At 60.4% G+C, this 57,671-nt stretch carries 41 protein-coding genes and 2 pseudogenes (1 of these 43 running past the window's edge); 13 read left to right on the top strand and 30 right to left on the bottom strand.

The features are described 5' to 3' along the window. The 14 genes from srlD to GT753_RS19340 form a co-directional block, all read right to left on the bottom strand. Position 1, bottom strand: a 1-nt sliver of a protein-coding gene (gene srlD / locus GT753_RS19405) for a sorbitol-6-phosphate dehydrogenase (RefSeq protein WP_015378751.1). Its footprint begins 779 nt before the window's first position; just 1 of its 780 coding nucleotides falls inside the window; only part of the start codon is in view: it crosses the left edge, with 1 base visible at position 1; its stop codon lies beyond the left edge, outside the window. A gap of 10 nt (positions 2-11) precedes the next feature. Next, a complete protein-coding gene (gene srlB, locus GT753_RS19400; RefSeq protein ID WP_021504438.1) occupies positions 12-374 on the bottom strand; it encodes a PTS glucitol/sorbitol transporter subunit IIA in 363 nt (120 codons plus the stop codon). Positions 375-396: 22 nt separating this feature from the next. Next, entirely contained in the window at positions 397-1,377 is a 981-nt protein-coding gene (locus tag GT753_RS19395) for a PTS glucitol/sorbitol transporter subunit IIB (RefSeq protein WP_015378750.1), read from the bottom strand. 15 nt (positions 1,378-1,392) lie between these two features. Next, positions 1,393-1,941 carry a PTS glucitol/sorbitol transporter subunit IIC gene (locus GT753_RS19390; RefSeq protein WP_004941528.1) on the bottom strand — a complete coding sequence of 183 codons (549 nt, stop codon included), beginning with the start codon at positions 1,939-1,941 and terminating at the stop codon, positions 1,393-1,395. A 236-nt stretch (positions 1,942-2,177) separates the two neighbouring features. Next, positions 2,178-3,227: a class I fructose-bisphosphate aldolase gene (gene fbaB / locus GT753_RS19385; protein WP_015378749.1), complete on the bottom strand. Its 1,050-nt coding sequence runs from the start codon at positions 3,225-3,227 to the stop codon at positions 2,178-2,180. A 205-nt stretch (positions 3,228-3,432) separates the two neighbouring features. Then, positions 3,433-4,119: a GntR family transcriptional regulator gene (locus GT753_RS19380; protein WP_021504437.1), complete on the bottom strand. Its 687-nt coding sequence runs from the start codon at positions 4,117-4,119 to the stop codon at positions 3,433-3,435. A 98-nt stretch (positions 4,120-4,217) separates the two neighbouring features. After that, complete coding sequence (locus GT753_RS19375) at positions 4,218-5,549, bottom strand: MFS transporter (RefSeq protein ID WP_048325252.1); 1,332 nt, start codon at positions 5,547-5,549, stop codon at positions 4,218-4,220. Beyond that, entirely contained in the window at positions 5,530-7,035 is a 1,506-nt protein-coding gene (locus GT753_RS19370; RefSeq protein ID WP_160125856.1) for a mannitol dehydrogenase family protein, read from the bottom strand. The genes GT753_RS19375 and GT753_RS19370 overlap by 20 nt, the downstream gene beginning before the upstream one ends. A 52-nt stretch (positions 7,036-7,087) precedes the next feature. Further along, positions 7,088-8,377 (bottom strand): MFS transporter, encoded by a 1,290-nt coding sequence (locus GT753_RS19365; protein WP_160125855.1) that lies wholly within the window; start codon positions 8,375-8,377, stop codon positions 7,088-7,090. Positions 8,378-8,467: 90 nt separating this feature from the next. After that, a complete protein-coding gene (locus tag GT753_RS19360; protein ID WP_174242164.1) occupies positions 8,468-9,484 on the bottom strand; it encodes a Zn-dependent oxidoreductase in 1,017 nt (338 codons plus the stop codon). Positions 9,485-9,489: 5 nt separating this feature from the next. Further along, positions 9,490-10,704, bottom strand: a complete 1,215-nt coding sequence (gene manD, locus GT753_RS19355; protein ID WP_015378743.1) for a D-mannonate dehydratase ManD — start codon at positions 10,702-10,704, stop codon at positions 9,490-9,492. A gap of 168 nt (positions 10,705-10,872) precedes the next feature. After that, a complete protein-coding gene (yegS, locus tag GT753_RS19350; protein ID WP_015378742.1) occupies positions 10,873-11,778 on the bottom strand; it encodes a lipid kinase YegS in 906 nt (301 codons plus the stop codon). 467 nt (positions 11,779-12,245) lie between these two features. After that, positions 12,246-13,598: a tRNA 5-hydroxyuridine modification protein YegQ gene (gene yegQ, locus GT753_RS19345; protein ID WP_004941558.1), complete on the bottom strand. Its 1,353-nt coding sequence runs from the start codon at positions 13,596-13,598 to the stop codon at positions 12,246-12,248. A 178-nt stretch (positions 13,599-13,776) separates the two neighbouring features. Further along, on the bottom strand, positions 13,777-14,115 hold the full coding sequence (locus tag GT753_RS19340) for a YegP family protein (protein WP_004941561.1): 339 nt from the start codon (positions 14,113-14,115) through the stop codon (positions 13,777-13,779). A 337-nt stretch (positions 14,116-14,452) separates the two neighbouring features. On the opposite strand from GT753_RS19340, the gene GT753_RS19335 reads away from it, so the two are divergent. Both GT753_RS19335 and GT753_RS19330 read left to right on the top strand, forming a co-directional pair. Further along, complete coding sequence (locus GT753_RS19335) at positions 14,453-14,716, top strand: antitoxin (RefSeq protein WP_004941563.1); 264 nt, start codon at positions 14,453-14,455, stop codon at positions 14,714-14,716. A 3-nt stretch (positions 14,717-14,719) separates the two neighbouring features. Continuing rightward, positions 14,720-15,109 carry a type II toxin-antitoxin system VapC family toxin gene (locus GT753_RS19330; protein WP_004941566.1) on the top strand — a complete coding sequence of 130 codons (390 nt, stop codon included), beginning with the start codon at positions 14,720-14,722 and terminating at the stop codon, positions 15,107-15,109. 7 nt (positions 15,110-15,116) lie between these two features. Here the strand turns inward: GT753_RS19330 and baeR are convergent, their stop codons facing one another. Genes baeR through GT753_RS19300 form a run of 6 tightly spaced genes read right to left on the bottom strand, consistent with a single transcriptional unit; the run spans position 15,117 to position 26,102 of the window. Further along, entirely contained in the window at positions 15,117-15,833 is a 717-nt protein-coding gene (gene baeR / locus GT753_RS19325; RefSeq protein ID WP_015378739.1) for a two-component system response regulator BaeR, read from the bottom strand. Continuing rightward, a complete protein-coding gene (gene baeS, locus GT753_RS19320; protein WP_004941570.1) occupies positions 15,833-17,215 on the bottom strand; it encodes a two-component system sensor histidine kinase BaeS in 1,383 nt (460 codons plus the stop codon). Before baeS ends, baeR begins: the two co-directional genes overlap by 1 nt. Then, positions 17,212-18,642 carry a multidrug transporter subunit MdtD gene (gene mdtD, locus GT753_RS19315; RefSeq protein ID WP_160125853.1) on the bottom strand — a complete coding sequence of 477 codons (1,431 nt, stop codon included), beginning with the start codon at positions 18,640-18,642 and terminating at the stop codon, positions 17,212-17,214. The genes baeS and mdtD overlap by 4 nt, the downstream gene beginning before the upstream one ends. A gap of 10 nt (positions 18,643-18,652) precedes the next feature. Further along, complete coding sequence (mdtC, locus tag GT753_RS19310; RefSeq protein WP_160125852.1) at positions 18,653-21,733, bottom strand: multidrug efflux RND transporter permease subunit MdtC; 3,081 nt, start codon at positions 21,731-21,733, stop codon at positions 18,653-18,655. After that, on the bottom strand, positions 21,730-24,849 hold the full coding sequence (locus GT753_RS19305) for an MdtB/MuxB family multidrug efflux RND transporter permease subunit (RefSeq protein ID WP_160125851.1): 3,120 nt from the start codon (positions 24,847-24,849) through the stop codon (positions 21,730-21,732). Before GT753_RS19305 ends, mdtC begins: the two co-directional genes overlap by 4 nt. After that, positions 24,849-26,102, bottom strand: a complete 1,254-nt coding sequence (locus tag GT753_RS19300) for an MdtA/MuxA family multidrug efflux RND transporter periplasmic adaptor subunit (RefSeq protein WP_015378735.1) — start codon at positions 26,100-26,102, stop codon at positions 24,849-24,851. Before GT753_RS19300 ends, GT753_RS19305 begins: the two co-directional genes overlap by 1 nt. Before the next feature lie 272 nt (positions 26,103-26,374). Between GT753_RS19300 and GT753_RS19295 the strand changes: the two genes are divergently transcribed. Continuing rightward, positions 26,375-27,328: an aldo/keto reductase gene (locus GT753_RS19295; protein ID WP_015378734.1), complete on the top strand. Its 954-nt coding sequence runs from the start codon at positions 26,375-26,377 to the stop codon at positions 27,326-27,328. 61 nt (positions 27,329-27,389) lie between these two features. Continuing rightward, positions 27,390-28,007, top strand: coding sequence for a pyridoxamine 5'-phosphate oxidase family protein (locus tag GT753_RS19290; RefSeq protein ID WP_004941582.1), 618 nt, complete (start codon positions 27,390-27,392; stop codon positions 28,005-28,007). On the opposite strand, the gene GT753_RS19285 is transcribed toward GT753_RS19290, so the two are convergent. Together GT753_RS19285 and yegD are read right to left on the bottom strand one after the other, a co-directional pair. Next, positions 28,004-28,570 carry a GNAT family N-acetyltransferase gene (locus GT753_RS19285; RefSeq protein ID WP_015378733.1) on the bottom strand — a complete coding sequence of 189 codons (567 nt, stop codon included), beginning with the start codon at positions 28,568-28,570 and terminating at the stop codon, positions 28,004-28,006. The two genes, GT753_RS19290 and GT753_RS19285, sit on opposite strands and share 4 nt — an antisense overlap. Positions 28,571-28,617: 47 nt before the next feature. Continuing rightward, positions 28,618-29,970 carry a molecular chaperone gene (gene yegD / locus GT753_RS19280; RefSeq protein ID WP_033632391.1) on the bottom strand — a complete coding sequence of 451 codons (1,353 nt, stop codon included), beginning with the start codon at positions 29,968-29,970 and terminating at the stop codon, positions 28,618-28,620. 164 nt (positions 29,971-30,134) lie between these two features. Between yegD and alkA the strand changes: the two genes are divergently transcribed. Continuing rightward, positions 30,135-31,625 carry a DNA-3-methyladenine glycosylase 2 gene (alkA, locus tag GT753_RS19275; RefSeq protein WP_160125850.1) on the top strand — a complete coding sequence of 497 codons (1,491 nt, stop codon included), beginning with the start codon at positions 30,135-30,137 and terminating at the stop codon, positions 31,623-31,625. 8 nt (positions 31,626-31,633) lie between these two features. On the opposite strand, the gene GT753_RS19270 is transcribed toward alkA, so the two are convergent. The 6 genes from GT753_RS19270 to ppk1 all read right to left on the bottom strand — a co-directional run bounded on the left by GT753_RS19270 (position 31,634) and on the right by ppk1 (position 41,223). Then, entirely contained in the window at positions 31,634-31,987 is a 354-nt protein-coding gene (locus GT753_RS19270) for a DNA-binding protein (protein ID WP_004941591.1), read from the bottom strand. A 195-nt stretch (positions 31,988-32,182) separates the two neighbouring features. Next, positions 32,183-35,512: a diguanylate cyclase gene (locus tag GT753_RS19265; RefSeq protein ID WP_160125849.1), complete on the bottom strand. Its 3,330-nt coding sequence runs from the start codon at positions 35,510-35,512 to the stop codon at positions 32,183-32,185. Positions 35,513-35,697: 185 nt separating this feature from the next. Then, positions 35,698-37,131 (bottom strand): magnesium transporter, encoded by a 1,434-nt coding sequence (gene mgtE, locus GT753_RS19260; RefSeq protein ID WP_004941597.1) that lies wholly within the window; start codon positions 37,129-37,131, stop codon positions 35,698-35,700. A gap of 103 nt (positions 37,132-37,234) precedes the next feature. Then, a complete protein-coding gene (locus GT753_RS19255) occupies positions 37,235-37,417 on the bottom strand; it encodes a YfgG family protein (RefSeq protein ID WP_004941600.1) in 183 nt (60 codons plus the stop codon). 181 nt (positions 37,418-37,598) lie between these two features. Next, on the bottom strand, positions 37,599-39,149 hold the full coding sequence (gene ppx / locus GT753_RS19250; RefSeq protein ID WP_004941603.1) for an exopolyphosphatase: 1,551 nt from the start codon (positions 39,147-39,149) through the stop codon (positions 37,599-37,601). Between the two features lie 10 nt (positions 39,150-39,159). Next, positions 39,160-41,223, bottom strand: coding sequence for a polyphosphate kinase 1 (gene ppk1 / locus GT753_RS19245; protein WP_004941606.1), 2,064 nt, complete (start codon positions 41,221-41,223; stop codon positions 39,160-39,162). 396 nt (positions 41,224-41,619) lie between these two features. Here ppk1 and GT753_RS19240 point away from each other — a divergent pair, with 396 nt between their 5' ends. Genes GT753_RS19240 through pstB form a run of 3 tightly spaced genes read left to right on the top strand, consistent with a single transcriptional unit; the run spans position 41,620 to position 46,278 of the window. Then, entirely contained in the window at positions 41,620-43,791 is a 2,172-nt protein-coding gene (locus GT753_RS19240) for an ABC transporter permease subunit (RefSeq protein ID WP_031299907.1), read from the top strand. Beyond that, positions 43,788-45,437 (top strand): phosphate ABC transporter permease PstA, encoded by a 1,650-nt coding sequence (pstA, locus tag GT753_RS19235; RefSeq protein WP_021504423.1) that lies wholly within the window; start codon positions 43,788-43,790, stop codon positions 45,435-45,437. The genes GT753_RS19240 and pstA overlap by 4 nt, the downstream gene beginning before the upstream one ends. 28 nt (positions 45,438-45,465) lie before the next feature. Then, positions 45,466-46,278, top strand: coding sequence for a phosphate ABC transporter ATP-binding protein PstB (gene pstB, locus GT753_RS19230; RefSeq protein ID WP_004941613.1), 813 nt, complete (start codon positions 45,466-45,468; stop codon positions 46,276-46,278). 64 nt (positions 46,279-46,342) lie between these two features. Here pstB and GT753_RS19225 read toward each other — a convergent pair whose 3' ends face one another. Both GT753_RS19225 and GT753_RS19220 read right to left on the bottom strand, forming a co-directional pair. Continuing rightward, on the bottom strand, positions 46,343-46,834 hold the full coding sequence (locus GT753_RS19225; RefSeq protein ID WP_015378726.1) for a TIR domain-containing protein: 492 nt from the start codon (positions 46,832-46,834) through the stop codon (positions 46,343-46,345). Beyond that, on the bottom strand, positions 46,831-48,285 hold the full coding sequence (locus GT753_RS19220; RefSeq protein ID WP_015378725.1) for an SIR2 family protein: 1,455 nt from the start codon (positions 48,283-48,285) through the stop codon (positions 46,831-46,833). Before GT753_RS19220 ends, GT753_RS19225 begins: the two co-directional genes overlap by 4 nt. A 367-nt stretch (positions 48,286-48,652) precedes the next feature. On the opposite strand from GT753_RS19220, the gene GT753_RS19215 reads away from it, so the two are divergent. The 5 genes and pseudogenes from GT753_RS19215 to GT753_RS25975 form a co-directional block, all read left to right on the top strand. Further along, positions 48,653-50,320 (top strand): ShlB/FhaC/HecB family hemolysin secretion/activation protein, encoded by a 1,668-nt coding sequence (locus tag GT753_RS19215; protein ID WP_041922265.1) that lies wholly within the window; start codon positions 48,653-48,655, stop codon positions 50,318-50,320. 61 nt (positions 50,321-50,381) lie between these two features. Next, positions 50,382-56,132: a DUF637 domain-containing protein gene (locus tag GT753_RS19210; protein WP_230857999.1), complete on the top strand. Its 5,751-nt coding sequence runs from the start codon at positions 50,382-50,384 to the stop codon at positions 56,130-56,132. After that, positions 56,129-56,731, top strand: coding sequence for a hypothetical protein (locus GT753_RS19205; protein WP_075686804.1), 603 nt, complete (start codon positions 56,129-56,131; stop codon positions 56,729-56,731). Before GT753_RS19210 ends, GT753_RS19205 begins: the two co-directional genes overlap by 4 nt. A gap of 293 nt (positions 56,732-57,024) precedes the next feature. Continuing rightward, positions 57,025-57,400: pseudogene (locus GT753_RS25980) on the top strand (DUF596 domain-containing protein). A gap of 68 nt (positions 57,401-57,468) precedes the next feature. Continuing rightward, positions 57,469-57,671 (top strand): annotated as a pseudogene (locus tag GT753_RS25975) (DUF637 domain-containing protein); the annotation flags it as partial.

The raw sequence follows: 57,671 nt of genomic DNA, 5'->3' as shown, positions 1-57,671 counted from the left end.
TGGTCTACTCCTTATGCGATAAATGACAGCGTGCTGCCCAACGGGATATCGGTCGGCGTCGGGCCGGATACGTGGATCGAGCCGGGAAATTCGGCTTCGGCTTCGCCGTCGAAGCGCACGGTGATATGGCCCAGCTCGCGCAGATTCTGCGTGGCGACGCTGCCGACGGCGGTGATGGCGTAGCGCCGCTGCGCCAGTTCCATCACGCCGCCCACCTGCAGCTCGCCGGCGGTTGCGCCGTGGCGGTGGATGAAGCAGAACTCTTCGATATCCGCCGGGGCGCCTTCACGGAAGGTGATCAGCATGTTGTCCAGCAACGCGTCGCGGGCGCAGCCGCCGATCTGCGTGATGGTGGTGTGAAAAATGGTGTGCATAAACGTCTCCCTGGGGATCACATTATTGATAAATGAAGGCCGAGGCGGCCCAGGCGATCAGGACCGTCGGCGCGCCGGTCAGGAAGCGGCCAACCAGCACTGAAGGCACGCCGACCCGCACGGTGTCCTGTTTGGCTTCCGCCAGCGACAGGCCGACCGGAATAAAGTCGCAGGCGGCCTGCGCGTTGATGGCGAACAGCGCGGGCAGCGCCAGCTGCGGCGGAATATGGCCAAGGCCGATCTGCACCCCGACCAGCACGCCGATCACCTGGGCGATGACCGCGCCGGGGCCGAGGAACGGCGACAGCAGCGGGAATGAGCAGATCAGCGCCAGCGTCACCAGGCCGATCGGGCTGTTGGCCAGCGGCGTCAGGCCATGAGCGATAAAGTCCCCGAGGCCGGAGGCCATGATGATGCCGATCAAGGCCGAGACGAATGCCATAAACGGCAGAATGGTCTTCAGCACGGTGTCGATAGTGTCGCGCCCGGCCTGGAAGAACACCGCCACCACCGATCCCATGCCCATGCCGACCTTCGCCAGCAGCCCGTCGCTTTGCTCGGTGATCTTCTTGCTGGTGTCGTAGTCGCGCGCCTTGGGCGGCGCGGCAACGGCGGCGGCGGGTTGGCTATCTGCCGCTTCGATTCGGTTGATGTTGTGGTCGCGCACGCCGGAGACATAGATGTCTTCGAGGATAAACTGCGCCAGCGGGCCGGACTGACCGGTGGCATGGATATTGACCGTCGGAATGCGGCGTTTCGGGTACAGGCCGCAGCGCAGGGTGCCGCCGCAGTCGATCACCGCCACGCCGATCTCTTCCGCCGGCGGCTCGCCCTCTTTGAAACCGTCGACGGCGGGCCAGCCGGTCAATTCGCTGAGGCGATCGACGATGGAAGGCCGGGTGCCGGCGGTGATGTACACCACTTTTTTGCCGGGTTCGATCGGCAGTTCCAAAGGGCCGCCCCAGCCGCTGGCGCCTTTTTCAATACGGATATAAGCACTCATGCTGCACTCCACGAATTAAAGTTGCACCTGGCGATCCAGACGGATGCCCATCTTGCGTTCGAACAGGCTGGTGGTCAGATCGGTGACCCAGCCGCGGAAGAAGTTGGTGAACAGCCCCACCAGGAAATAGCTCACTGCCAGCGGGCCGAGCGGCAGGCCGAGGGTGGTCAGGCCGCTGGCAATGCCGAGGTAAACGAACAGCTCGCCGGGGTTGATATGTGGAAACAGGCCGTTCATCGAGTGGCAGCTGTAGGAGGCCGCCGCGTAGTAGCTCGGCTTGTATTTCTCCGGCATGAAGCGCCCCAGGCTGAGGGTCATCGGGTTGCAGAAGACAAAGGTGCCGATCAGCGGCAGCAGCAGATAACGCGAAACGGGGTTGCCCGCGCAGCGCTGCGCCAATCGTTCGATACGTTCCTGGCCAACAAATTTGATCAGCGCGTTCATGATAACCAACAGGCTGATCAACAAAGGCAAAATGCCGGTCACCATGCCGACAAACACTTCACCGCCTTTCTGAAACAGGCCGATAAACCACTCGGCGCCGTGGGTGATTAGCTCAATCATTATGTTCTCCTGTAATGGACTGTTATGGCCTGGAGCGAACGGCGGCTCTGTCGCCATGGGCCTTACAGTAGTCACTTTGTTGGGCTATTTGTTTTAAATAGATCACAATTTGAAAGATAAATATTTTATTTTGAAAGTTTAAAGTGAAAGAAAGAGAAGATTGGCGGTGTCGGGTTAAGGGGAGCGGGCACAAAAAAGCCCGGCGAACCGGGCTTTGGGACAGGCGGTCCGTCACATCAGGCGATGGTGACCTTCTTGTCCAGATAGGCATCTTGCACGGCGTTGATCAGCGCCACGCCGTCTTTCATCGATTTCTTGAAGGCTTTACGCCCCAGGATCAGGCCCATGCCGCCGGCGCGTTTGTTGATCACCGCGGTGCGCACCGATTCCTGCAGATCGTTCTCACCGGCGGCGCCGCCGGAGTTGATCAGCCCGGCGCGGCCCATGTAGCAGTTGGCCAGCTGGTAGCGCACCAGATCGATCGGGTGATCGGTGGTCAGCTTGGTGTAGACGCGGTCGTCGGTATAGCCGAATTTCACCGCGCGGTAGCCGCCGTTGTTTTCCGCCATTTTCTGTTTGACGATGTCGGCGCCGATGGTGGCGGCGATGTGGTTGGCCTGGCCGGTCAGATCGGCGCTGGAGTGGTAGTCCACGCCGTCTTTGTTGAACGCCGGGTTGCGCAGATAGGCCCACAGCACGGTGACCATGCCCAGTTCATGCGCGCGCTCAAAGGCGATAGAGATCTCTTCGATCTGGCGGCGCGACTGCTCTGAACCAAAGTAAATGGTGGCGCCGACCGCCACTGCCCCCATGTTGAACGCCTGCTCGACGCTGGCGTACAGGGTCTGGTCGTACTGGGTCGGATAGCTCAGCGTTTCGTTGTGGTTGAGTTTGACCAGGAACGGAATTTTATGCGCATAGCGGCGCGATACCGACGCCAGCACGCCGTAGGTGGAGGCGACGCAGTTACAGCCGGCTTCAATCGCCAGCTCGACGATGTTCTTCGGATCGAAATACAGCGGGTTGGCGGCGAACGAGGCGGCGGCGGAGTGCTCGATGCCTTGGTCGACCGGCAGGATAGACAGATAACCGGTGCCGCCCAGGCGGCCGTGGTTGAACAGGGTTTGCATCGAACGCAGCACGCTGTTGGGGCGGTTGTTATCGATCATTACGCGGTCGACGAAGTCGGCGCCCGGCAGGTAGAGATTCTCGGCGGGGATAGTGGTACAGCGGTGTTGCAGCAGATCTTCCGCTTCCTTTCCTAGCAACTGCACAATATCAGTCATGATTCACTCCCGATTAAGCTTCTTCATACACCGGCAATGCAAGGGTTTTTGACCACCGGCGCAGTAAAAAGCGGTGATTGAAGCTGTAAAGCGATGCTACCGAACTTGCTCCGGCAAGGACAAACAATAGATGCGATTGAGAGGAAATGCCATTTGCGTGGCCAAATACGCGGGGGCGATCGCCCCCGGCGCGCTAAGCGATTGATTATTCGATCTCGAACCACGCGGTATTCTGTTGAGCGATCGGGGTGATGGAGTAGATCATCTCCTGCAGATGATCGTGGATGGCGCGCTCCGCCGCCTCGGCATCGCGCGCTTTCAGCGCTTCGTAGATGCGGTAGTGCTGCTTGATCAGGCTCTCCGGCGGCGAGACTTCGCTCAGGCTGAGGAAACGCACCCGATCCATGGTGGCCTTGATGGTTTCGATGGTCTCCCACGCCAGCGGGCAGTCGGCAAACTGGGTCAGCAGCTGGTGGAACTCGTCGTCCAGCGCCAAAAATTCGCGCGTTTGCCCGTTCTGCGCCGCCAGCTCTTGACGGTGCAGGTTATGCTCCAGCGTCATCAGCTGCGCCGGAGTGGCGCGCTCGGCCGCGCGGCGCACGATGGCGCATTCCACCGCCTGACGGATAAAGCGCCCGTCGGCCACGCGCTTGGCGGAAATCTTCATCACGAAGGTGCCGCGCTGCGGCAGGATCTGCACCAGGCCGGCCTCCGCCAGCTTGATGAAGGCTTCGCGCACCGGCTGGCGCGAAACGTTGAAGCGGGTGGAGATCTCTTTCTCGGACAGCAGGGTGCCGGGGGGGATGGTGCAATCGACGATATCTTTGCGCAGGAAGCGATAGATCTGCTGGTTGACCGGGACGTTGTTGGTGAGACTGTACGTTTCAGACATGGCGACAATCAGGCATCTGGCTGGAGTTCGAATGCCACCATACTAGCAGATTATTGGTTGAGGGCGGGGGGATAAATCCACCCGCCAGGCAGGGGAACTCAGTGATGCCAATCCTGATATTCCTGTTTGCGCCGCTCTGGCGCGGTTTCCGGCATCAGGCTCAGGCCGAGGGCCGACACCACGCCCAGCACCATCATGTAACCGGCCAGCCCGTAGTAATGGCCGCCGGTCACCTGCAGGATCTTCACCGCCAGCAGCCCGAGAATGCCGCTGCCGATCAGCGAGCCGATCTGCCAGATCAGCGCGATGCCGCTGCAGCGCACGCGGGTGGGGAACAGCTCCGGGAAGTAGGAGGCCTGCGGCGCGTAGCACATGCTGTGGCCGAAGGTCAGCACCACGATCATGGCGATCTGCGTCACCCAGAAATTATCGAGGTTGATCGCCATAAAGAACGGCACGATGCACACCACCTGCAGCAGCGCGCCGGCGATGTAAACCGGTTTGCGCCCCAGCCGATCGGAGAGGCGGCCCATCAGCGGAATGGCGAAAATCTCCAGCAGCACCGCCACGATCATCGCCTCCAGCAAAATGCTTTCGTTGAGGTGGTTGGCCTTGCCGTAGGCCAGCACGATCACGGTGAACATGGCGAAGGCGCAGGCTTCGATCAGCTTGGCGCACACCCCTTTGGCGATAAGGCCGGGATAGCGGCGGGCCACTTCCACCACCGGCCGGCTCTCCACCGCTTTGGTGGCGCGGATTTGGGTAAACACCGGCGACTCGTCGATCTTCAGGCGAATAAACAGCCCGACCAGCACCAGCAGCAGGCTGAGCAGGAACGGAATGCGCCAGCCCCAGTCCAGCATCTGCGCCGGCGACAGCACGGCGGTCAGCAGCGCGAACAGCCCGGACGGCAGCAGGAAACCGGCCGGCGCGCCGATCTGCACCCAGCTGGCGTAGAAACCGCGCCGCGGCGGCGGCGCGTATTCGGCGGTCATCAGCACTGCGCCGGCCTGTTCGCCGCCGACGCCGAAGCCCTGCAGCACGCGGATAAAGATCAGCGCGATCGGCGCCCAGATGCCGATCTGCTCATAGGTAGGCAGCAGGCCGATGCAAAAGGTGCCGAGGCCGACGATCAGGATGGTGATCACCAGCGCCTTCTTGCGGCCGACTTTGTCGCCGATATGGCCGAACACGATGCCGCCCAGCGGGCGCGCCAGGAAACCGACCGCGTAGGTGGCGAAGGCCGCCAGCGTGCTGATCAGCGGATCGGCGCTGGGGAAAAACAGCTGGCCGAAGAACAGCACCGCGGCGGTGCCGTAGGCGAAGAAATCATAGTATTCGGCGGCGGTGCCGATGGCCGACGCGCTGGCGACGCGCCGCAGCAGCGGTTGATTGCCGGTATTGACGGCGTTATGCGTGGTGACGGTCATCGGAAACCTCCCGGTCGGTAAGCGGCAGAGCGGCGACGGCGGCTTTGGCCCCCAGGCTCAGCAGTTGGTGATAAGCGTGGCTGACGGCGTGGACGAAGTCAGGCGAATCGGGCAGATCGCGGCCGAAGACGCTGTCGAGTTGCAGCAGCGCCAGGACGCGGGGCCGGCCTTCCTCGCTGCCGGCGACCAACGCGGCGAGGCGCTCGCGCAGCGGATCGCTGATGGCGATCGGCTCGCCTTGTTCATCGCGGCCGCCGACGTAGCGCATCCAGCCGGCGACGCCCAGCGCCAGGCAGTCGAAGCGGCTGCCGCGCGCCAGATGCCAGCGGATCGCGTCCAGCAGCCGTTGCGGCAGCTTCTGCGTGCCGTCCATGGCGATCTGCGCGGTGCGGTGTTTCAACGCGCGGTTGCGGTAACGCTGCAGCAGCGAGTCGGCATACTGCGCCAAATCGACGTTCGGCACCTGCAGGGTCGGCGCCTGTTCCGCCAGCATCAGGTGACGGGCGGCGCGGACAAAATCCGCATCCTGCATGCAGTCTCCGATGTGCTGATAACCGGCCAGGTAGCCGAGGTAGGCGAGAAACGAATGGCTGCCGTTCAGCATGCGCAGCTTCATCTCCTCGTACGGCAGCACGTCGCTCACCAGTTCGGCGCCGACCTTGTCCCAGGCCGGGCGCCCCTGGGGAAATCGATCTTCAATGACCCACTGGCTGAACGGCTCGCAGGCTACGCCGACCTCATCTTCGACGCCGCCCAGCCAGGTGCGCAACTGCCGGCGGGCCTCCGGCGTTACCGCCGGCACGATGCGATCCACCATGGTGGAAGGGAAGGCGACCTCTTGACGCACCCAGTCGGCCAGCGCCGGATCCTGCCGCTGCGCCAGTTCGACCAGCACCTGGCGCGTGACCCGGCCGTTGGCCGGCATGTTATCGCAGGACATCACGGCGAACGGCGGCAGCCCGCGTTCACGGCGCAGGCGCAGCGCCGCCAGCAGCAGCCCCGGCGCCGACTGCGGCTGTGCCGGGTGGGCGATATCATGCGCGATCGCCGGGTGTTCCGCCATCACTCGGCCGCTGGCGGGGTGGTGGCAATAGCCCTTTTCGCTGATGCTCAGCGAGACGATGGCGATCTCGGGCTGCGTCAGGGCCGCCAGCACCGCCGCCAACCCGTCGGTTTGCAGGTGCAGCGCCTGGCGCACCACGCCGATGACCCGGCCCCGCCAACCGTCGTCGTCCATCTCCGCCACCGAGAACAGCAGGTCCTGTTGCCGTAGATCGGCGATCTTTTGCCGGCCGTGCTGCATGCTGATTTCGCAGTAGCCCCAGTCACTGCCGTGCTCGCTGGCCAGCCTGTCGGCGTACATCGCCTGGTGCGCGCGGTGAAACGCGCCGAAGCCGATATGCGCCATGCGCGGTTTCACGCGCTCACGTGCGTAGCCGGGCCGGATAACGGCGGCCGGCAGCGCGCTGTGGTCGGAAAGTCTCATGTTCAATGTCCCTGGAGAGGTAAGCAAAGGGGCGAAGCCGCCCCGTCTGGCGTTAGGGTTTTAAGATTTGCACGCCCGCCGTTGCGCGCGGCGCCTTGATCACTAGCAGCACCAGCAGCGCGCCCAGCGCAGCGACGCCGCCTGCCAGCATAAAGGCGCTGTCGAATTTGCCGGTGTTCTGCACGATGTAGCCGGTGGCGATCGGCCCGATGATGCCGGAGACGCTGCCGATCAAATGAATGAACCCGCTGGCGCCGCCGACCCGGGATTTATGCACCACGTCCTGGATGATCGCCCAGTAGAGAGCGCCGGTAATGTAGAGGAAGAAGATCGACACCGACATCAGCATCACCGCCGGCACCACGCTGCTGACGGTGCCCGCCAACGCCACGCACACCGCCGCCGCCAGCAGGCTGGTGACCAGCACGATCTTGCGCGACAGCAGCAATTTGCCGGTGATGTTGAAGATCTTGTCGGAAATATAGCCGCCGAGCGCCAGCCCGACGAAGCCGACGATCCACGGGATCATCGTGGTCAGGCTCATCTCTTTGATGTTCAGGTTGTGTGCCTGCACCAGATACGAGGGGAACCAGCTCAGGAAGAAGAACAGGATGTAGTTGTAGCAGAAGAAGGCGAAGGCGGTGACCAGAATGATCGGCTGCTTCAGGTAGTAGCCCAGCCCGTGCGGGGAGTCGCTCAAGGCGCTTTCCTCGCCGAGATTTTCCTGTTTCAACCGTGCGATCAGCGCCCGTTCTTCGTTGCTGACGCGTTGGCTTTTCGCCGGGTTATCCGCCACCACGAAGAACCACACCAGCATCCAGACGATGCCGATGGCGCAGATAATCATAAACGCCGGCCGCCAGCCGAACGCCAGCGCCAGATAGCCGACGATCGGCCCGGCCACCGCGCCGCCCAACGGCGAACCGGCGCTGAGCAGGCCCACGGCGGTCGCCGCCTGTTTCTTCGGGAACCAGCCGTTGATCATCTTGTTGGCCGAGGCGCAGATCGGCCCTTCGGCCATGCCGAACAGGACGCGCAGGATCAGCATTGAGTAAAAACCGGTGGCGATCGCCGTCATGCCGCAGAAGATGGACCACAGGCCGACCGCCACGCCCAGCACCAGCGTCGGGCCGAAGCGGTCGACCGCCAGCCCGCCGACGAAGTTGAAAATGGCGTAGCCGAAGAAGAAGCTGCCGAAGATCAGACCGAACTGTTCGGCGTTCAGCATCAGATCCTGTTCGATCATCGGCACGGTGATCGACAGCGCCACGCGGTCGAGGTAGTTGATCATGTAGACCATGAACAGCAGGAACACGATGGTCCAACGCAGGTTTTTAAACATAAAGCGCTCCACTGGGTGTCGTTTTAATCGTGATGCTTCGTTGTTTGCATGAGCGGCGGGCGCCGCCCATGCCCCGATGCCGCCTTGGCGTTACTCAAACTGCAGCAGCACCTTGCAGCAGGTGCGCTGATCCCGCTCGAACATCTGCATCGCCCGTTCGACGTCGTCGGCGGGCACGCAGTGAGTGAGCAGCCGCTGCGGGTCTAGCTTGCCGTCCGCCATCCAGGCGATCACCTGCGGAAAGCGCGCGCTGTTCAGGCGCGAGGAGAAGATCGACAGCTCCTTGCTGGTGATGCTCTGCTGGGTCAGGGTGCAGGCGTCGCCGGAAAAGCCCATGATGCCGATGCGTGCCGCCGGCGAAGCCAGCGCGATCGCCTCCGGTAAAATGGCGGGGTGGCAGGCGGCATCGACGATCAGCGTCGGCTGAACGCCGCGCTGCTGCAGCACCTGCGGCAATGCGGCCTCGGCGTTGTTGAATGTTTGGTCGGCGCCGTTGGCGCGCGCCATCTCCAGCCGCTCGGCGATGCGATCGACGACCCACACCTGCCTGACGCCGTACACCCCTTTCAGCGTCTGGATCACCGTGAGCCCCATCGGCCCGGCGCCGTAGATCAGCGCGATGTCGTCGGGGCGCGGTTGCAGATGGGCGGTAATGTTGGCGGCGATGCTGAAGGGCTCGATCATCGCGGCGTGGCGATCGCTGATGGCCGGCGGAACCGGATAGGCGTTGCGCGCCGGCACGCAGGCATAGTCGCTGAAGCCGCCGTCGCGGTGCACGCCGATCACCTGCAGCGAGGTGCAGACGTTGGGGCGGCCGACCGAACAGGGATAGCAGTGGCCGCAGCTCACCACCGGGTCTACCGAGACGCGTTCGCCGAGGCGCGCCGGATCGACGCCTTCGCCCAGCGCATCGATCAGGCCGAAGAACTCGTGGCCGATCACACGCGGATAGCGGGCGAACGGGTTATGGCCGTGATAGATATGGACGTCGGAGCCGCAGATGCCGGCGAATTTCACCTTGACCCGCACCTCGCCGGCCGTCGGCTGCGGCAGCGCGCGCGTCTGTAGCGCCAGGCGCCCGGGCTGTTCGATCACGACGCTGCGCATGGTGTTTACCAGTTCCATAAGGTGCCATCCTCCAGACGCGCGACCGGCAGGTAGGCCGGTTCATAGGGGTAACGGGCCGCCAGCTTCTCATCGAACTCGATGCCGATGCCCGGCTTGTCGCCCGGATGCATATAGCCGTCGTCGAACGTCCAGCTGTGCGGGAACACCTCGAGCATTTGCTCGGAATAGCCCATGTATTCCTGCACGCCGAAGTTCGGCACCCACAGATCGAAGTGCAGCGCCGCCGCCATGCAGATCGGCGACAGATCGGAAGGGCCGTGTGAACCGGTGCGCACCTGATACAGCGAGGCGAAGTCGGCGATGCGCCGCATGCCGGTAATGCCGCCCGCGTGCGTCAGGGTGGTGCGGATGTAGTCGATCAGCTGTTCTTCGATCAGCTGTTTGCAGTCCCAGATGCTGTTGAACACCTCGCCGACAGCGATCGGCGTGACGGTATGCTGGCGGATCAGGCGGAAACAGGCCTGATTTTCCGCCGGCGTCGGATCTTCCATCCAGAACAGGCGATACGGTTCGGCGCTTTTACCGAAGCGCGCCGCTTCAATTGGCGTCAGGCGGTGGTGCATGTCGTGCAGCAGGTGTTCGTTGAAGCCGAACTTGTTGCGCACCGCGTCGAACAATTTGGGGGTGAAGTCGAGGTATTTTTCCGTCGACCACAGCTGCTCTTCCGGCCAGTCGCCCTTGGTGGCCGGCTCATAAGCCTGGCCTTTGCCCTTGGCCATGCCGTAGGTGGTTTTCATGCCCGGCACGCCGCATTGAACGCGGATCGCCTTGAAGCCTTGCTCTTTATGTTTGGCGTAGTCGTCGAGCACTTCGTCGATCGAGTGGCCGGTGGTATGGCAATACACCATCACTCCCGAGCGCGAGGCACCGCCCAACAGCTGATACAGCGGCATGTTGGCGGCCTTGGCCTTGATGTCCCACAGCGCCATGTCGACGGCGGAAATGGCGGACATGGTCACCGGGCCGCGCCGCCAGTAAGCGCCTTTGTAGAAGAATTGCCAGAGGTCCTCGATCCGCTGCGCGTCGCGGCCGATCAACTGCGGGCAGAGGTGATCTTTCAGGTAAGAGGCCACCGGCAATTCGCGCCCGTTCAGCGTGGCGTCACCGAGGCCGATGATGCCGTCATCGGTGGTGATTTTCAGCGTGACAAAGTTGCGCCCCGGGCAGGTGACGAACACCTCGGCGTTGACGATTTTCATAACCTTCACATCCTGTAGCTGCGGAGAGATAGCGCGAAAATACGCCATGAACTAACTACCATACAAGTATGAGTTAATGAATTTGCCGGAGAGGATCACATTTGATCGTGCGCGGAAGCGGGTGAACAGAGGGGAAGAAGCGGGGCGCAGCGGCTGCGCCCGACAAGGTCAGCCCAGCAGGGCGCAGTTAGGCGGCAGGCGGCATTCGATGGCCTGCGGCAACACTTCGATGCGGAAATGGCGGCCTTTGAGCGGTTCGCCGTCGAGGTTGAAAGTCATCTCATGCGGCGCGTCGATCTCGAGCCACGGCAGCGCCGCGCTGAGGATGCTGTTGCTCTCTTCGTCGTTGAACAGGGCGGCGACCAGCGCCGGCAGCAGTTCATCGGCGATCAGCAGGCGCAGCTGCAGCAGGCCGTCGTTGATCAGCGCGCTGGGGCACAGTTCCTGGCCGCCGCCGGCCTGTTTGCCGTTGCCGATGCCGATCACCAGCGCCTCGCCGGCCCAGCGAAAGTCCGGCCCGCGGATTTCACAGCGGTCGGCCTGCAGCGTATCCATGCGCAGCAGGCCGTGCACAAAGTAGGACACGCCGCCCAGCGCCGCTTTCAGCTTCTCCGGCGTTTCAGTGGTGATACGGGTGCCGAAGCCGCCGGTGGCCATGTTGATGAAATAGCGCTCGCCGTTGACCTTCGCCAGATCGATCGGCACCGAGCGGCCCTTGATCGCCAGCTGCAGCGCCAGTTCGGGGGACGGAGGGATATTGCACGCCATGGCGAAGTCGTTGGCGGTGCCGAGCGGCAGGATGCCCAGCGCCGGCCGGTTGTGCGCCGGCAGCTGCACCAGCGCGGCGGCCACTTCGTTGATGGTGCCGTCACCGCCGCCGGCGACGACGGTGCCGACGCCGAGCTGCGCGGCTTCCGCGACATAGCGCGCGGCATCGCCGTGCTCCCAGGTGACGCGCACGTGCAGCGTTATCTGTTCTTTGCGCAGCCGGTTGACCGCCTGACGCAGCTCTTCGTTACCGGCGCCTTTGCCGTTGATGATAAGCAGGGCGGACGCATGTGAGTGTTGAGGCATTGCCGATATCCTCCGGCGGAAAACCAAGAATGCCTCAAGATAAACCAGCTGCCGCCACCAGGCCATCAGAATATTCAGCTAATTCCGGTTATTTGCCGACGCTCAGTGAATATGAAGCAAGGCGAATTTATCTGAATTTTACGCAGAAATAAGCGAAGTGTTAAAGAAGCGAGGATTAATCGCTGTAGCGTTATTTATATATCGAAGCGGCGTGATTATTATTATTAAAACGGATAACGGGAATAAGTTATGGAAATAGGCATGGTGGAAAAAAATAGGCGCACCCATAAAGAAAAAGCCAGCCCAAGGGAGATTGGGCCGGCTAAGGAGGTGGTTCCTAGTATTGCTATGCAAATATTTTCGTTGTTCGTTTTAAGCAGCGTGATAGTAACCAAGCTGCGCGCGCATTGATGTGATCCAATTCTAATATTTGCTAAAAATCGCCGCCGAATGACGGCGATTCATTTTTATGCCCCGGCGCTATTTTCTTCCGCCAAATTGCGGATCAGCAACGCATAATTGAGATCGATATCCTGCGGGATCGGCAAATAAACGATATGGCCGTTGCCCGGCGCCACCTCAATCGATTCGCCTTTCTTATTTTGCATGCTCTCGAGGGTGAACACCACGTTGCCGCCCGGCGTCATCATTTCGACGCTGTCGCCGAGCGCGAACTTATTCTTCACGTCGACTTCCGCCCAGCCATCACGGCGCACGCCGGTGAATTCGCCGACGAACTGCTGGCGCTCGGAGAGCGAGGAGCCGTAGTCGTAATTCTGCTGCGCTTCGTGCACGTGGCGGCGCAGGAAGCCCTCGGTATAGCCGCGGTGCGCCAGGCCTTCCAGCGTGGTGAGCAGGGTCGGATCGAACGGTTTGCCGGCGGCCGCGTCGTCGATGGCGCGGCGATAGACCTGAGCGGTGCGGGCGCAGTAGTAGAACGACTTGGTGCGCCCTTCGATCTTCAGCGAATGCACGCCGAGCTGCGTCAGACGCTCCACGTGCTGGATGGCGCGCAGATCCTTGGAGTTCATGATATAGGTGCCGTGTTCGTCCTCGAAGGCGCTCATATATTCGCCTGGCTTTTGCGCTTCAGACAGCATGAACACCTTGTCGGTCGGCGCGCCGATGCCCAGCGTCGGCTCGACGGTTTGCACCGGGATCGGCTCGTGCAGGTGCACGATATTGCCGGTGTCGTCCTCTTTGCCTTCCTCCGCTTTGTACTGCCAGCGGCAGGCATTGGTGCAGGTGCCCTGATTGGGATCGCGCTTGTTGATGTAGCCGGACAGCAGGCAGCGGCCGGAGTAGGCCATGCACAGCGCGCCGTGGACGAAGATCTCCAGCTCCATGTCCGGCACTTCGGCGCGGATCTCGGCGATCTCTTCCAGCGACAGTTCGCGCGACAGGATCACGCGGGTCAGGCCCATTTGCTTCCAGAACTTCACCGTCGCCCAGTTAACGGCGTTGGCCTGCACCGACAGGTGGATGTCCATCTGCGGGAAGGCTTCGCGCACCATCATGATAAGGCCGGGATCGGACATGATCAGCGCATCCGGGCCCATATCGATAACCGGCTTCAGATCGCGCAGGAAGGTTTTCAACTTGGCGTTGTGCGGGGCGATGTTCACCACCACGTAGAACTTTTTGCCCAGCGCATGCGCTTCGTTGATACCCTGCGCCAGATTCTCGTGGTTGAACTCGTTGTTGCGCACCCGCAGGCTGTAGCGCGGCTGGCCGGCGTAAACCGCATCGGCGCCGTAGGCGAAGGCGTAACGCATATTTTTCAGCGTGCCGGCCGGGGAGAGAAGTTCTGGTGTAAACATAGTGTGTCTCGGTCTGATTTCAGGTCAGCACCACGCCACCTGATGGCGCAGTAAAAGCGGGGGATTGTAGCCGCAGCGCGGCAAGAAATCAGCAGTTAACCGGATTTATTCAAGGGAGATTGATCCCGGTCAAACGGAAAACGCGCGGTGGCCGCCACCGCGCGGGTGAAACGGGGGATCAGGCGCTCAAATCGCGGATATCGGTGGTCGGGCCGTTTTTTATCACCGACTGGATACCGTTTTTGGCCGCGCTTTCGGAGCTGTACATTTCGCTGACGCCGATCACCTGATGGTTCTTGGCCTTCAGCACAAAGTAGGGCTGATTGCTGGCGCTGTGCTTCAGTTCGTACTGCGCTTCGTGCGGTGAATTGGTCTGCACCGAGGCGATGCCGTTCTCCGCCGAGGCTTTGCTGGCATACATCTCGCTGGCCAGAATGATCTCGCCGTTACTGGCTTTCAGGTTGAAGTGGTACTGTCCGTTCTTTGCTTTTTTCAGCTCGTAATGACCGATTGCCATGGTTCTTCTCCTGTAGGTTCCGATTCGTGATGTAAGTGTAGCCAATCGCTTGAAAATCGGCGGCTAAACCTCACAGCAGCTTAGTTGAAAAAATGCGCAGTTTTTTTGCGCCGGCGCGGAGTTTTCGCCCGAGAGGCACAGCGCCGCACGGGAAGCTAAGGGAGAAGGCGTGATTGCGCAGTGCGCCGCATAACGAGGGGAACAGGGTGTCACCCCGTGAGATTGTGCGTTACTGTTTGGCCGTTTCGTCAATGTGGATGAAAAATGAGCGATACATCTTGGCATCGACACGCTACAGGCATATGCTTTGGCCTATGCCTGCTGTGGAGGTGTCGAGATGGAAAGGATCGCAAAGCTGTTTAAAAACGGCAGAAATCAGGCGGTGAGGTTACCGGTGGAATTTGAATTTGATACGGATCGTGTCTATATCCGTCGCGATCGGGAGGGCAACGTGATTTTATCCAAATATCCGGCAAAGCCGGACAGCTGGGCACCGCTGCTGAGCATTATCGCCCAAACGCCGGTGCCGCAAGAGTTTCTTGGCGCGGAAGATCGTCAGCAAGGGGTTGCCGACCGCGATCCCTTCTCAGAGGAAGAGTAGGCGATGTACATGTTTGATACCAACACCGTCAGCCACTTGTTTCGGCAGCATCCGCAGGTGCTTAACGTCATGGAAAAGCTCCCGCCTTCTGCCGTATGTATTTCCAGCGTCACGGAGGCGGAACTGCGTTACGGTGTGGCTAAACGGCGGAACAAGGCGTTGCAAAGCATGGTCGAGGCCTTTCTTGCTGCGGTGACGGTCTATGCATGGGATAGCGAGGCCGCCCGCTGCTACGGTGAAATGCGGGCAAACATGGAGAGAAAGGGCAAAGTCATGGGCGCGATGGATCAACTGATCGCCGCTCACGCGCAGAGCCGTGGCGCGACGCTGGTGACCAACGATCGCGCATTCGCCATGGTGCCCGGGTTGGCGGTTGAAGACTGGACGCGCTGATTTCTCCCTAAACCCCATTCATCAGCCGGCAGGGCTCGGCTTCCCAGCGGTAGCCCACGCCGTATACCGAGCGGATAAAGGATTTTTCCCCATCGATCAGTTCCAGCTTGCGGCGCAGGTTTTTGATGTGGCTGTCGATGGTGCGGTCGGTGACCACCCGGTAGTCGTCGTACAGGTTGTTCAGCAACTGCTCGCGTGAAAACACGTTGCCCGGCTGGCTGGCCAGCGTTTTCAGCAGGCGGAACTCCGCCGGCGTCAGATCCAGCAACTGCCCCTGATAGCTGGCCTGGAAGCGCGGTTCATCGATGTGCAGCAGATCATCTTCCCGCGCGTTCTCCTGTGGCCGATAGCTGCGGCGCAGGATGGTTTTCACCCGCGCCACCACTTCGCGCGGGCTGTAGGGTTTGCAGATGTAATCGTCGGCGCCGATCTCCAGCCCCAACAGGCGGTCAATCTCTTCAATTTTCGCCGTCACCATCACGATGGGCACGTCGCTGAAGCGGCGCAGCTCGCGGCACACCGTCAGGCCGTCGGCCCCCGGCAACATCAGGTCGAGCAAGATCAGCGCCGGCGGATGCTGGTGCACGGTCGGCACCACCTCATTGCCGTTGGTCAGCCAGCGGGTGGCGTAGCCCGCCGCCTGGAGATAATCCACCAGCAGCTGGCCCAGCTTGGGCTCATCTTCAACAATCATGATCTGCAGGGGTTGATTCTGAATGTCCATCAGGGCGCCTTATTTTTTATCGGGGTAGCAAATTCTACTGTAATGCGCACGCCGCCTAAAGGCGAATGCTCGGCGCGGATTTTCCCGTCGTGTGCTTCCACGATGTTGTGGCAGATCGCCAACCCCAGCCCGGAACCGCCGCTGGCGCGGTTGCGTGAACCTTCCGCCCGGTAGAAACGTTCGAAAATGCGCGTCAGTTGCTGATCGCTGATGCCCGGCGCGCTGTCCTGCCAGTAAAGAAGCAGCCGCCCCGGCTGCAGTTCGACGCCGATCTCCAACCGGCCGCCGGCGTCGGTGTAACGCAGGCTGTTTTCCAGCAGGTTATTGAACAGTTGGTTCAGGCGATCGGGATCGCCGAACAGCGGCGCCTGGGCCGGCAGATGGGTGACGATCTCCAGCCCTTTGGCGCGGAAGCGTTCGCGAAAGGCGGCGACGGCGATCTGCACCAGGTGCACGCAGTCCACCGACGCCTTGCGGTAGGCCAGCGCGCCGAGATCGGAGAGCGACAGCTGGTGCAGGTCGTCGACCAGCTTGGTCAGGGTGGATACCTCGGCCTGCAGCGAACTGAGCGACGCCGGCGTCGGCTGGCGCACGCCGTCCTGCAGCGCCTCCAGTTCGCCGCGCAGCACTGCCAGCGGCGTGCGCAGCTCGTGCGATACGTCGGCCATAAAGGCGCGGCGCATCTGCTCGTTTTTTTCCAGCGAGGTGGCCAACTGGTTGAAGTCGTGCGCCAGCCTGCCCAGTTCATCCTGGCTGCTGACCGCCACGCGGGTGGTGAAATCGCCCGCCGCCAGGCGGTGGGTGCCCGCCACCAGGCGCTTGACCGGGGCCAGCATGCCGCGCGACAGCAGCCAGGTCACCGCCGCCGCCAACAGGGTGGAGAGCGCGACGATAATCCAGCTGGTGCGCCGCTGCTGGCGATCGAAGTTGATGTCGGTATTGCGCGTCAGGCGCTCGACCGGGGTGGTGAGCACCCAGCCGACGATCTCGTTGTTGTAGCGGATCGGGTGGCGCGGCCCCTCCTTCGGCAAGGGGCCCGAATGCCCGACCAAGCGATTGAACTGGCTGTCCACCACCCAAAACTGGGTGCGCCACCCCTTGGGCGGCAGATTGTGGCTGCTGTCGCTATTCTGCTCGAACGAACGCATGATCTGGTAGACCACCTGATCGTTGTTGCGCAGGAATATCCAGTTGCCATGATGGCTGTACTGTTCCTCCAGCGCTTCGCTCAGCATGTTGATGCGCTGCTCGTTGCTGCTCTTGATGTAATCGATAAAGCCGCGCTCAAAGCTGACGCGCACCCCCCAATGCATGGTGATCAACACCAGCATGCAGGTAGCGAAAATGGCCAGGAACAGTTTTCCGGTAATGCCTATCCTCATTGCAACCTCGTTGAGCCGGTACCCGGCTCTTTGGTCAGCGTGCGGTTGGGCGCGCTATCGGCCGGCACGCGCGCGAAGGCAAGCGCGGGCAGAGCGATAATCAACGCCATACAGCAGTAGCTGTAAATAAATGCGCTGTGGATGGCCGGGCTATCGGCCACCACCTGGTGATGGGCGAAGCTGCCGATCAAGATGCCGGCGACGCTGACGCCGAGGCTCATCGACAGCTGCATGACCATCGACAGCAGGCTGTTGCCGCTGCTGGCCAGCCGGTCCGGCAGATCTTTCAGCGTCAGGGTGTTCATCGCCGAGAAGCGCAGTGAGTTGATCATCCCCTGGAAGAACAGCACCACCGGCAGCAGCCACAGCCAGCCGAGCATCGCCGCCAGCAGGAAGCTCAGGCTGACCAGCGCCAGCAGCAGCGTGGCGGCCACCAGCACGTTGCGGTAGCCGAAGCGGTTGACTACCTGCACCACGATGCGCTTCATGCCCATGCTGCCGATGATCATCGGGATCATCATCAGCCCGGCGTGGAACGGCGTGAAACCCATGCCCACCTGCAGGAACAGCGGCGTCATGAACGGCAGCATGCCGCTGCCGATGCGCCCCAGCAGGCTGGCCAGCAGCCCGATTTTGTAGGTCGGGGTGCGCAGCAGCCGCAGCGAGAACAGGGCGCGGCTATTGCCGTTGGCATGCCAAACATACCCCAACAGCGCCGCTGCGCCCAGCGCCACCAGGCCGGCGATGGCGCCGCCGGACAGCCCCATGCCTTTATGGCCGTCGAGCGCCAGCGTCAGCGACGCCATGCCGATCGCCAGCAGGATAAAGCCGCTGAGATCGAAGCGGCGGGTCTGCATTTGGTAGTTGGGCATCAGCAGCAGCGTGGCGATGGCGCCCACGATGCCCACCGGAATATTGATCAGGAAAATCCAGTGCCAGCTGGCGTATTGCACCAGGAAGCCACCCAGCGCCGGCCCCATCAGCGGGCCGATCTGGCCCGGCAGCGTCACGAAGGTCATCGCCGCCATGTACTGCTCGCGCGGTACGATCTTCATCACCGTCAGGCGCCCGACCGGCACCATCATCGCGCCGCCGACGCCCTGAATCACGCGCGAGGCGATCAGCTCGTTCAGGGTTTCCGAGCGGGCGCAGAGGAGGGAGCCGAGGGTAAACAGCACGATGGCGCTGAAAAACACCCGCTGTACGCCGATCTTGTCCGCCAGCCAGCCGCTGGCCGGCAGCGTCACTGCCACCGTCAGCACATAGGAGACGATCACCGACTGCATGCGCAGCGGGTTCTCCCCCAGGCTGGCGGCCATCGAGGGCAGGGCGGTGTTGACGATAGTGGTATCCAGCGTCTGCATAAAGAAGCCGAATGCCACTATCCAGAGTTGCCAGCGTACCGTGGCGGTGTGTTTCATCAGCATCGGTCGGCCATTAATGGGGCAGCGGGGCCAGTTGCTTGTTGCGGCGGAACTTCGCCTGCAGCCAGTCGAAGTAAAGGTAGACCACCGGGGTGGTGTACAGCGTCAGCAGTTGGCTCATCACCAGGCCGCCAGCGATGGTGATGCCGAGCGGCTGGCGCAGCTCCGCGCCGTCGCCGCGGGTCAGCACCAGCGGCAGCGCGCCGAACAACGCCGCCAGCGTGGTCATCATGATCGGCCGGAAACGCAGCAGGCTGGCCTGGAAAATCGCCTCGCGGGCGCTGATGCCGCCGTTGCGCTGCGCCTCGAGCGCGAAGTCGACCATCATGATGGCGTTTTTCTTCACGATGCCGATCAACAGCATGATGCCGATCAGCGCGATCAGGCTGAACGGCGCGCCGAACAGCTCGAGCGCCAGCAGCGCCCCCACGCCGGCGGAAGGCAGCGTGGAAAGGATGGTCAGCGGATGGATATAGCTCTCATACAGCACGCCGAGCACGATGTACACCGTGGCGATCGCCGCCAGGATCAGGATCAGCTGCGACTTCAGGGTGTCCTGGAACACCTGGGCGGTGCCGGCGAACGCGCCGCGCACCGTAGACGGCACGCCGAGCTGAGTCATGGTGCGCTCGACCGCCGCGGTGGCGTCCGACAGGCTGCCGCCGTCCGGCAGATTAAAGGAGACGGTCGAGGCGGCGGACAGCCCCTGATGGTTGACCGACAGCGGCGCGTTGGCCGGCCGCCAACTGGCGAAGTAGGAGAGCGGTATCGCTTTGCCTTCGTTGTTGATGATGAACATTTTGTCCAGCGAACTCACGTCCTGGGTGTAGGGCGGCGCCACTTCCATCACGACTTTGTATTGGTTGAGCGGTTGGTAGATGGTCGAAATCTGTCGCTGGCCGAAGGCGTTGTTCAACAGGTTGTTGGCGTCGGACACCGAAATGCCGAGGCGCGCCATGGTTTCGCGATCGTAGACCAGATCCATCTCCGAGCCTTTATCCTGCTGATCCGAGTTGACGTCCGCCAGCTCGGGCAATGCGGCCAGTGCGGTGCGGATCTTCGGCTCCCATTCGCGCAGCGCGGCGAGATCGTCCGCCAGCAGCGTATATTGATAGCTGGCGTTGGCCTGCCGGCCGCCGACGCGGATATCCTGCACCGCCATCAGAAACAGGCTGGCGCCCGGTTCTTTGGCCAGGCGGGCGCGCAGGCGGGCGATCACTTTCTGCGCGTCGTCGCTGCGTACCGACAGGGGTTTCAGTGAGATGAACATCGAACCGCTGTTGGTGCGCGAACCGCCGGTAAAACCGGTGACGTTTTCCACGTCCGGATCTTCGCGCACGATTTTCATGAAGTCTTCCAGTTTGCCGCGCATCGCCTGGAACGAAATGCTTTGGTCGGCCTGGATAAAGCCCATCAGCCGCCCGGTATCCTGTTCCGGGAAGAAGGTTTTCGGGATGCTGATATACAGCCAAACGTTGAGCGCAACGGTGGCGAGGAACACCGCCAGCACCCAGCGCGAGTGGCCGAGCACCCAGTTCAGCGAGCGCCCGTAGCCCTGCTGCAGCCCCAGCAGCATTTTACCGAAGCCGCGCGCCCGCCGCTGCGAACGCGGCGGCTGGTGGCGCAGCAGGTAGGCGCACATCATCGGCGTGAGCGTCAGCGAGACGATCAGCGACAGCCCGATCGACACCGACAGAGTGACGGCGAACTCGCGGAATAGCCGGCCGGGCAGGCCTTCCATCAGCAGCAGCGGGATAAACACCGCCACCAGCGAAACGCTCATCGACAGCACGGTGAAACCGACCTCCCGCGCGCCCAGCAGCGCGGCGTTGATCGGTTTCATGCCGGCCTCGACGTGGCGGGAAATGTTTTCCAGCACCACGATGGCGTCGTCCACCACAAAGCCGGTGGCGATGGTCAACGCCATCAGCGACAGGTTGTTGAGGCTGAACCCGCACAGATACATGGCGGCGAACGAGCCGATCAGCGACACCGGTACGGCGACAGCCGGGATCAGCGTGGCGCGCCCGGAGCGCAGGAAGATGAACACCACCAGGATCACCAGCCCGATGGCGATCGCCAGCGACTGCTCCACCTCGGCCAGCGACGCGCGGATGGTCGGCGAACGATCCTGCGCGACGTTGAGTTGAATCGAAGCCGGGATATTCTCCTGCAGGGCGGGCAGTTCGGCGCGAATGCGATCGACGGTTTCGATGATGTTGGCGTCCGGCGCGCGGCTGATGGCCAGAATGATCGCCGGTTTGGCGTCGGTCATCCCGGCGTTGCGCACGTCTTGCACCGAGTCTTTGACCTCGGCCACGTCGGCTAAACGCACCGCCGAGCCGTTGTTGTAATGAATGATCAGCGGACGATAAGCATCGGCGGTTTTCAGCGCGTCGTTGGCCTGGATCTGCCAGCGCTGCTGCGGGTTTTCCACGGCGCCCTGCGGGCGGCGCACGTTGGCGTTGGCGATGGCCTGCCGTACGGTGTCCAGCGACACGCCCTGATTGAACAGCGCCGAAGGGTTCAGCTCCACCCGCACCGCCGGCAGCGAGCTGCCGCCGACGGAAACGTCGCCGACGCCCTCGGTCTGGCTGATCTTCTGCGCCAGCTGGGTGGAGGCGAAATCGTAAAGCTGCCCCTGACTGTAGGTGTCCGAGGTCAGCGTCAGGATCATGATCGGCGCGTCGGATGGGTTGACCTTGCGGTAGCTGGGGCGGCTCGGCATGCCGGTCGGCAGCAGGCTTTGCGCGGCGTTAATCGCCGCCTGCACGTCGCGCGCGGCGCCGTTGATATCGCGATCGAGATCGAACTGCAAAATGACCCGGGTACTGCCGAGCGAGCTCATCGAGGTCATTTCGTTAACCCCGGCGATGCGGCCCAGCGCGCGCTCCAGCGGCGTTGCCACCGAGGACGCCATGGTTTCCGGCGAGGCGCCCGGCAGCGACGCGCTGATCGAAATCACCGGAAAATCCACCTGCGGCAGCGGCGACACCGGCAGCAGGCGAAAGCCGATCGCGCCGCTGATGGCGATGGCCAGCGTCAGCAGGGTGGTGGCCACCGGCCGGTGAATGAACAGGGCGAAGAATTTCACGGCAGCTCCTGCGTATCCGGCTGGCGATGCGTGTTGCGCGCCAGTTTGTCAAACAGCAGGTAGATCACCGGCGTGGTGAACAGCGTCAGGATCTGGCTCATGATCAAACCGCCGACCATACAGACGCCGAGCGGATGCCGCAGCTCCGCGCCGACGCCGGTGCTCAGCATTAACGGCAGCGCGCCGAGCAGGGCCGCCAGCGTGGTCATCAGGATCGGCCTAAAACGCAGCAGGCAGGCCTGATAGATGGCGTCGCGCGGCGATAAGCCCTGCTCGCGTTCCGCCGCCAGCGCGAAGTCGATCATCATGATGGCGTTCTTCTTCACGATGCCGATCAGCAGGATGATGCCGATGATGGCGATCACGTCCAGCTCGCTGCCGGCCATCATCAGCGCGAGCAGCGCGCCGACCCCGGCGGTCGGCAAGGTGGAGAGGATGGTCACCGGGTGAATGAAACTTTCATACAGCACGCCCAGCACGATGTACATCGCCACTACCGCCGCCAAAATCAGCCACAGCGTGCTGCCGAGCGCCGCCTGGAAGGCCAGGGTCGCCCCCTGGAATTGGGTGGTGATGTCCCTTGGCATGTTGAGATTTTTTTCCGCCTGGGTGACCGCGTCCACCGCCTCGCCGAGCGAGTAGCCGTCGGCGACGTTGAACGAAACGGTGGCCGACGGGAACTGATCGAGATGGTTGACCGACAGCGGGCCGAAGCGCTCTTCGATTTTGGCGATGGCGCTCAGCGGCACTACGGCGCCGTCGTTGCCGCTCAGACGGATCTCATTGAGCGCCGCCAGCCCCGGTGTCGCGCTGACGTCGTGCTCCAGCACCACGCGGTATTGGTTGGCCTGGGTGTAGATGGTGGAGATCAGGCGCTGGCCGAAGGCGTTGTACAGCGCATTGTCCACGTCGCTCATGGTGACGCCGAGGCGCGAGGCCGAATCGCGATCGACGTTGACGTAGGCCACCAGCCCCTGATCCTGCCAATCGCTGGTGACGTCCGCCAGCTGCGGGGTTTGTTTCAGCTCATCCATCAGCTGCGGCACCCACAGGCTGAGATCGTCCAGCGACATCGCCTGCAGGGTGAACTGGTACTGGGTGCGGCTGACCTGGGTATCGATGGTCAGATCCTGCACCGGCTGCAGGTACAGCTTCACGCCGGGGAACTGCGCCGTTTGCTGCTGCAGGCGGCTGATGACCGCCGGAATGCGGTCGCTGCGTTCGCTCAGCGGTTTCAGGTTGATCTGCAGCCGGCCGCTGTTGAGCGTGGCGTTGCTGCCGTCTACGCCGACGAACGAGGTCAGGCTTTCCACCGCCGGATCTTTGAGGATCTGCGCCGCGACCTGCTGCTGGCGCTCGGCCATGTTGCTGAACGAGACGCTCTGCGGCGCTTCCAGCGTGCCCTGAATGATGCCGTTGTCCTGCACCGGGAAGAAGCCTTTCGGGATCAGCAGGTACAGCAGCACCGTCAGCGCCAGGGTGCCCACGGCCACGCCGAGCGTCAGCCAGGGATGGTTAAGCACCGTTTTCAGCCACTGGCCGTAGCGCGCGATCACCCGCTCGAAAAAGCGTTCGGAGGCGGCGGAAAAACGGTTCTGCTTGCGCAGCGATTCGTGGCTGAGCATGCGCGCGCACATCATCGGCGTCAGCGTCAGCGACACCACGGCGGAGATCAAAATCGCTACCGCCAGCGTGACGGCGAACTCGCGGAACAGGCGGCCGACGATGTCGCCCATGAACAGCAGCGGGATCAGCACCGCCACCAGCGAGAAGGTCAGCGAGATGATGGTGAAGCCGATCTCGCCGGCCCCTTTCAGCGCGGCGTCGAGCGGCTTTTCCCCTTTCTCGATGTAGCGCGAGATGTTCTCGATCACCACGATGGCGTCGTCCACCACGAAGCCGGTGGCGATGGTCAGCGCCATCAGCGTCAGGTTGTTGATGGAGAAGCCGAGGAAGTACATGGCGGCGAAGGTGCCCACCAGCGACAGCGGCACCGCCACGCTGGGGATAATGGTCGCCGGCACGTTGCGCAGGAACACGTAGATCACCATCACCACCAGCGCGACTGCCAGCAGCAGCTCGAACTGCACGTCGCTGACCGAGGCGCGGATGGTGGTGGTGCGATCGGTCAGCACCTTGACATCGACCGACTTGGGCAGGCTTTTAATCAGCGTCGGCAGCATTTCGCGGATGCTGTCGGCGGTGGTGATGACGTTGACGCCGGGCTGGCGTTGGATGTTCAGCACGATCGCCTGCTGCTGGTTGGCCCAGGCCGCCAGCCGGGTGTTTTCCGCCCCTTGTTCGATGGTGGCGATATCCTGCAGGCGGATCGCCGCGCCGTTCTGATAGGCGACGATCAGCTGGCGATAGTCGTCGGCGGATTTCATTTGGTCGTTGGCGGACAGGGTGACCGAGCGGGTCGGGCCGTCCAGGCTGCCTTTCGCCGAGTTGACGTTGGCGTTGCTGATGGCGGCGCGGATGGTTTCGCTGTTCAGGCCATAGGCGGCGACCGCCGCGGCGTTCAATTTTACACGCACCGCCGGGCGTTGGCCGCCGGCCAGGGTCACCAGGCCGACGCCGGTCACCTGAGAAATTTTTTGCGCCACGCGGGTTTCCACCATGTCTTCCACCTGCGTCATCGGCATGGCGGTGGAGGTCACTGCCAGCGTCAGGATCGGCGGATCGGCGGGGTTAACCTTGCTATAAATCGGCGGGTAGGGCAGATCGTTCGGCAGCAGGTTGGTGGCGGCGTTGATCGCCGCCTGCACTTCCTGCTCCGCGACGTCGAGCGGCAGCGTCAGCTGGAATTGCAGCGTCACCACCGAGGCGCCGCCGGCGCTTTGCGACGCCATTTGCTTCAGGCCGGACATCTGGCCGAACTGGCGTTCCAGCGGCGCGGTAATGGCGGAGGTGACCACGTCCGGGCTGGCGCCGGGGTATAGCGTCACCACCTGGATGGTGGGGTAGTCCACTTCCGGCAGGGCGGATACCGGCAGCGCGCGATAGCCGATAATCCCCGCCAGCAATATCGCCACCATCAGCAGCGTGGTGGCGACCGGGCGCAGAATAAACAGGCGGGACGGACCGCCGCCGGCGTTGGGAGGCATCACCTGCATCAGGACTTCCTCTGAACGTCAGGTTCGCGCTTGGCTTTTGACGTCGCAGGCGCGTCGCTCGGCGCGAGCACTTCCACCTGCATGCCTTCGGTCAGGCGATCGATGCCGTCGGTCACCACCCGATCGCCGGCGTTGAGGCCGGCGCTGATCACCACCTGCCGGCTGTCCTGCACGCCGGCGGTGACCCGATGTTTGCTGACCTTGTTGTCTTCGCTGAGCGTCCAGACGAAGTTGCCTTCGTTGCCCATCTGCAGCGCGGCGGTCGGGATCACCACCGCATCGTGCAGGGTATCCACCTGCAGCCGCGCGTTGACGAACTGGTTGGGGAACAGCGCGTCATCTTCGTTGGCGAAACGCGCTTTCAGCTTGATGGTGCCGGTGGCGGTATCAATTTGGTTGTCCAGGCTCAGCAGCGAACCGGTCGTCAGCTTGTTCTGGTTGGTGCGATCCCAGGCTTCGACGCTCACCGGCCCGGCTTTTTGCGCCTTGAGCAGATCGGCGATGTTGCCTTCGGGCAGCGTGAACACCACGTCGATCGGGTGCGTCTGCGTGATCACCACCAGACCGGTGGTGCTGCCGCTGGTGACGTAGTTGCCGACGTCGACCAGTTTCAACCCGACGCGGCCGTCGATTGGCGCAGTGATGCGGCTGTAGGTGATCTGCAGTTTGGCGCTGTCGACCGCGCCCTGATCGGCTTTGATGGCGCCTTCGGTTTGCTGCACCAGCGAGGCCTGCGTATCCAGCTCCTGACGGGAAACCAGATTGGTTTTCACCAACTGCTGATAGCGCGCCAGATCGCGCCGGGCGTTGGCCAGCGTGGCCTGATCTTTTGCCAACTGCCCCTGAGCCTGGGTCAGCTGCACCTGGAACGGCCGGGGATCGATCTCCGCCAGCAGATCGCCGGCTTTGACCTGCTGGCCTTCGGTAAAGTGGATCGCCATCAGCTGGCCATCGACCCGGCTGGTGACGGTCACGGTATTGGCGGCGGTGGCGGTGCCCAAGCCGGAAAGATAGCGCGGCACGGTTTGTTGCGTGGCTGTCGCCGCCTGCACCGGAGACATCGGCGCGCCGCGTCTGCCGCCCGCCGCGCGGCCCGCTCCCGTTTTACCGGCGGCCTGGTGCGCGCCCGGCGTCGTCCCGGCGGTCGGTTGGGCTGCGCTGAAATGGCGCCAGGCCAGAACGGCGACGATGATCGCAATCGCCGCAGCCAGCAGGCGCAGAAGCAGGGAACGACGTTGGGGTTTTGCATTCATGGTGGTGAAAATTCTCTCCAAAAGGCAGGGGCGCGGGCACTCATTGCCACAAAAATGACACTCCTTACAGGATACTAGTTTAGCCAGCGAAGACGGCATAAAAATGAAGGAAATATGGAGGAACCGTCAGCATTGTCTTAATAAGTGGGTGATTTGCGCGTGCTATGTTTATAAGTGATTTATTCCGGCTTATAGCCAATACGTTTTAACGATTTCCTGCATTTGGCGCTAATAATTAACAGGCAAATCATTTAACCCATGGAGCCTTTGTGATGAGCAAGAAACAACTGGGCCGTTCGGGCATTCAGGTGCCGGCGTTGACCTTTGGCGGCAACGTGTTCGGCTGGACGGCGGATCAAGCGACCTCGTTCAATCTGCTGGATGCGCTGGTGGACAATCAGCTCAACTTTATCGATACCGCCGACGTTTATTCCAGCTGGGCGCCGGGCAACCGGGGCGGCGAATCGGAAACCGTCATCGGCGAATGGCTGAAGAAGAGCGGCAAGCGCGACCAGGTGATCATCGCCACCAAAGTGGGCAAACCGATGGGCGAAGGCAAACAGGGGCTGTCGCCGCGCTATATTCAGCAGGCGGTGGAAGATTCGCTGCGCCGTCTGCAAACCGATTATATCGATCTCTACCAGTCGCACGACGATGACCGCGATACGCCGCTGGAAGAGACGCTGGCGGCGTTCGATGCGCTGATCAAGGCCGGCAAGGTGCGGGCGATCGGCGCCTCCAACTATCAGGCGGATCGCCTGGAAGAAGCGCTGCGGGTGAGCGAAAGCAACGGATTGGCGCGCTACGAAACCCTGCAGCCGGAATACAATCTGTATGCGCGCGAAGGGTATGAAGCCGAGCTGGAAGGCGTGGCGCAGCGCCACGGGCTCGGGGTGATCAATTTCTTCGCGCTGGCCAGCGGTTTTCTGACCGGCAAATACCGCAGCAAAGCGGACGAGGGCAAAAGCCAGCGCGGCGATCGCATCGTCGAACGCTACCTGAACCCGCGCGGTTTCCGCATTCTGGCGGCGCTGGATCAGGTGGCGGGCAAGCACGGCAGCTCTCCGGCGCAGGTCTCGCTGGCCTGGCTGATTGCGCGTCCGAGCATCACCGCGCCGATCGTCAGCGCCACCTCGTTGCCGCAGCTGGATGAGTTGGTCAGCGCCACCCGCCTGACGCTGGATGCGGACGACATTCAGACGCTGAACCACGCCAGCGCTGAGTAAGAGCCGCCGGCGATTTTGCTCTATGCTGAAGGGGTCAATATGACTTATTCAGGAAACTGCAATGTCTGGCGATATCATCAACGACCTCGCGGCGCTGGAACAGCTTTACGGCAAACCTGCCGCGCCCTCGGTTTTTAAAGAAGTCAGCTATATCCACCCGGCGTACCGTCCGTTTATCGAGGCGGCGCCGTTTGCCGCCCTCTCGACGGTCGGGCCGGACGGCATGGATGTCTCCCCGCGCGGCGATCCGGCCGGTTTTATCCAGATCGAAGACGAGAAAACCCTGCTGTTGCCGGACCGGCGCGGCAATAATCGCATCGATAGCCTGCGCAATATCCTGCACGATAACCGGGTGGCGCTGCTGTTGCTGATCCCCGGCATCGGCGAAACGCTGCGGATTAACGGGCGGGCGGAGATCGTGGTGGCGCCGGCGGTGTTGCAGCGCTTCGCCCACCGCAACCAGCTGCCGCGTTCGGTGCTGCGCATTCGGGTGGAGGCGGTGTTCTTCCAGTGCAGCCGGGCGATCTTGCGTTCGGGGTTGTGGGAAGAGGGCCGCCGCCTCGAACGTTCGGCGCTGCCCAGCCCCGGCCAAATCTTGGCCGCGGTGAGCCAAACGCGCTTCGACGGTGAGGAGTACGACAGCGCGCTGCCGCAGCGGCTGAAGGATACGCTGTATTAATCGCCGTGGCGTTCGCGCCACGTTTGCCGGTTAAGCCGGTACAAGACGTGCTGTTGCAGCGGATGGCCCGCCGGCAGGCGCGGGTGCAGGAAGATTTCACCGTCGAAGCGCATACCGATGCGCGTCATCACCCGGCGCGACGGCTGGTTATCTTCGGCGGTGAAGGACACCACTTCCGGCAGGTGCAGCGTGTCGAAGGCGCACGCCAGCGCGGCGCGCGCCGCCTCAGCGGCGTAGCCGTTGCCCCAGTGAGCCGCCGCCAGCCGCCAGCCAATCTCCACGCAGGGGGAGCAGGGCAGATCATCGCCCGGCCGCGCCAGCCCGACAAAGCCGATAAAAGGCGCGCCGCCTTTCACTTCCACCGCCCACAGCCCCCAGCCGTGTTGTTGCATGAAGGCGCGGATGCGTTCGGCCTGCGCGCGGCTTTCCTCGGCCGTCATCAGCGCCGGGAAATAGCGCATCACCTGCGGATCGGCGTTAAGCGCGGCGAAGGCCGGCAGATCGCTGTCACGCCAGGGGCGCAGCCGCAGCCTGGCGCTGTCGAGGGTAAGCAAGGTGGACATGATAGGGCCTCCAATAAACAAAGGCGCGGCGAGGCGCCCTTGGGCCGTCAACGGAACAGCGTTTGCGCCCAGCGCGCCAGCCCGGCGGTGACCGAGCCGAAGTCGTTGCCGCCGACGATCGGAATGCCCGGCAGCTGCTGTTGCAGCGCGGCGCGCAGCAGCGGCGAACGCGCGCTGCCGCCGGTCAGGTAGATCACCTGCGGCGCGGTCTGGCTGCTGGCCAATGCGGCGCTGACCTGCTCCTGGATGCGCATCAATGGCTGCGAGATGGCGTCGGCGAGCTGATCCTGGCTGATGCTCTCCGCCAGATCGGCCTGCACGAAATTGAGCGGCGCGCTGATGGCCGTTTGGCCGGACAGGGCTATCTTACTCTCTTCGGCCGCCCGCACCAGTCGGTAGCTCAGGCGCTGCTGGTACACTTTCAGCAGGCGTTTCACCTTTTCCGGCTCTGCCGCGTCGAGGATCAGATCGCGCAGCACGCGGCCGTTGGCGGCGCTGTAGAAGTCGTTTTGCGCCGGCACGTCGTTGGTCGCCACCGCGTTCCAGTAAGGCAGCGCCGGCAGGGCGATGCCCTTCGCGGTTTCGCCGCCGAGGCCGAACAGCGGCATCAGCTGTTTGAAGGCCAGCATGATGTCCAGATCGTTACCGCCAACCCGGCAGCCGCTGTGGCCCAGCAGGCTCTGCTGGCGATCGGCGCGGTCGCGCCACTGCGGCCCCATCAGCAGCACCGAGCAGTCGGTGGTGCCGCCGCCGATGTCCACCACCAGCACGGTTTGCTCTTCGCTCAGCGTCGCCTCGAAGTCCAGCCCCGCCGCCACCGGCTCGAACTGGAATTCAATGTCCTTGAAACCGGCGCGTTCGGCGGCGCGCTGCAAAATGCCCTGCGCCTGCCGGTTGGCTTCGTCGCCGCCGATACCCTGGAAGTTGATCGGCCGGCCGATCACCGCCTGATCGATGCCGGTCTGCAGCACATTTTCCGCCTGGCGTTTGATGTGGAACATCATGGCGCACACCAGGTCTTCGAACAGCGCGATCTGCTGCGGCTTCAGGCCGTTGGCGCCGAGGAAGGATTTCGGCGAGCGCACGAAGTACACCTCTTCCGGATCTTCCATGTAGTGCGCCAGCGCCTGCAGGCCGAACAGCACGCTGTCGCCGTTGACCGGAATGTCTTCTTCGCGGTTGTAACTGATGGCGCGGCGCAGCAACTGCTGGTTTTCTTCGCTGCCGGTTGGGATCTGCCAATGGCGGTGCAGGCATTCGCTCACCGCTTCGCGGGTCGGCGCGCACAGCATCGAAGGCAGATAGGGCGCGTTGTTTTCCAGCGTCAACAGCTCGGGGCCGTGGTCGCGCATCACTGCAACGGAACAGTTGGCGGTCCCGTAATCGAATCCAATAAACATCTCTTTTTTGTCCCCATGCCAATGAAGGGGGGCGACTTTACCCGAGACGAGGCCGGCGGGCAATGCGCCAATGCGCGAGTGTCGAAAAATTTAGCGGGCGCGGCGGCGGCGTGCTTAACTTAATGTCCGAATTCCGCACGTCAGCACGCCAGCCGAGCCCCATAATGCAGAAAAAACCGACCCCGAGCGTTGCCATGAATACTCAACAGCAAGCGTTGTACGACGCGCTGCGCGCGCGTGACCGCAAATTCGACGGACGTTTTTTCGTCGGCGTTTCCTCCACCGGCATTTATTGCCGCCCGGTGTGCAGCGCCCGCACGCCGAAGCTGGAAAACTGCACCTTTTATCCGAGCGCGGCGGCGGCAGAGTTGGCGGGATTTCGCCCCTGCCTCAAATGCCGGCCGGAGCTGGCGCCCGGCCTGGCGCTGATCGATCTGGGCAACCGCTATGCGCAGGTGGCAGTGCAGCTCATCGAGCAGGGGTATCTGTCTGAACACAGCTGCGAAGCGCTGGCGGCGCGGCTGGGCATTTCCGATCGCCATCTGAGGCGCATTTTCGCCGAACAGTTTGGCGCCTCACCGATCGATTACGCGCAGTCGCATCGGCTGCTGCAGGCCAAACGCCTGCTGGCGGACACCGATCTGCCGCTCAGCGAGGTGGCGTTCGCCGCCGGATTCGGCAGCCTGCGGCGTTTCAACGAGCTGTTCAAGGCGCGCTACCGCCTGATCCCGTCAGCGCTGCGCAGCGGCGGCGCGCGCGGTGAACGGGCCGCCGCCAGCGGGCTGGTGTTTCACCTGGGCTATCGGCCGCCCTATGACTGGGAGCGCATGCTGAATTTCTTGCAGGCGCGCGCCGTGCAGGGCGTGGAGCGGGTCGACGGACGCCGCTACCTGCGCTCGATCGCCGTCAGCCTGGGCGGCACGGAACACCGCGGCTGGGTCAGCGTGCAGCCGGAAGAAGCGCGCAATCGGGTTCGGGTAGAGATCGCGCCTGCGCTCAGTCTGGTGACGACGGAGGTGTTGCGCCGGGTGCGCCTGCTGTTTGATCTGGATGCCGCGCCGGACCGCATCAATGAGGCGCTGGGCTCGCTGGCGGCCGATGCGCCGGGATTGCGCCTGCCGGGCTGCGTGAACAGTTTCGAGCAGGCGGCGCGGGCGGTGCTGGGCCAGTTGGTCAGCGTAAAAATGGCGGCGACCTTCGCCGGGCGGATGGCTGAACGCTGGGGGGAAACCCTGGCGACGCCGCATGAGGGCATCACCCATGTCTTCCCCTCCGCAGAACGGGTGGCGCAGCTGCAGCCCGAAGAACTGCGCCCGCTCGGGGTGCAACTGAAGCGCGCGGCGGCGCTGATCGAGATCGCCCGCGCGCTGGGCGAAGGGCGGCTGCAGCTCGATAACGTGCTGGATATCGAACAGGGCATCGAGGCGCTGACCGCGCTGCCGGGCATCGGCAACTGGACCGCCAGCTATATCGCGATGCGCGCCTGGTCGTGGCCGGACGTGTTCCTGGCCGGTGATTACCTGATCAAACAGCGTTTTCCCGGCATGACGCCGCGCCAGATTGAACGCTACGCTGAACGTTGGCGCCCGTGGCGTTCTTACGCCACGCTGCATCTGTGGCACAACGACGGCTGGGCGCCGGAAGGGGAGAGTTGAACGCAGAGCTAGCGAGGGGTGTCGATCAGCTGCAGCAGGCGGCTCATGCCCTCGCGCATCAGGAACGCCAGCAGCTTTTCCCGCTCGGCCGGCGTCAGGTGGTAGTAATACTCGATCCAGACCCGTATCGGATCCTGGCGTTTGACGTCGTAATCCGGATGGTCGGTTTCGCGCAACGCCGACAGGCTGCGCGCGCCGAACGGCAGACTGTCGATATGGTATTCCAGCGCTTTGCCCTGTACGCCGCTGCGGCGGCGGCTGACCCAGCCTTCACGCCGGGCCATCAAATTGACCCCTTGCGGAGTTGAAGGCAACCCCGCCTTACCCATCAGTTCCCTGGCGGAAAACCATTTCTTTTCCATAGTCCCTTATCCCTGAGCCATCACATGCCGAGGAAAATCAACGGATACGCTGATAGTCGCATGGGCGCTTCATCTTACTTAATCGTTTAAGCTTCAGGTGTTATTTATATCACTAATCTTGTCTTGGTTAATATCATGTAACGAACGAGATGCGAGGCGCCGCCTGGGAGACGGCGCCTGAGAGGGGGGAGAAGGTTAACGGATGCCGAAATAGCCGTCGCTGAGCAACACCGCCAGCGGCTGCTCCAGCGCCACCTGGTCGCCGTCCGCCAGATCGACGCCGATGTCGCGCAGCGCCTGCAGCGTCACCGGCTGGTGAGCCGGCCCGGCGAAGGTCTGCGCTTTAATGCGATGCGCCGCGCCGTTGAGCATCGAGACCATCAGCTCGTCCATCTGGTTGCAGTGCACGTTGGTGATAAAGCGCTCATCGATGCGAATGATGTCGATTTTCTGATCGCTGAGTTCATCGAACGCATTGATGTTATGTCCGAAGCCGTTGACGATCAGCCGGCAGCCCTGCTGCTGCAGTTCGCGGAGAAATGCCCGACACTGTGCGGCGTGCTCCAGTATCGCGGCCTCATCGACGCTGAACAGCAGCGCCTGCGGCGGCAGCGAGGAAGCGCGCACCGTTTCCGTCAGGTAGCGCTGGAAGTCGGCGCTCAGCAGGCTGTCGATGGCCAGCGGCAGCGCGAGCGACAGCCCTTTGCGTTTGATGTCGTCGGCATATTTCACCAGCAGTTGCGCCGCCGTCCAGCGGTCGATGTCCGGCATCAGGCCGTACAGCTGCGCGGCGGTGATGAACGCCTCGTGCGACAGCGGGCGCTCGTCCGGCGCCATCACCTGCAGCTTCACCTGGTGAAACGCGGCCGACAGCGGCGTCGCCGGCGGCGCGACCGCGTGAGTCAGCAGCCGCAGTTGCCCCTCGCTGATGATCGTCTGCACTTCCTGCTGGCTCAGTACCTCGTGTTGCCGCTCCAGCAGCTGTTTCTGCCGCGTTTCGTACAGATAAACCTGGCCGCGCCCCTGGTGCTTGGCGGTATAGCAGGCGATATCGGCCTGCGCCAACAGTTCGCTGCTTTTGGCGTCGGCACTGATGCGCGTGATGCCGGCGCTGGCGCCGACGCGATAAATCTTCCCTTCCCAATAGAACGGGTGCTGGCTGATTTGATTAACCACTTGCTGCACCAGCGATTTGGCCTGTTCCAGCCGGCAGTCGTACAGGATCAGACCGAACTCGTCGCCGCCCAAACGCGCCAGGCAGTCGCTGCCGCGCAGTTGGTGCCGCATCAGCTGGGCGATATCCCGCAGCAGGGCATCTCCCGCCGCATGGCCGGCGGTGTCGTTCACCGCCTTGAACCGATCCAGATCGAGGAACACCAGCGAATGCGGCGACGACGGTTCCCCGCCGGCGACGATCGCCGCTTTCAGCTGTTTCTCGAAGCGGGTGCGGTTCGGCAATCCGGTCAGCGCATCGTGCGAGGCGCTGTAGCTGAGTTTTTTCATCAGCTCGCGCGAGGCGGTGACGTCCTGCAGCACCATCACCGCGCCCATGGTTTCCCCGTCGAGGGTTTTCAGCGGTGAGACCGACTGCTGTACGTCGAAATAACGCCCGTCGCGGCTGTGCAGCACCAGCGCATAATCCGCCGGCCATTGCCGTGGGTATTGCGTGAGGTTTTCGATTTCCGGGCCGTCTTTGCCGTTGGTCAGGCGCACCACGCCGGCGACGGGCATACCGATCGCCAGGTCGAGCGGCCAGCCGCACATCTGTTCCGCCACCGGATTCATAAAGGTGATGCGCAGGTGGCTGTCGGTGGAGATCACCCCTTCGCCGATGGCGTCGAGGGTGATGTGCAGGCGCTCTTTCTCTTCGTGCAGCGCCTCGGCGAGGCTCTTGAGTTCGGTCATGTCGATATTGGTGCCGATCAGGCGCAGCGGCCGGCCCTGATCGTCGAGGATCACGTTGCCCTGGCCGCGGATATGGCGCAGTTTGCCGCTGCGCGTAGTGATGCGAAACTCCATGATGAACGGCCGCGGCTGCGCCAGGATCTCGGCCAGCTCGCGATCGGTGCGCTCGCGATCTTCCGGCACCAGCAGGGTGCGCCACAACGCCAGCGTCGGCGTTTGGTCGGGGGGGAGATCGTAGAGTTCGAACATGCGCTGATCCCAGGTGAAGTTTTCCTGGCTCATCACCCATTCCCAGATGCCGACGCCGCCCACCTGGTTGGCCAGCGTGATGCGCTCCACCAACCGGTTGTTCTCCGCCTCGCTGCGCTTAAGGTCGCTGATGTCCTCCACCTGAGAGATGAAGTACAACGGCCGGCCTTCGCCGTCGCGCACCAGCGAGACCGCCAGCAGCGCCCAAACCGTCTGGCCGTCGCTGCGGATATAGCGCTTCTCCATGGTGTAGCTGCTGATATGGCCGTCGAGCAGTTCGTGCAGTTGGGTCAGGTCGGCGTTCAGATCGTCCGGGTGGGTGATCTCTTGAAAGGTCAGGCGATAAAGTCTTTCGGGCGGATAGCCGAGCAGCTTGCACAGCGCCTGGTTAACCTGCAGCCATTTGCCCTCCGGCGACACCAGCGCCATGCCGATGGCGGAATACTCCAGCGCGCTGCGAAAGCGGCTTTCGCTCTCGACGATATGTTGCTTTTCCACCCGGAAGGTGTGCATCACCATCGCCATGGCGTGCGCCGGGATCAGGATCAGCAACATCGGCAGATAGAGGCCGAGTTCGCCCAGGAAAGTGTGCTGGGAAGACTGAAGGCGCAGCAGGCCCAGCGACAGCAGGACGGTGATCAGCAGGAGAGTGCAGAAACAGACGGTGAAGGTTTCGAAGCGTGACAGCGCGATAGCCGCCCACAGCAGCGGCAGGATGACGAAGGTAAAGGGGAAGGGCAGATGTGTCAGCGCCAGATAGCTGAAGGCCAGCGAGCCCATCAGGGTCAACAGCAGCGGATACGGATTTAGCCCGGCCAACAGGCGGCGGTGATAGGTGAGCCCGAGCGGCGCCAGCGACAGCACCCCTATCGCCTCAGAGATGAACCAGGTGCCGAACGATTGCCAAAACGTTTGGTCCGGCGTGGGGGTCAGTCCGGCGGCCAGCAGCGCGCTGAACAACGGGGTAAAGATCACCGCGCAGACCACGAAGCGCAGCCAACAGCCCAGATCGCTCAGCGGATCGATCGCCGGCAGCGTGCGGCGCAGCAGCAGAGCGCACACTGCCGCTTCCAGCAGGTTGATGGCGGCCAGCTTGACCGGAATGGCGCTGAAGCCGAACAGCAGGAAGCTGGCGAGTACGATGCCTGTGCCGCTGGCCAGCAGCGGCAAACCCCAATGACGCGGAGGATGGCGATACAGCACGGCGATCGCGGCGGCGGTCGGGAACCACAGCGGCGTGAAGTGATGAGCCTCACTGGATAACGACAGGCTCAGCAAGGCGAGCAAAAATGTCGCCAGCGCCACGAACAGAGAATGTGTCAGCATAACGCCTTTGTGTGTGCCGAACGCGTTCGGCGCGCTGATATCCATAGACATCCTTACCGATGACCTCTGCCTGTGATTGGATTCATGACGTGGATGAATCAAGATGATTTATTGAAAAAGGGTAGTACAGCGCGGGAGGAAAACCTATCGGGAGGGCCGACTTTACTGCGTTAGCGCAAACCCGGCGACAGAATGACGAAAAAGCCGGCGCGGGGCCGGCTTTGAGCGTCTTACAGCAGGAACAGGGTGGCGAGGCCGAGGAAGATGAAAAAGCCGCCGGTATCGGTCAGCGCGGTGATGAGCACGCTGGAGCCGACCGCCGGATCGCGGCCCAGTTTGAGCATGGTCATCGGGATCACCACGCCCATCAGCGCCGCCAGCAGCAGGTTGAGCAGCATCGCCAGCGTCATCACGCCGCCCATCGCCGCGTCGCCGTACAGCAGCCAGGTGATCACGCCCATGATGCCGCCCCACACCACGCCGTTGATGATGGCGACGCCCAGCTCTCTGAGCATCAGGCGCGAGATGTTGCCGACTTCGATCTGGTGCAGCGCCAGCGCGCGCACGATCATGGTGATGGTCTGGTTGCCGGTGTTGCCGCCGATGCCGGCGACGATCGGCATCAGCGCCGCCAGCGCCACCAGCTGGGAAATAGTGTGCTCGAACAGGCCGATCACCCGCGAGGCGATGAATGCGGTGCAGAGGTTGATCGCCAGCCAGGCCCAGCGGGTTTTAACCGCCTTGCTGACCGGGGCGAACACGTCTTCTTCCGGGCTTAAACCGCCCATGCGGCGCAGGTTGGTGTCGCTCTCTTCGTTGACGGCGTCGACGATCTCTTCGATGGTCAGGCGGCCCATCAGTTTGCCCTTGGCGTCAACCACCGGGGCGCTGATCAGGTCGTAACGTTCGAACGCGCCGGCCGCTTCATCGGCCTTGTCCTCAGGCTGGAAGGTGGCGGGATCGCTGTCCATCACTTCGCGTACCGGGATCTCCGGGTCGTTCAGCAGCACCGCGGTGAGCGGCAGTTCGCCCAGCAGGGTGTTTTTGCGATCGGTGACGAACAGTTTATCGGTGGCGTCGGGAATGGTTTTGCGCATGCGCAAAAAGCGGTGCACTGCGCCGAGCGTGACGTCCGGCCGCACCGTCACCAGTTCGAAATCCATCATCCAGCCGACGCTGTCTTTGGCGTACTGGCTCATCTCGCGCACCTGGGCGCGCTGCTCCGGCTCCAGCGAGGTCAGCAACCGGCCCATCAGGTTACGCGGCAGGTATTGCGCCAGATAGGCCTGTTCGTCCACGTCCAGCGTTTTGATCGCTTTGAGCAGGTCTTTGTCGCTCATTTCTTCGATCAGGCTGTCCCAGACCGGTTCGGCGACTTCCACCAGCGTCTGGCCGCGCTTGCTGTTGCCCACCAGCCGCCACAGCGCCATACGTTCGTCCTGCGGCAGCGCCTCCAGCAGGTCCGCCAGGTCGGCGGCGTGCATGTCGTCCAGCAGGCCGGTGATTTCCGCCGTTTGGTTCAGCAGTTCGCTTTGGCTGAGGGCGTGTTCATCCCCTGGCCGGCCGAGAATGCCGTCGACCAATTCCTTATTGTTCAACAGCAGAGTGAGAATGCGCTGGCGGTGTTCAGCGACTTTTTTGACGTTATGGGTTGCGGCTGACATGGTGTTCCTTAACGGGCGCTCGGCGTTCCTGACGCAGGCTCATTAAAAGATAGAGCATAGCGAGTGCCGGAGTCATTTTTATGAAACGGACGGGGCGCGGCGGTTATTCAGAGGAGGCGTCCTGTTGCGGCGCGCTGACTTCGGCGGCGTTTTGCGCAGCGGCCTGTTTTTTTTCCTGATGATGAGGCACCGCCACCACGGCGGCGTACAGCAGTCGGCCGACTAAAATGATAAAGCTGATAAACAACACTATCTTCGTCATCTGTCCGGTGGTTTTCTTGCGCATATATCACCCGGTATGCCGGTATCCTGTGTTATTCGCTCGAGAATTTGTAACCGGATTTTAGGCGCTGATGACAAAAGTTGTCCATTTTTTTCCGGCGAGCGGCGCGGCGTATTAGGGTTTCGTTTAGGTTGGCGGAGCGAGGGCGGAAAGAAAAACCCCCTGGCTGGCAGGGGGCGGGGGATCAGGCGGAGCGCTGTTCGTCTTGCGAGCCTTCTTCGTCGATCAGCAGCTTCCAGCCGACGACGTCGTTCCAGTAGGCCTGCTCGCGCTCGAAGTCCAGCTGCACCAGGTTGTTTTGCGCCAGGTAGCCGGCCGGGAAGCGCAGCGTCCAGTGGTTGTCGTCGGTGGTCAGGCGCAGCGTTTCCGGCGTGGTGGTCGACTGGCGCTGGTTGTTGAGCAGGGTGCTCAGACGCAGCAGTTGGATCAGCGGCAGGTAGTGTTTCTTTTTGAACAGGTTGAGGCGCGGCAGCTCTTCCAGCTTGATCGCCTTGCGGTGGAAACGCACCAGCGCCGCCAACAGCAGCTGCTGTTCCTGGTTGAAGCCAGGCAGGTTGGAGTTTTGCAGAATGTAGGCCGAATGGCGATGCATGCCGCTGTGGTTGATGCTCAGCCCCACTTCGTGCAGCATGGCGGCCCATTTCAGCAGGGCTTCCAATTGCGGATGCACCAGCTTGGTGTTTTGCGCCATCCACTGCGAATAGAGCAGTTCGGTGGTTTCCAGCACCCGCTTGGCCTGTTCGCGGTCGATGTTGTAGTGATCGGCCAGGCTTTTGGCGGTGCGGCTGCGGATGTCCTGGTGGCGGAAGCGGCCTTCCATTTCATACAGCACGCCTTCGCGCAGCGCGCCGTCAGACAGGCGCAGATCGCGGATCGCCAGCGCATCGAACACGCCGCACAGGATAGCCAGCCCCGGCACGAACACCGATTGGCGATCTTCCGACAGCCCCGGCAGGCTCAGTGAGCCGAAGCTTTTGAACTGCAGCACCTGTTCGGCGAGCATTTCCAGGCGTTCGAGGGTGATCAGACCGTCTTTTTCGCCCATCGCCACCAGCACTTCGTGGGCGGCCTTGATGGTGCCCGAGGCGCCCAGCGCATACTGCCAGCCCTGAATGCGGTACTGCCAGGCCAGCGTTTCCAGCTTCTGCGCCGCCGCCAGCCGCGCGCGGCGGAAGTTGTTTTTGCTGATCTCGCCGCCGGGGAAGAACAGCTGGGCGAAGCTGACGCAGCCCATGCGGCGGCTTTCCGCCAGCAGCGGCTCGAAGTCTTCGCCGATCACCAGCTCGGTGGAGCCGCCGCCGATGTCGATCACCAGCTTGCGGCCTTTCTCCGGTTGAGTGTGCTCCACGCCCATGAAGATCAGGCGCGCTTCTTCCTGGCCGGCGATGATTTCGATCGGGTAGGGGATCACTTTGGCGGCGCGCTTGAGGAACACTTCAGCGTTCACCGCCTGGCGCAGGGTATGGGTCCCGACGATGGTGACGTTATCCGCCGGGAAGCCCTGCAGCCGTTCGGCAAACAGCGCCAGGCAGGCCAGGCCGCGTTCTATCGCCTCTTCACTGAGTACGTTGTTGCTGTCCAATCCGTCGGCGAGGTGCACCCGCTGTTTTAAACGGCCCAATACCTGTAAGGCGCCGTTGACGACGCGGGCGATCACCATGTGGAAACTGTTCGACCCGAGGTCGATGGCGGCGATTTCCTGCGGTTTGTTCGTTGCAGTGTTTTTTAGCGGCATAGTTGCTGGCCTACTGTCCTGGTTGTTCCAGAGCTTTTAAATACTCGTAAATAGCCACCTGGGCGCGCACTTTGCGGCGGTTGCCGCGCGGCACGTACTGGTTGCTCAGTTCTTTATCCACATAACGGGCCTTGACCGTATCGCTGAACAGGATCTCCAGAATGTCCAGAACGCGCTGTTTCAGCGCCGGATCCAGCAGCGATACCGCCACTTCGATACGGTAATCTATGTTGCGGGTCATCCAGTCGGCGGAGGACAGATACACCCGTTTGTCACCTTTGTTGTCGAAAACGTAAACCCGATCGTGTTCCAAAAAGCGATCGACGATGCTGATCACCTGAATATTGTCGCTGATCCCCGGCAGGTTGGGAATCAGGGAACACATGCCCCGCACCAGCAGACGGATCTTCACGCCGGCGCCGGACGCGGTATATAACCGATCTACCAGCCCTTTATCCACCAGATTATTTATTTTCAACATAATGCCGGCCTGTTCCCCGGCCTGGGCGTTGGCGATTTCGTTGTCGATCAGCTCATACAGCTTCAGGCGCGAGTTCTGCGGCGACACCATCAGGTTATCGAAGGTGACCGGGCGGTAGGGGTTCTCGATAAAGTTGAATACCCGGCGTACCTCGTTGGTGATGCGCGAGTCGGCGGTCAACAGCGAATAGTCGGTATAGATGCGCGCGGTTTTTTCGTTAAAGTTGCCGGTACCGATATGAGCATAGCGCACAATTTCATCGCCTTCACGGCGTGAAATCAGGAACAGTTTGGCATGGATTTTCAGCCCCGGCGCCGAGAAGATCACGTGCACGCCGGCCTCGGTCAGGCGCTTCGCCCAGTGGATGTTGGCCTCTTCGTCGAAGCGCGCCTGCAGCTCGACCACCACCGTGACTTTTTTGCCATTGTGCGCGGCGTGGATCATCGATTCGATGATGCGCGAGTCTTTCGCCACCCGGTAGATGTTGATTTTGATCGCCAACACGCTCGGATCGAACGACGCCTGGCGCAGCAGCTCCAGCACGTGTTCAAAGGTGTGGTACGGGTAGTAGAGCAGCACGTCCTTTTCGCGAATGGCGTCGAAGCCGTTGCGGAAACCGTCGAACCAGATGTGGCGCAGGCGCGGCAGCGGCTTGTTGACCAGGTTAGCCTTGCCGACGTTCGGGAAGCTGATGAAGTCTTTAAAGTTGTGGTAACGGCCGCCGGCGATCACCGAATCGTAGTTGGAGATGCCCAGCTTGCCGCGCAGCAGCTCTACCATCTCGTTCGGCATGTCGCGCTGATAAACGAAGCGCACCGGCTCGGCGGTGAGGCGCTGTTTCAGGCTGGAGGACATCAGTTCCAGCAGGCTGGATTCCATTTCGGTGACCAGATCGTATTCGGCGTCACGGGTCATCTTCATCGAATAGGCGTTGAGCGCGTCGTAGTCAAAGAAGCCCTTGAAGATATCGTCCAGGCAGTAACGCAGGATGTTGTCGAGCAGGATCATCGGCTTACGGCGGCGCGGCGCTTCCGGCGGCAGATTGACGAAGCGCGGCACCTTGTCCGACGGGATTTCCAGCAGCGCATAGTCGATGCGCGCGCCGCGGATGATCTCCACCGCCAGATAGGTGTAATCGTCTTTCAGGAACTGCACCAGGTTGGTGTCGTGGTTGATCAGGATCGGCGTGATGTGCTGGCGCAGGTGCTGTTTGAAATATTGCCGCAGCCAGATTTGCTGGTTCTCGGACACCTGGCGTTCGTTGATCAGGAAGATCTGGTTGCGCGCCATTTCCAGCAGCAGATCGTTGTACAGACCGTCGAACTCCTGATCGGTTTTCAGCACCTTGGCCTGGATCTTTTTCAGCAGATGGCGTGAGGAACCGGCGGAGCCTTGCTCTTCGCTGATCAGGATGCGCCGTTTGAGATCGGCGAAGCGGACTTTATAGAACTCGTCGAGGTTGTTGGAGTAAATGCCCAGAAAACGCATACGTTCAATCAGGGGATTGCTCTTATCTGCGGCTTCCTGCAACACGCGCTCATTAAAGGATAACCAGCTTAGTTCTTTTTCGATGTAGAGCTTTTCCTGACCCATTGCCACTCCAGTTCAAATTTAGAATAGGATCCGGGACGCAGCGTCCGGATGCCGCTCTAGTGTCCTTCATCATTATTGCGAGAGATTGACAGGAAAGTCCAACATATCCATTGCGTTGGCGCGCGGCGTTTTTCGGCGGCAATAAATTTTCCCCGCGGCGGGATGCCCGGCAGTGAAACGATCAGCATGAAATGACGGTTAGCAGGCTTATTCTTGGCGTTATAAAGCGTGTTTATGGTCATTTTTCAGCAATATATCAAATTCATATTGTCTGATGGCAGTGTAAAAAACCTGAGTTATGGCGGGTAACTTTGTCATGCAAACGTCATAAAACTGACATAAGATGCCCGGTTATCTTACGGCGCAAGCCCGATTACATCAGCGACAGCGAGACACATGACACAGACGACGGCCAATCAACATCCCCGAGATCGCATGCGCGGGCGCATCGACCGCGGCGTGCAGGCGGCAGTGACCGCCAGCGGGCTGATGGTGCTGATGACGTTGATGCTGATCTTCGTTTATCTGCTGTTCGCGGTGCTGCCGTTGTTCAAACCCGCCTCGCTCGGCCAGGCGCAGCCGCTGCCGTTCACGGTATCGGCCCCGGCGCTGGCGCTGGGCATGGACGTGCAGCAGCGCGTCGGTTATCGCATCGACGCGCAGGGCGCGGGGCAATTTTATCGTCTGACGCCGGCGCCGAGCGGCCAGGCCCAGACGCCGCTGGCGCAGCAGACGCTGTTGGCCAAACCGACGCTGCTCGCGCAGGCCGCCGGCGAGCGCGATCTGTTCGCGTTGGCGCAGGCCGACGGCCGGTTGGTGGTGGCGCGCGCGGATTTCGCCACGGCGGAAAACGGCCGGCCGCAGTGGCAGTTCCCGCTCGGGCAGCAGCCATTGGCGCTGGATCCACAGCGCAAGCCGCTGAAACTGCTGTCGCTGGCGGATGCGCATCGCGGGCAGTATCTGCTGGCCGGAGTGACCGACGATCGGCGGCTGGTGTTCGGCCGCTTCAGCCCCGACCGGCCGCCGCAGTTCAGCGAGCGGCCGCTGGAGCACGACGGGGAGCAGCTGGTGCTGACGCCGGATGGCCGCCAGCTTTATCTGCTGACCGGCAACCGGCTGGCGCGTTATCAGATCGACGGCGCACAGCTGCAGCTGCGTGAAACGCGTACCCTTGGCGAACACGCCCCGTATCAGATGACGGCGCTGCCCGGCGGCAGCGCGCTGCTGATCAAGGGCGCCGACGGCAATCTGCGCGAGTGGTTCGAGGTGGAAAAAGATCGGCGCTGGCGCCTGACGCCGGTGCAGCATTTCGACCACGGCGCCGACGGGCAGGAGCTGACGGTGGCTGAGCCTTACCGCCGGGTGTTCGCCACCCTGCGGCCCGATGGCGGCTTCTCGCTGTTCTCCGCCATTCAACCGCAGCCGCTGCTGAATACCCGTTTGGGCGCCGAGGTGCGGCAGATGGCGTTCGCGCCGCGCGGCGATGGCCTGCTGCTGGAGAGCGCGCAGGGCTGGCAGCGCTATGCGCTCGACAACCCTTATCCGGACGTTACCTGGCGTTCGTTGTGGGGCAAGGTGTGGTATGAGAACTACCCGCAGCCGGCCTATGTCTGGCAGTCCACCTCCGGCGAAGACAGTTACCAACCCAAATTCAGCCTGATGCCGGTGATCTTCGGCACCTTTAAGGCGGCGGCTTACGCGATGCTGTTCGCCATCCCGCTGGCCTTGGCCGGCGCCATCTATACCGCTTACTTTATGACGCCGGGGCTGCGGCGGGTGATCAAACCGGCTATCGAAGTGATGGGCGCGCTGCCGACGGTGGTGATCGGGCTGGTGGCCGGCATTTGGCTGGCGCCGATCATCGAGCAGTATCTGTTGGCGGTGCTGGCGTTGCCGCTGCTGCTGGCGGCGGCGGTGCTGCTGTGCGGCGCGTTGACCCATCGCTTTATGCCGCGCTGCCGGCCGGGCGTCGATCTGCTGTTGCTGCTGCCGCTGCTGGCGTTGACGGTGTGGCTGGCGCTCAACCTGGGGCCGCGGCTGGAGGTGGCGTTGTTCGGTGAGCCGCTGCATTTCTGGCTGGGGGATAATTATGACCAGCGCAATGCGCTGGTGGTAGGTGTGGCGATGGGCTTCGCGCTGGTGCCGATCATCTTCTCGCTGGCGGAGGACGCACTGTTCAGCGTGCCGGCGACCCTGAGCCAGGGTTCTTTGGCGCTGGGCGCTACCCAGTGGCAGACGGTGATCAAGGTGGTGCTGCCATCCGCCAGCGCCGGCATTTTCTCCGCGCTGATGATCGGCTTTGGCCGCGCGGTGGGGGAAACCATGATCGTGCTGATGGCTACCGGCAACACGCCGATTATCGACGGCAGCCTGTTCCAGGGGCTGCGCGCGCTGGCGGCCAACATCGCCATTGAAATGCCGGAGGCGGTCTCCGGCAGCAGCCATTACCGCGTGCTGTTCCTGACCGCGCTGGTGCTGTTTGTCTTCACCTTCGTGTTCAACACGCTGGCGGAGGCGGTGCGCCTGCGGCTGCGCAAGCGCTACACGCCGAATCAGGAGGCGCCATGAAGAACTGGGTGAAGAGCGGGTCGCCGTGGATATGGCTGACCGCCGGTTCGGTGGCCGTCAGCCTGCTGGCGCTGATCGGCATTTTGTTGCTGCTGGCCGGGCAGGGGATGCGCTATTTCTGGCCGAGCCCGGTTTATCAGTTCGAACTCAATCAGAACGGCGCCGGACCGGTGACGGTGATCGGTGAGCTGTACCAGCAGCAAAGCATTTCCCGGCGCCAGCTGACGGAGGCGGGTGTCACGCCGCCGGGCGAGGCGCAGAGCGTCGAACGCTATCTGATTAAGGTCGGCAACCGCGAGCGCGAGGGGCAGGATTTCCGCACCTTGCTGGCCAGCGATGTCCACAGCCAAAGCACGCCGCGCAGCCTGCTGGTGCTGGAACGCGACAGCCACGGCACCGCTTACGGTTATCTGGCGGGGCTGCTGGAAGACGGGCAACCGCTGACTGGCCGCAATCTGGGGCAGGCGTTGCAGCAGCGCCTGCCGCAAATCGCCGCGCTCTCGCGCCAGGCGCACGACATTCAATTCCGCGACATGGCGCGCATCAATCAGCAGTTTGACGCGCTGCGGCTGCGGGAAAAGCGCCTGCAGCGCGACGATAAGCTGGACGCCCGCGCACAGGACGCCATCAAGGCCGAACGGCTGGAACTGCAGCGGCAGTATCAGCTGTTGTCCGAACGTCTGGCGGGGCTGAACCGCGATCGCCAGCGCGATGCGTTGCTGCTGCGCGACATGCACGGGCAGACGTTGACCATTCCGCTCAGCCAGGTGCGCGATGCCTGGTACCCGAACGCCATGAACACCACCGAGAAGCTGGCACACTGGGGCGAGCAGGTGAAGAAGTTCCTCACCGACAGCCCGCGCGAAGCGAATACCGAAGGCGGGGTGTTCCCGGCCATTTTCGGCACGGTGTTGATGGTGATCCTGATGTCGATCGTGGTGATGCCGTTTGGCGTAATTGCGGCGGTATATCTGCACGAATATGCCGGCAACAATCTGCTGACGCGGGTGATCCGCATCGCGGTGGTCAACCTGGCCGGCGTGCCTTCGATCGTCTACGGCGTTTTTGGCCTCGGCTTCTTTGTTTACATGATTGGCGGCACGCTCGATCAGCTGTTCTATCCCGAGTCCTTGCCCAACCCGACCTTCGGTACGCCCGGCGTGCTGTGGGCGGCGCTGACGTTGGCGCTGCTGACGCTGCCGGTGGTGATCGTCGCCACCGAGGAAGGGCTGTCGCGCATTCCCGCCTCGCTGCGGCAGGGCTCGATGGCGCTGGGCGCCAGCCGGGCCGAGACGTTGTGGCGCATCGTGCTGCCGATGGCGGCGCCGGCGATGATGACCGGCCTGATCCTGGCGGTGGCGCGCGCCGCCGGTGAGACGGCGCCGCTGATGCTGGTGGGGGTCGTGAAATCGGTGCCGGTGCTGCCGGTGGACGAGATTTTCCCGTATCTGCACCTGGAGCGGAAGTTCATGCATTTGAGCTTCCAGATCTACGATATGGCATTCCAGAGCCCGAGCGTAGAGGCGGCGCGGCCGCTGGTGTTCGCCACCGCCTTCCTGCTGGTGACGATCGTGGTGAGTTTGAATCTGGCGGCGATGGGTATCCGCCATTCGTTGAGGGAACGGTACCGAGCATGGTCGCAGTAACAATGACGCTATTTTTGGGGAGTGCGTAATGGGTTTGATGACGCCAGGCAGTTTGCCCCGGCTGGATGTCCAGCATCTCGACGATGAACAGACCGCGCTGGCGGTCAACGGCCTGAACCTGTTTTATGGCGACAAACAGGTGCTGCATGATATTTCGCTGCGTATCCCGAAGCACCGGGTGACGGCTTTGATTGGCCCCTCGGGCTGCGGTAAATCGACGCTGCTGCGCTGTTTCAACCGCATGAACGATCTGGTGGACAACTGCCGTATCGAGGGCGAACTGCAGCTGAACGGCGCGGCGATCTCCGGCGCGCAGATCGACGTGGCGGCGCTGCGGCGGCGGGTGGGCATGGTGTTCCAGCGGCCGAACCCGTTCCCGAAATCGATCTATGAAAACGTGGTGTACGGCCTGCGGCTGCAGGGCGTGCGCGACCGGCGTTTGCTGGATGAGGCGGTGGAGCGTTCGCTGCGCGCCGCCGCGCTGTGGCATGAGGTGAAGGACCGGCTGCGCGAAAACGCGTTCCGCTTGTCCAGCGGCCAGCAGCAGCGCCTGGTGATCGCGCGCGCCATCGCCATCGAGCCGGAGGTGTTGCTGCTCGACGAGCCGACCTCGGCGCTGGATCCGATCTCCACGCTGACCATCGAAGAGCTGATTTCCGCACTCAAGCAGCGCTATAGCGTGGTGCTGGTGACGCACAATATGCAGCAGGCGGCGCGCGTCTCCGACTACACCGCCTTTATTCATCAGGGGCGGCTGGTGGAATACAACGATACCGACGCGATTTTTACCTCGCCGCGCCAGCGCCGCACCGAGGATTATATTACCGGGCGGTATGGGTGAGGCGTTTGGGCTATAAACAAACGAAAGGCTGCATCAACATGCAGCCTTTTGTCTATCAGGGGCATCAGTAATTTGCGCGGATGCGGATCGCTTCTTCTACCCACTCAGCCAGATTTTCTTTGATGTGGTTATAGACATTGGTGCTGGTCAGGTAAGGCGGATCATAGGCTTTGGCGATAGCGGAGAGTTTTGTGTCACCCAGCTTGATGTGATCCAACGGGTTTTTACCTTTCGTGGTTTGGTCGCCGGCGCTGTCTTTCAAATTGTGGATATACACCACCAGCACGCCCATGCCTTTTTTCCAGGCCTCGCAGATTTCGAAATTAATCCATTTGCGATTAGCGGTATCTTTACCGGCGAGAATCACGGCGCAACTGCGATTGTCCAACTGGCTTTTGATCCAATCGGCAATGGCTTTATCGCCGCCTTTTTTCACCTCCTCCCAATCATTATCCGTGGCCGGCCGGTTACCTTCCAGCGTGCCCATTTCACGTATCTGAGAAGCGCGCCAGTTGTCCGGCTCATAATGGAAACTGTAAAAACATTTTCTGGTCATCGGGGGTTATCCTTAGTAATGATATCGATAAGTGCCAACAGGCATTTTTTCTTCTCCGCCAGGCTGCCCGGTTCGTTAAGCTGATCCAGCAGATTCATGGCGGCGGGGTGGCGGTGGTAGAGGGTTTCTTTCATTTCCTCCTTGATTTTTCGGTAGATCTCGGCGGATGCGCTGCCAGTACAACCGATAGGTATGCAGACGCAGCCTTGTTCCGTGGCGATCTGGAACTCTTTCAATAAACCGTCGGCCAGCACGTATTCGCCTTCGGCGTTGCGTTTGTTGCCGAACAAAAAGATTGCGATGCCGCTGAGCGAAATCATGTTCTGACGGTATTCGTGCCAAAGTGCCGGTAGGGTAATGCCGCCGCTGGCGAATTGGGGGAACGGACGCAGCACCAGTTGGCTTTCGCTGATTTTCCCTTGGCTGTCGTAAATGGCTTCCAGTGCGCCGTTGATCACCGCCGTGCCTACGCCCCAGCCGAAGCCGTTGACGATGCGGTGCTGTTTGCGGATAAGCAGGCGCGCCAGACGATGTATGAACTGGATGGACTCTTCACGGGCATAAGGATGGTAGTTGTCGGCGCTGCCGGAGATAAACACCGTGCTTTTCTTAAACTGCGTTTCGATGGCATACAGCAGGTCGGTGATTTGCCGATAGTCATCCACCAGCAGCGTTTGAATGCCGTAACGGCGCAGATCGTTGATCATCAAGCTTTGTTTACGGCTGTTGTAGTCACAGGACGCCTGATCTTCACTGCCGCTGTCGCCGAGCTGAACGCGCCGCATAATGCAGTAGTGATTTCTTTTCCCTTCGGCATACTGTGCATAGAGGCGGCTCAACACATACTGCAGATTGGGATCTTCGAAGCTGAAACCGATAAACAGGAACGTTTTAGCGGTCAGTTCCGCCATCAGCATGTTGATAAAGGGAAGGTGTGTTCGGGAGTAAGTTTCGTATTGTTCGCGGGTGATAATCGCCTGGTTGGGATTTCTATAGTCACCATGCATTTTATATAAAACAACATCACGTTTGTGAATGTTATTGGTCAGGCTTTCCGGTGTGGTTTTAACGTCGCATACGCGATTATAACGGGCATAGCTTTTTTCAATCAGGTCGTCGTAGTTAGTGGTCCAAAGTGACGCTATCGGTAATCTGGCGATAATCCGGTGGTTTTCTGTTTCTTCCGCCTGTTCAGCGAACTCTGTAATGATTTTTTGATTTATCTTATGTCTGTTGCCTTTTTCATTGAGGTGATACTGCGCCAGGGAAATAAGATCGCTCTCTTTTTCGATATCCAGCTCCAGTTCATAAGCGATATCGCCGATAAGCTCTTTCCAGCTGACGAAACCGGCGGGGATGGACAGCCCGGCGCCGGCAAACAGCGCAGCGCTGCCAGCCTTAATATCATTAACGTAATCACGAATAAACAGTTCTATATCACGGTTAAACATGAGATTATTCCCGATATTTTTTCTTTATTGATTAACTAATAACTATGTTTTTTATGAATTAATTATGCGAATAGAACTACCAAGATAAAAGGGTGAATTAACTTTGTAAACTCTGCTTGTTTGTTTTTGTCGATATTGAGCGTGTTATTTTTATATTGAATTTATTTGTTTTTATTATTCTTTTTTTTAATTTTAATATTAATTAAATGCGCTCTGGGTAATAAGCTGCAGTAGCTGTGGCATATGCGCATTTTTTCCGCGTTGTGATTTAGATCAAACAAAAATAATTCTCATTATTATTGATTGGTGGCATAAAATGTATATACTCCGCTAAGGTGTGTAAATTAATGTAAATGGATGTATTTAAATGTGTGCATGGAAGCCGAGGGTTTGGCCTGTGCTTTTGGTGTTTTGCAGCTCTGCGTGGTGCGCGGAAATCACCAGCCCTGCCGATCGCGACAGCATTACCCAACAGCAGAAAACGTTGCTGGAACAGGCCCAGCAACAGCGCGAGGCGCTGCAAAATAACGTTGAATTGCAGGCGTTACCGCTGCCTGTGCCGGCCGCCGCAGGAGCGGTTTGCCAGCCGGTGCGGCAGATTGTTTTTGAGGGCGCCGAGCATCTTTCCTGGTCGGTAAAAGAAAGCCTGGCGCGCCCGTATCAGGGGCGCTGCCTGACGCTGGAGCACATCAACCGTCTGGTGCGCGAAACCACCAACGCTTATCTGCAACGCGGCTATGTCACCTCACAGGCCTGGCTGCAGGAGCAGGATATCTCCCGCGGCGTGTTGATCGTCAGCGCCAGCGAGGGGCGAATCGAGTCCATCACGCAAAACGGCGAGCAGACGCCAGCGTTGAAGATGGCGTTCCCCGGTCTGGTTGGTGGCGTATTGAATCTGCGCGATATTGAGCAGGGCATGGAGCAGCTCAACCGCCTGCCCTCGCAACAGGTGACTATCGATATCCAACCTGGCGAGCAACCCGGCTTTTCCAACGTGGTTTTGCTGCGTGGCGCCACGCGCGCGCCGGTTTCTTTTTCTTTCGGCGCGGATAACAGCGGCCAGAAAAGCACCGGCACCGGACAGATGAACGCCGCCTTCTCGCTGGATAATCCGCTGCGTCTTGCGGATCAATGGTCGCTTTCCGCAGCGCGCAATAACGATTTCAGCCCGCATCATCGCAGCCGCAGCCTGAACGGCAGCGTCACCTTACCCTATGGCTATTGGCTGTTCAGCTATCAGTATGCCTGGAACGATTTTTTCCAGCAGGTGCCGTTCAACGGTGCCGCTTACCGCTATCAGGGCAATAACCAGACCCAGCGTTTGGGCGCCAACCGCACGTTGCTGCGGGATGGCAAACGTAAGCTGGCTGTGGATATCGGGCTGGCGCGGCGCACCACGGAAAATAAGCTGGCGGGGGAACGGTTGAGCGTCAGCAGCCCGACGCTCAGCATCGCCAGCCTGGGCCTCAATTACAGTACGGTCACGGGCGGCGGTTATATGACGCTGAACCCAACGATAAGCCGTGGGCTGCGCATGCTGGGCGCCACCGCCGACGATCCTGAGCGAAACGGGGCGCCGCGCAGCGAGTTCCGTAAGCTTGGCCTCAGCGCCAGTTATTTCTATCCGCTCGCCCCCTCTCTTTACTACCTGACCTCGGCCTACGGGCAAACCAGCGCAGACAACCTGTATGCCGGCGAGCGCATTTCCATCGGCGGGCAATACTCGGTGCGCGGCTTTAAAGAGCAGTACCTGACCGGTAATCGCGGCGCCTACTGGCGCAATGAACTCAACTGGCAATGGCAGACCTTGCCGGGACTGGGGGAGCTCTCTTTGACCGGCGCGTTAGACGCCGGCTGGCTGCAGGGGCGCGCCGGGCAGATAGACGGCGGCAGCGTCGTCGGTGCGGCGCTGGGCGCCACGCTAAGCGGCCGTTGGTTTAATCAGGCGATCACCGTCGGTAAACCGCTGACGCACCCAGACAGCCTGCAACCGGATCGTTGGGTGGCCTACTGGCAAGCCACCGTCACGTTATAACGCCAGCACACAGCAGGAACGCCCTCGGCGTTCACAACAACATCCTTTCGAAGGAATGAATATGGATAAGCTCAACCCTCCGTTGGCGCGGGGCGCCAGCTATTTGCTGATCTACCTGACGGCTTTCCAACCGTTGCACCCGGCGTTCGCTGCCGGTATCACCGCCGCTAACGGCAATACGCAGGTGGTTATCAAGCCGGGCGACGTACCGGTGGTGAATATCGCCACGCCGAACGGTGCGGGCATCTCGCACAACACCTATAAAGATTTCAACGTTGGGCCACAGGGCGCCGTGTTGAATAACGCCACGCACGGCGGCAAAACGCAGCTGGGCGTGGAGATCTACAGCGCGCAGGGCAACACCTACCTGAAGGGAAAACCGGCGGAGTTGATCATCAATGAGGTGATCGGCGGCAGTCGTTCCGAGCTGCAGGGCAAGCTCGAGGTATTCGGCAACAAGGCCAACGTGATGATCGCTAACCCGAATGGCATCACCTGCGACGGCTGCGGCTTTATCAATGCGCCGGGCGTGACGCTGACCACCGGCAAACCGCAGTTCGACAAGCAGGGCGCGCTGGAAGCGCTGGAGGTGAAAAAAGGCGGTGTCACCATCGGCGGTAAAGGGCTGGACGGTAGCGGCGCCGACTACGTCGATATCATCAGCCGCGCCACCGAGCTGAACGGCAAAATCAATGCACAAAATCTGTCGCTGACCCAGGGCGCCAACCGCATCAGCTTCAAGGACGGCAGCATCAAACCGATCGCCGGTGAAGGCGCTAAGCCCCAACTGGCCGTGGATACCAAGGCGCTGGGCGGCATGTACGCCAACAAAATCCGCCTGGTGGCCAATGAGGATGGAGTAGGGGTGAACCTGAAAGACCTCACCAGCAAACAGCGGGATATTACGCTGAGCGTTAACGGGATGATTGAGTTGGGCAATACACACGCCGCGACAGACTTGAACGCCAGCGCCAGAGAAATTCATATCTCATCGGGCGTGAAGGTTCGTGGGGAACGTGACGTGACGATGGCCGCTGATACGCTTAATAACAACGGTAATGTTACGGCACATCGCGATATGCGGGTGTTTGCCGATACGATACGCAATGTGGCATTACGTGATGGTGACAACACCGCATTGCATAGCAACAATAATCTTTGGATCCAGAAAGATGCTCAGGGGAATAAATCTAAACAGATAGAAAATCGCTCCGCGCGCATTCAGACCAATAGTGGCGATTTGGTTATTCGTACCAACAAGCTTGATAACGTGCGGCAGACATTGGCGATTTCTGACCAAATAGAGCCTGTTGATCAAGAAGGAATGCGATTATTTGGTAGCGTATTCAATGCGTATAAAAACGGAGATATAAAAAACCGACAAGATCTTTATAAAGAAGACATGTCGAAGTGGGAGAAATGGCTGCTACCTTGCACGACATCGGAGGAATGTACTTATGCAAATCGGCACTTAGCTAATTGGATACTCGATGAGCGAGTTCGAACCCGCGTTACCTCTAATTCTTCTCCTGCCATTATAGCGTCTGGCAAAAACAGCTACATTAATGCTGGCTCATTGTGGAATGATGCCAGCCAACTGAAGGCTAAAGGAGATATGATCCTTACAGGTAATACCTTCAGTTCCATCAACCACGCCTTTGGTACAAAAGAACGCTTCAACAAATTTAAACCAGATACGGAAGCTTACATCCAATATGAAAAGCTGGGATGGCCTTACCCCCCATTAAGTTATGTCGATACCGGAGAGCGAGCTTTCCGTTGGAGTTATGACGGTATAATTGATGGCGGTATGGTCGCTGATGGCAATCTGACTGCAGACTTCAAGAATCAGATCGAAATCAGAACGGTGATGCCCCATGAAAGCCAATTAAACGACATCAATACGGCTGGGCGCCCGGAAACTATCAGGGCAAAGAATGTACTCCTGCATGCGGCTAATATCGTCAATACCGATGCCATCAACGCGGTAGGCAACATCACCGCTATCGCCGAAGACCGCATCGTGCTGGGTCAAGGTATCCTTTCTGCCGGCAAAGAGCTGAATTTGAGCGCCGTTAATACTATCGATGTATGGCAAAGCGAACTGAAAGGGCAAGACATCACGCTTACCGCGCGTACCGGTGAGATAAAAGTTCACACCAGCGAAAAGCCTAATTACTACCATCAGAATGGTGTGCGTTGGCTGGGCAGTCTGCTGGCCTCTCGTGACCTGACGCTGACTGCAGGCAGCACCATTACGCTGCTCAATACGTTGCTGGCGCCACAAAGTCGCAATATCAGCATGACTGCTTCCGGTAGCATCTCTCTTATCAAAAATGATGCCGTACTGATGCGCGATCGTCCCGGTGAATATCTGCCATCAGACAAGCTGCAACACTACTTCAATGGCCTGTTGAACACAGGAAAACTGAACGCCACCGGCTCGGTCTCACTCAATAGCGGCGGTTATCTGGCGCTGCGCGGTGTCAACATCAATGCCGGCAAGGATGTGACGCTGCTGGCCGGGCATAATGCCGACCTCAACTACCGGGCGCTGGGCGGTAATTCTGGGCATCTTTTTGCAACCTCACGTACCCCAGAACTCGGCAGCAAGATACACGCTGGCGGTAATTTACTGATTAACTCGGCCCGCGACATCGGCACCCAGGGCGGCGCGCTCTCCGCCAACGGCAATATCACGCTGCTGGCCGGGCAGAATCTATGGTTATCGAATGTCGCCTATTCCGCCATTGATGCTGCCAACGACAACAACAAAGACGATCGCCATGTGGTCACTACCCTCAGCGCCGGGAAAAACCTGACCGCGGCGGCGAACAACCAACTGCTGACTTACGGTGCCAGGTTGACTTCCGGCGCTAACATGACGCTAACCTCCGGCGGCGATATGCGCTTCGAGGCGGTGCAAAACCACACTTACCGAGAAGGTGGCAACGAATTTACCGAAACTCGCACCCAGCAAGGGACCGAGCTGAATGCCGGTGGCCTGATGACGGTGATTTCCGGCGGCAGCATTCTGTTCCAGGCGACCAAACTGGTAGTGAAAGGGTTGGGGGCAAACTGGAAACCGCCGGTAGCGGTGACTGATTGGGGCAGCCGCATCGCCGTTGCCGAGCAGCAACTTCAAAATGCGCAGCAGCGCATTAATCAGGCGCAGCAGGATAAGAGTCGCGCTGAACAAGCGAAGCACGGTAAAAGCAATGAGTTAACTACGCTGCAGCGTGACATTAACTCGCTAAAACAAAGACAAGCGGAGGTAATCAAGAAATCTCAAGAGTTTACAGCCAAGCACGGCAAGCTAATGGAAATAAACGACTGGGGTTTATGGCAACAAAGTGCTGCCATCGCAGCCGAAGGTATCGGCATTACCCATGATTTATTGGAAAAGGAGAAGCGAGCGAATGCGCTCCCCAATGAAATCAATGCCGAACAATCCGCCCTCAATGATGCACAACAGCGCCTCTCTCAGGCCACCCAAGACCGCGATGGCGCACAATCACGTCTGACTACCGCACGCAATGAAGCTAAAAGCAAAGGGGCAGACGAGGCTAAGCAAAAAGCTCAGGTCGACGCCCACAACCAGGCTGAAGCCATGCGCGCCGGGAATATGGATATCGCCGCCAAGGGCGGCTATCTCTACGCCCAGGCGATGGAAGAGTCCAGCCATTACGAAAAAAAGGAAACCAAGCGCAAATGGTGGGGCAAGAAAACCGAGGTTAAGCAGACCCGCCACGACGTGACCAACAAGGTTACCGAGTTTACCGCCGCCGGCAATATCACGCTGATGAGCCGCGACGACAGCACCTATGAAGCCAGCAAAATCGCCGCCGGGCAAAACGCGCGCCTGACCAGCACGCATGGCCAGGTTAACTTCCGCGCGGTGAAAAACACCTCTTTCGAACAGACCGTCAGCAATTCGAAAGGCTTCTTTATCAAGCAGGCCAATAAAGGCTATGAAGACAATAAGTGGGTGCTGCCGAGCATTCATACCGGTGGCGCCTTGACCGTGGATGCCGCCAAGGGCGTCAGCGCCGATGTGAAGGTAAAAAACGGGCAGGCGTTGCAAAGCGCTATCGACGCGCTGGGCAATACGCCGGGCACTACCTGGGTCAAAGATCTGAATAAGCGCAACGACGTGCAGTGGAGCAAGGTCAAGGACGCCTACGACAGCTGGGATTACAAGAGCCAGCACTTGAACCCGGCGGTGGCGGCGGTGATCGCCATCGCGGCCGCGGCGGTGACCGCAGGCAGTTCATTGGCGGCCACGGCGGCCTCCAGCGTTTCCGGCGCCGTGGGCGGCGGGGCGGTAACCAGCGGCGCGGTCACCGCCGGGATGTCTTCGCTGGCCTCCCAGGCGGCAGTCGCGCTGGTGGAGAATCAAGGCAACCTGTCGAAAACCCTGCAGGCGCTGGGCAGCAATGAAAACGTCAAGGCGACCGCCACGGCGATGGCGATCGGCGGCGCGCTCAACGGCTTCGACAGCGCTATGGGCTGGAGCAAGGACGCGGCGGGCAAACCGCTTAACCCGAACAACGTCAAACTGCCGCAGCTGAGCAACGGCGACTGGAGCAAAGTGGCGCAGCGGGTGGCCGGGCAATCGGTCATCAGCTCCAGCCTGAATACCGCCATCAATGGCGGCAGCTTCAAGGACAACCTGACCAATGCGCTGCTGGCGAACATCGGCAGCCAGGTGCAGGCCGAGGGCGCCAATCTGATTGGGGATAACGGCGAAGTCCTGGGCGCGGCCGGGAAGTCAGTCAGCCATGCGGTTGTGGCGGGCATCGCCGCGGAAATCGGGCGCGGCGACGGTAAAGGGGCTGCTGCCGGGGCGTTGGCGGCGGAGCTGGCCGGGGTGATATTGGGCGACAATATCATCAAGCCAGAGGAGTGGCAGAAGAAATCGGAACAGCAGGCGCAAATGGCCAGAGTCGCAGGGGCTATAGCTGGCGCTGTCTTTACTGGTAAGCCAGGGGGAGCATATAGCGGAGCCGATTCAGCGGAGAGCGTGACTCGTTTCAACCACCAAGAGCACTTGAAGTTTATGTTTGGGGAGCAGGGGGTACGCTATTTTCAGGGCATTGCGTCTCTTGGTGAGCAGTTGGATACTGAAGGCCAAAGCCCTGACCAAGTCTCAGCCGCGTTTGTTCGTTACGCAAAGGGCAATATGCCAGAAGGTCAGGATGCAGCAAAAGGCATCATTACCGCGTGGGGGAGTTTCTTCGGCATTCCACTTGATGTGGTGATGTCCAACCAAACGTTGGACATGAAAAAGGCCGTGGAGATAGTGGCGGCCGGCGTTCCTTCCTCTGAGGGGAAACTTATACAGTATGTAGCAGCTAAGTCACTGCTAAAACTGGCGGATTTAAAGTATATCAAGCTGGCTGAAAATGAGCTAAAAGCAGAGATACTAGGATTAAAATCAAACACGCAGGCATCTGAGATTGCAGCAATGATTGGAGCCTATGACTCTCGGTCAGGAAGGATAGCCGTGGGAGCGAGTGATAGCAAGATTATCGCTGAAAAACTGCATCCACAAACTGTTCAATATATAGAAAAACAGTTGGGAGTAAAAATAGGGGAGTTCACCAAGTTATGTAATAATAAAGCAGGTGCGTGCGCAGAGGTAAATGCAGCAGATAAGCTTATTCGCCAAGGTGTTCGACCAGAAGATGTCAAGTTTACCGATGCCTATAGAACTCGATTTGTATATCGAGATAAAGAGTTAAAAAATGATCATGTTATTAGCGCCTGCAAAAACTGTGAAAGTACATGGCCGAATGGAGTGAAAAAATGAATAACGATCTAACCCCTGATTGGACACCTGGAGCAGGAAAGATTTATACATGGTATGCCATGGACAAAAACGGCAGGATAGGCGTTTTTGTTAATAACTGCTGGGGGGATTTACCTCGATGTATACTTCTTTCAGAAGATGCTAGTGATATGCTTATTAACATTTCTGAATACTTATATGAAGAGTCTCAGGTTTTTACTTCATATCCTGAAGATAAAGCTGGGGGATATTTAGTTGATTTATTTCCTGCATGGATAGGACCAAAAACGAAAGAAAAAGTGAAAGAAAGCCATGATGAGGCTTTTGCTAAAAATAGACTATCTAGTGAAGCAAACTTTGCAATTAATAAAGGTGTTTTTATCTACTTTGCAGTAGAGGGAAATTATCCAGGAGAAGATTATCCAGTTGGTTATGATGGCGAAAGTGAAATGGGAGATTACTATCGTTATCTGGTGCCGACGGTGTACGGGAGTATTGATGATTTTCCTGATGAACTGAAATCTGGGATCGCAGTATCGGATTCTATTGATTTTACTGTCGATAGATTGATACCCAGCAAGAGTATCAATCAGTATTTTAAAACCATGTATGGACAGTAACGTTATAGTTATCATCAGAAATAAAAACGCGTCAGCGTAATGTCGTTAATTTAATGAGTTTGGAGATGCCTGTTGGTGTCTCCATTATGTGATGATACTCTGCTTTTCAGGGGGCATCCGCTCTCTCTTATTTAGTGTTGAGCTTTATTGGATGCTTAAAAGATGTTTGAGTTATTCAGTGGCGATGAAAAGACAAAAGCTCACTGGACTATTGATATAGTCGGCAAATCAAGTGTTGGTGACACTGTTGGGCAAAATATTAAGAAAGTTGAAATAAAATTCAGGTGATTAAAATGAAACCAATAATCTCAGATTCATTATATGAAGAAAGAGTGTATACGTTGGAAGGTATGTCTATAGGTGCTCTTTGGGAAGTCAGTTGCCCAGATGAGGACATTTGGAATGATGCCTTCCCTTTTGAAGAAAAGAAAGAATATTTCTTTGCGTTTCTTCAACGCTTGCTCGAAGACGGGAAGATCAAACTGGCCAGCCGAGGCGAATTCCTGGAGGGAGGTATCGATGAACAGATTGCACTATATCGCGAAAAATTCCCAAAAAAATCAGGAGGAAATGGATGCCGATGCCTTCGACGGATTCTGGTTTCTGACAGAAGAATGCCCAGGTGGAATTGTCTGGATCCATGACAGCGGCTATGAAGATTGGACTTGACCTGCTCACAGAAACGGCTCTTCGGAGTCGTTTTCTCTTGATGTTGTATCCCATATAAACGCCGATAGGACGCGGCGGGCAAACCGCTTAACCCGAACAACGTCAAACTGCCGCAGCTGAGCAACGGCGACTGGAGCAAAGTGGCGCAGCGGGTGGCCGGGCAATCGGTCATCAGCTCCAGCCTGAATACCGCCATCAATGGCGGCAGCTTCAAGGACAACCTGACCAATGCGCTGCTGGCGAACATCGGCAGCCAGGTGCAGGCCGAGGG

It is taken from the genome of Serratia sp. Z4 (assembly GCF_009900725.1).
In the GTDB taxonomy this organism is placed as follows: domain Bacteria; phylum Pseudomonadota; class Gammaproteobacteria; order Enterobacterales; family Enterobacteriaceae; genus Serratia; species Serratia nematodiphila.
The sequence above is the reverse complement of the archived record's forward strand: the minus strand, read 5'-3'. Positions and strand labels throughout refer to the sequence as shown.

Bases quoted from the DNA above. Each gene is read 5' to 3' on its own strand.
- GT753_RS19240 (WP_031299907.1), top strand. From the start codon at position 41,620: ATGACACAGACGACGGCCAATCAACATCCCCGAGATCGCATGCGCGGG.
- GT753_RS19255 (WP_004941600.1), bottom strand. From the start codon at position 37,417: ATGCGCAAGAAAACCACCGGACAGATGACGAAGATAGTGTTGTTTATC.
- GT753_RS19330 (WP_004941566.1), top strand. From the start codon at position 14,720: ATGTACATGTTTGATACCAACACCGTCAGCCACTTGTTTCGGCAGCAT.
- GT753_RS19340 (WP_004941561.1), bottom strand. From the start codon at position 14,115: ATGGCAATCGGTCATTACGAGCTGAAAAAAGCAAAGAACGGACAGTAC.
- GT753_RS19360 (WP_174242164.1), bottom strand. From the start codon at position 9,484: ATGCGCAGCGTCGTGATCGAACAGCCCGGGCGCCTGGCGCTACAGACG.
- baeS (WP_004941570.1), bottom strand. From the start codon at position 17,215: ATGAGGATAGGCATTACCGGAAAACTGTTCCTGGCCATTTTCGCTACC.
- GT753_RS19265 (WP_160125849.1), bottom strand. From the start codon at position 35,512: ATGGATATCAGCGCGCCGAACGCGTTCGGCACACACAAAGGCGTTATG.
- mdtD (WP_160125853.1), bottom strand. From the start codon at position 18,642: ATGCTGATGAAACACACCGCCACGGTACGCTGGCAACTCTGGATAGTG.
- ppk1 (WP_004941606.1), bottom strand. From the start codon at position 41,223: ATGGGTCAGGAAAAGCTCTACATCGAAAAAGAACTAAGCTGGTTATCC.
- GT753_RS19210 (WP_230857999.1), top strand. From the start codon at position 50,382: ATGGATAAGCTCAACCCTCCGTTGGCGCGGGGCGCCAGCTATTTGCTG.
- GT753_RS19215 (WP_041922265.1), top strand. From the start codon at position 48,653: ATGTGTGCATGGAAGCCGAGGGTTTGGCCTGTGCTTTTGGTGTTTTGC.
- GT753_RS19270 (WP_004941591.1), bottom strand. From the start codon at position 31,987: ATGGAAAAGAAATGGTTTTCCGCCAGGGAACTGATGGGTAAGGCGGGG.
- mgtE (WP_004941597.1), bottom strand. From the start codon at position 37,131: ATGTCAGCCGCAACCCATAACGTCAAAAAAGTCGCTGAACACCGCCAG.
- baeR (WP_015378739.1), bottom strand. From the start codon at position 15,833: ATGGACATTCAGAATCAACCCCTGCAGATCATGATTGTTGAAGATGAG.
- GT753_RS19365 (WP_160125855.1), bottom strand. From the start codon at position 8,377: ATGTTTAAAAACCTGCGTTGGACCATCGTGTTCCTGCTGTTCATGGTC.
- fbaB (WP_015378749.1), bottom strand. From the start codon at position 3,227: ATGACTGATATTGTGCAGTTGCTAGGAAAGGAAGCGGAAGATCTGCTG.
- yegQ (WP_004941558.1), bottom strand. From the start codon at position 13,598: ATGTTTACACCAGAACTTCTCTCCCCGGCCGGCACGCTGAAAAATATG.
- yegD (WP_033632391.1), bottom strand. From the start codon at position 29,970: ATGTTTATTGGATTCGATTACGGGACCGCCAACTGTTCCGTTGCAGTG.
- GT753_RS19390 (WP_004941528.1), bottom strand. From the start codon at position 1,941: ATGATTGAGCTAATCACCCACGGCGCCGAGTGGTTTATCGGCCTGTTT.
- GT753_RS19300 (WP_015378735.1), bottom strand. From the start codon at position 26,102: ATGAATGCAAAACCCCAACGTCGTTCCCTGCTTCTGCGCCTGCTGGCT.
- srlB (WP_021504438.1), bottom strand. From the start codon at position 374: ATGCACACCATTTTTCACACCACCATCACGCAGATCGGCGGCTGCGCC.
- yegS (WP_015378742.1), bottom strand. From the start codon at position 11,778: ATGCCTCAACACTCACATGCGTCCGCCCTGCTTATCATCAACGGCAAA.
- GT753_RS19225 (WP_015378726.1), bottom strand. From the start codon at position 46,834: ATGACCAGAAAATGTTTTTACAGTTTCCATTATGAGCCGGACAACTGG.
- alkA (WP_160125850.1), top strand. From the start codon at position 30,135: ATGCAGAAAAAACCGACCCCGAGCGTTGCCATGAATACTCAACAGCAA.
- GT753_RS19380 (WP_021504437.1), bottom strand. From the start codon at position 4,119: ATGTCTGAAACGTACAGTCTCACCAACAACGTCCCGGTCAACCAGCAG.
- GT753_RS19290 (WP_004941582.1), top strand. From the start codon at position 27,390: ATGTCTGGCGATATCATCAACGACCTCGCGGCGCTGGAACAGCTTTAC.
- GT753_RS19375 (WP_048325252.1), bottom strand. From the start codon at position 5,549: ATGACCGTCACCACGCATAACGCCGTCAATACCGGCAATCAACCGCTG.
- GT753_RS19370 (WP_160125856.1), bottom strand. From the start codon at position 7,035: ATGAGACTTTCCGACCACAGCGCGCTGCCGGCCGCCGTTATCCGGCCC.
- GT753_RS19335 (WP_004941563.1), top strand. From the start codon at position 14,453: ATGGAAAGGATCGCAAAGCTGTTTAAAAACGGCAGAAATCAGGCGGTG.
- GT753_RS19220 (WP_015378725.1), bottom strand. From the start codon at position 48,285: ATGTTTAACCGTGATATAGAACTGTTTATTCGTGATTACGTTAATGAT.
- GT753_RS19305 (WP_160125851.1), bottom strand. From the start codon at position 24,849: ATGCAGGTGATGCCTCCCAACGCCGGCGGCGGTCCGTCCCGCCTGTTT.
- GT753_RS19395 (WP_015378750.1), bottom strand. From the start codon at position 1,377: ATGAGTGCTTATATCCGTATTGAAAAAGGCGCCAGCGGCTGGGGCGGC.
- pstA (WP_021504423.1), top strand. From the start codon at position 43,788: ATGAAGAACTGGGTGAAGAGCGGGTCGCCGTGGATATGGCTGACCGCC.
- manD (WP_015378743.1), bottom strand. From the start codon at position 10,704: ATGAAAATCGTCAACGCCGAGGTGTTCGTCACCTGCCCGGGGCGCAAC.
- pstB (WP_004941613.1), top strand. From the start codon at position 45,466: ATGGGTTTGATGACGCCAGGCAGTTTGCCCCGGCTGGATGTCCAGCAT.
- GT753_RS19295 (WP_015378734.1), top strand. From the start codon at position 26,375: ATGAGCAAGAAACAACTGGGCCGTTCGGGCATTCAGGTGCCGGCGTTG.
- GT753_RS19285 (WP_015378733.1), bottom strand. From the start codon at position 28,570: ATGTCCACCTTGCTTACCCTCGACAGCGCCAGGCTGCGGCTGCGCCCC.
- ppx (WP_004941603.1), bottom strand. From the start codon at position 39,149: ATGCCGCTAAAAAACACTGCAACGAACAAACCGCAGGAAATCGCCGCC.
- GT753_RS19205 (WP_075686804.1), top strand. From the start codon at position 56,129: ATGAATAACGATCTAACCCCTGATTGGACACCTGGAGCAGGAAAGATT.